At 59.2% G+C, this 57,671-nt stretch carries 49 protein-coding genes and 1 tRNA gene (1 of these 50 cut by a window edge); 18 read left to right on the top strand and 32 right to left on the bottom strand.

All coding sequences use genetic code 11. The features are described 5' to 3' along the window. Together F8N44_RS21100 and F8N44_RS21090 are read right to left on the bottom strand one after the other, a co-directional pair. On the bottom strand, positions 1-266 hold the beginning of the coding sequence (locus tag F8N44_RS21100; RefSeq protein WP_150651670.1) for a TOBE domain-containing protein. The gene continues 499 nt to the left of window position 1, outside the view; only the first 266 of its 765 coding nucleotides appear in the window; it begins with the start codon at positions 264-266; its stop codon lies beyond the left edge, outside the window. A 187-nt stretch (positions 267-453) separates the two neighbouring features. Further along, on the bottom strand, positions 454-1,188 hold the full coding sequence (locus F8N44_RS21090; RefSeq protein ID WP_150651668.1) for a ComF family protein: 735 nt from the start codon (positions 1,186-1,188) through the stop codon (positions 454-456). 91 nt (positions 1,189-1,279) lie between these two features. On the opposite strand from F8N44_RS21090, the gene bioB reads away from it, so the two are divergent. The 10 genes from bioB to F8N44_RS21040 all read left to right on the top strand — a co-directional run bounded on the left by bioB (position 1,280) and on the right by F8N44_RS21040 (position 13,716). Then, positions 1,280-2,335: a biotin synthase BioB gene (gene bioB / locus F8N44_RS21085; protein WP_150651667.1), complete on the top strand. Its 1,056-nt coding sequence runs from the start codon at positions 1,280-1,282 to the stop codon at positions 2,333-2,335. A 170-nt stretch (positions 2,336-2,505) separates the two neighbouring features. Then, positions 2,506-3,684: an 8-amino-7-oxononanoate synthase gene (gene bioF / locus F8N44_RS21080; RefSeq protein ID WP_150651666.1), complete on the top strand. Its 1,179-nt coding sequence runs from the start codon at positions 2,506-2,508 to the stop codon at positions 3,682-3,684. Further along, positions 3,677-4,408, top strand: a complete 732-nt coding sequence (locus F8N44_RS21075; protein ID WP_150651665.1) for an alpha/beta fold hydrolase — start codon at positions 3,677-3,679, stop codon at positions 4,406-4,408. Before bioF ends, F8N44_RS21075 begins: the two co-directional genes overlap by 8 nt. Continuing rightward, positions 4,401-5,210: a malonyl-ACP O-methyltransferase BioC gene (bioC, locus tag F8N44_RS21070; RefSeq protein ID WP_150651664.1), complete on the top strand. Its 810-nt coding sequence runs from the start codon at positions 4,401-4,403 to the stop codon at positions 5,208-5,210. Before F8N44_RS21075 ends, bioC begins: the two co-directional genes overlap by 8 nt. Continuing rightward, positions 5,207-5,887, top strand: a complete 681-nt coding sequence (bioD, locus tag F8N44_RS21065; RefSeq protein ID WP_150651663.1) for a dethiobiotin synthase — start codon at positions 5,207-5,209, stop codon at positions 5,885-5,887. Before bioC ends, bioD begins: the two co-directional genes overlap by 4 nt. Positions 5,888-5,994: 107 nt before the next feature. After that, positions 5,995-6,291: a pyrroloquinoline quinone biosynthesis protein PqqE gene (locus F8N44_RS21060; RefSeq protein WP_095137438.1), complete on the top strand. Its 297-nt coding sequence runs from the start codon at positions 5,995-5,997 to the stop codon at positions 6,289-6,291. 275 nt (positions 6,292-6,566) lie between these two features. Continuing rightward, entirely contained in the window at positions 6,567-8,372 is a 1,806-nt protein-coding gene (locus F8N44_RS21055; RefSeq protein ID WP_150651662.1) for a phenylacyl-CoA dehydrogenase, read from the top strand. 191 nt (positions 8,373-8,563) lie between these two features. Continuing rightward, a complete protein-coding gene (locus F8N44_RS21050; protein WP_095122567.1) occupies positions 8,564-9,853 on the top strand; it encodes a GGDEF domain-containing protein in 1,290 nt (429 codons plus the stop codon). A gap of 90 nt (positions 9,854-9,943) precedes the next feature. Further along, positions 9,944-11,740, top strand: a complete 1,797-nt coding sequence (locus F8N44_RS21045; RefSeq protein ID WP_150651661.1) for an acyl-CoA dehydrogenase C-terminal domain-containing protein — start codon at positions 9,944-9,946, stop codon at positions 11,738-11,740. A gap of 197 nt (positions 11,741-11,937) precedes the next feature. Continuing rightward, positions 11,938-13,716, top strand: a complete 1,779-nt coding sequence (locus F8N44_RS21040; protein WP_150651660.1) for an acyl-CoA dehydrogenase C-terminal domain-containing protein — start codon at positions 11,938-11,940, stop codon at positions 13,714-13,716. Between the two features lie 227 nt (positions 13,717-13,943). Here F8N44_RS21040 and F8N44_RS21035 read toward each other — a convergent pair whose 3' ends face one another. Further along, a complete protein-coding gene (locus F8N44_RS21035) occupies positions 13,944-14,858 on the bottom strand; it encodes a LysR family transcriptional regulator (RefSeq protein WP_150651659.1) in 915 nt (304 codons plus the stop codon). A 169-nt stretch (positions 14,859-15,027) separates the two neighbouring features. Between F8N44_RS21035 and F8N44_RS21030 the strand changes: the two genes are divergently transcribed. Together F8N44_RS21030 and F8N44_RS21025 are read left to right on the top strand one after the other, a co-directional pair. After that, a complete protein-coding gene (locus F8N44_RS21030; RefSeq protein WP_150651658.1) occupies positions 15,028-16,311 on the top strand; it encodes an aspartate aminotransferase family protein in 1,284 nt (427 codons plus the stop codon). A 193-nt stretch (positions 16,312-16,504) separates the two neighbouring features. Continuing rightward, complete coding sequence (locus F8N44_RS21025; RefSeq protein WP_003228885.1) at positions 16,505-16,663, top strand: YqaE/Pmp3 family membrane protein; 159 nt, start codon at positions 16,505-16,507, stop codon at positions 16,661-16,663. Positions 16,664-16,796: 133 nt separating this feature from the next. Here F8N44_RS21025 and F8N44_RS21020 read toward each other — a convergent pair whose 3' ends face one another. From F8N44_RS21020 to rpsU, 16 genes are all read right to left on the bottom strand, one after another. Then, positions 16,797-18,596 carry an alpha/beta hydrolase family protein gene (locus F8N44_RS21020; protein ID WP_150651657.1) on the bottom strand — a complete coding sequence of 600 codons (1,800 nt, stop codon included), beginning with the start codon at positions 18,594-18,596 and terminating at the stop codon, positions 16,797-16,799. Further along, entirely contained in the window at positions 18,562-19,701 is a 1,140-nt protein-coding gene (gene pqqE / locus F8N44_RS21015; RefSeq protein ID WP_412071534.1) for a pyrroloquinoline quinone biosynthesis protein PqqE, read from the bottom strand. The genes F8N44_RS21020 and pqqE overlap by 35 nt, the downstream gene beginning before the upstream one ends. Next, positions 19,694-19,969 (bottom strand): pyrroloquinoline quinone biosynthesis peptide chaperone PqqD, encoded by a 276-nt coding sequence (pqqD, locus tag F8N44_RS21010; RefSeq protein WP_007910068.1) that lies wholly within the window; start codon positions 19,967-19,969, stop codon positions 19,694-19,696. Before pqqD ends, pqqE begins: the two co-directional genes overlap by 8 nt. Further along, complete coding sequence (gene pqqC / locus F8N44_RS21005; protein WP_150651655.1) at positions 19,966-20,718, bottom strand: pyrroloquinoline-quinone synthase PqqC; 753 nt, start codon at positions 20,716-20,718, stop codon at positions 19,966-19,968. Before pqqC ends, pqqD begins: the two co-directional genes overlap by 4 nt. Positions 20,719-20,854: 136 nt before the next feature. Beyond that, positions 20,855-21,766, bottom strand: a complete 912-nt coding sequence (gene pqqB, locus F8N44_RS21000) for a pyrroloquinoline quinone biosynthesis protein PqqB (RefSeq protein ID WP_150651654.1) — start codon at positions 21,764-21,766, stop codon at positions 20,855-20,857. Positions 21,767-21,847: 81 nt separating this feature from the next. Next, positions 21,848-21,922, bottom strand: a complete 75-nt coding sequence (pqqA, locus tag F8N44_RS20995; RefSeq protein WP_003422658.1) for a pyrroloquinoline quinone precursor peptide PqqA — start codon at positions 21,920-21,922, stop codon at positions 21,848-21,850. Positions 21,923-22,078: 156 nt separating this feature from the next. Then, on the bottom strand, positions 22,079-24,493 hold the full coding sequence (gene pqqF / locus F8N44_RS20990) for a pyrroloquinoline quinone biosynthesis protein PqqF (RefSeq protein WP_150651653.1): 2,415 nt from the start codon (positions 24,491-24,493) through the stop codon (positions 22,079-22,081). Positions 24,494-24,531: 38 nt separating this feature from the next. Then, entirely contained in the window at positions 24,532-25,326 is a 795-nt protein-coding gene (locus tag F8N44_RS20985) for a carbon-nitrogen hydrolase family protein (RefSeq protein WP_150651652.1), read from the bottom strand. A 12-nt stretch (positions 25,327-25,338) separates the two neighbouring features. Further along, positions 25,339-27,021 (bottom strand): flavin monoamine oxidase family protein, encoded by a 1,683-nt coding sequence (locus F8N44_RS20980; RefSeq protein ID WP_150651651.1) that lies wholly within the window; start codon positions 27,019-27,021, stop codon positions 25,339-25,341. Positions 27,022-27,244: 223 nt separating this feature from the next. After that, positions 27,245-27,706 (bottom strand): Lrp/AsnC family transcriptional regulator, encoded by a 462-nt coding sequence (locus F8N44_RS20975; RefSeq protein WP_150651650.1) that lies wholly within the window; start codon positions 27,704-27,706, stop codon positions 27,245-27,247. 289 nt (positions 27,707-27,995) lie between these two features. Beyond that, positions 27,996-28,562 (bottom strand): PBECR2 nuclease fold domain-containing protein, encoded by a 567-nt coding sequence (locus tag F8N44_RS20970; protein WP_150651649.1) that lies wholly within the window; start codon positions 28,560-28,562, stop codon positions 27,996-27,998. A gap of 204 nt (positions 28,563-28,766) precedes the next feature. After that, a tRNA-Ile gene (locus tag F8N44_RS20965) sits at positions 28,767-28,843 on the bottom strand. A 15-nt stretch (positions 28,844-28,858) separates the two neighbouring features. After that, positions 28,859-32,605 (bottom strand): bifunctional diguanylate cyclase/phosphodiesterase, encoded by a 3,747-nt coding sequence (locus F8N44_RS20960; RefSeq protein WP_150651648.1) that lies wholly within the window; start codon positions 32,603-32,605, stop codon positions 28,859-28,861. Between the two features lie 126 nt (positions 32,606-32,731). Then, positions 32,732-34,576, bottom strand: coding sequence for an RNA polymerase sigma factor RpoD (gene rpoD / locus F8N44_RS20955; protein ID WP_150651647.1), 1,845 nt, complete (start codon positions 34,574-34,576; stop codon positions 32,732-32,734). Between the two features lie 67 nt (positions 34,577-34,643). Then, positions 34,644-36,608 carry a DNA primase gene (dnaG, locus tag F8N44_RS20945; RefSeq protein ID WP_150651645.1) on the bottom strand — a complete coding sequence of 655 codons (1,965 nt, stop codon included), beginning with the start codon at positions 36,606-36,608 and terminating at the stop codon, positions 34,644-34,646. A gap of 485 nt (positions 36,609-37,093) precedes the next feature. After that, entirely contained in the window at positions 37,094-37,309 is a 216-nt protein-coding gene (gene rpsU / locus F8N44_RS20940; protein WP_002551877.1) for a 30S ribosomal protein S21, read from the bottom strand. Between the two features lie 199 nt (positions 37,310-37,508). On the opposite strand from rpsU, the gene tsaD reads away from it, so the two are divergent. Further along, positions 37,509-38,534 carry a tRNA (adenosine(37)-N6)-threonylcarbamoyltransferase complex transferase subunit TsaD gene (gene tsaD / locus F8N44_RS20935; protein WP_007910097.1) on the top strand — a complete coding sequence of 342 codons (1,026 nt, stop codon included), beginning with the start codon at positions 37,509-37,511 and terminating at the stop codon, positions 38,532-38,534. 23 nt (positions 38,535-38,557) lie between these two features. Here the strand turns inward: tsaD and plsY are convergent, their stop codons facing one another. After that, complete coding sequence (gene plsY, locus F8N44_RS20930; protein ID WP_064390790.1) at positions 38,558-39,127, bottom strand: glycerol-3-phosphate 1-O-acyltransferase PlsY; 570 nt, start codon at positions 39,125-39,127, stop codon at positions 38,558-38,560. A gap of 74 nt (positions 39,128-39,201) precedes the next feature. On the opposite strand from plsY, the gene folB reads away from it, so the two are divergent. Both folB and folK read left to right on the top strand, forming a co-directional pair. Continuing rightward, positions 39,202-39,558, top strand: a complete 357-nt coding sequence (gene folB / locus F8N44_RS20925; protein WP_038363315.1) for a dihydroneopterin aldolase — start codon at positions 39,202-39,204, stop codon at positions 39,556-39,558. Next, positions 39,549-40,064, top strand: coding sequence for a 2-amino-4-hydroxy-6-hydroxymethyldihydropteridine diphosphokinase (gene folK / locus F8N44_RS20920; protein WP_150651644.1), 516 nt, complete (start codon positions 39,549-39,551; stop codon positions 40,062-40,064). Before folB ends, folK begins: the two co-directional genes overlap by 10 nt. 90 nt (positions 40,065-40,154) lie before the next feature. On the opposite strand, the gene F8N44_RS20915 is transcribed toward folK, so the two are convergent. From F8N44_RS20915 to F8N44_RS20865, 11 genes are all read right to left on the bottom strand, one after another. After that, a complete protein-coding gene (locus F8N44_RS20915; RefSeq protein WP_150651643.1) occupies positions 40,155-41,378 on the bottom strand; it encodes a multifunctional CCA addition/repair protein in 1,224 nt (407 codons plus the stop codon). Between the two features lie 63 nt (positions 41,379-41,441). After that, positions 41,442-43,004, bottom strand: a complete 1,563-nt coding sequence (locus tag F8N44_RS20910) for a SpoVR family protein (protein ID WP_127930000.1) — start codon at positions 43,002-43,004, stop codon at positions 41,442-41,444. Next, a complete protein-coding gene (locus F8N44_RS20905; RefSeq protein WP_007910114.1) occupies positions 43,001-44,272 on the bottom strand; it encodes a YeaH/YhbH family protein in 1,272 nt (423 codons plus the stop codon). Before F8N44_RS20905 ends, F8N44_RS20910 begins: the two co-directional genes overlap by 4 nt. Positions 44,273-44,393: 121 nt before the next feature. Continuing rightward, positions 44,394-46,316: a PrkA family serine protein kinase gene (locus F8N44_RS20900; protein WP_007910115.1), complete on the bottom strand. Its 1,923-nt coding sequence runs from the start codon at positions 46,314-46,316 to the stop codon at positions 44,394-44,396. A 297-nt stretch (positions 46,317-46,613) separates the two neighbouring features. Beyond that, positions 46,614-46,943, bottom strand: coding sequence for a thiosulfate sulfurtransferase GlpE (gene glpE, locus F8N44_RS20895; protein ID WP_150651642.1), 330 nt, complete (start codon positions 46,941-46,943; stop codon positions 46,614-46,616). 33 nt (positions 46,944-46,976) lie between these two features. After that, positions 46,977-47,858: a symmetrical bis(5'-nucleosyl)-tetraphosphatase gene (locus tag F8N44_RS20890; RefSeq protein ID WP_150651641.1), complete on the bottom strand. Its 882-nt coding sequence runs from the start codon at positions 47,856-47,858 to the stop codon at positions 46,977-46,979. After that, on the bottom strand, positions 47,858-48,238 hold the full coding sequence (apaG, locus tag F8N44_RS20885; RefSeq protein ID WP_150651640.1) for a Co2+/Mg2+ efflux protein ApaG: 381 nt from the start codon (positions 48,236-48,238) through the stop codon (positions 47,858-47,860). Before apaG ends, F8N44_RS20890 begins: the two co-directional genes overlap by 1 nt. Before the next feature lie 113 nt (positions 48,239-48,351). Further along, the gene (gene rsmA / locus F8N44_RS20880; RefSeq protein ID WP_150651639.1) at positions 48,352-49,170 is read right to left on the bottom strand and encodes a 16S rRNA (adenine(1518)-N(6)/adenine(1519)-N(6))-dimethyltransferase RsmA; all 819 of its coding nucleotides are present in this window, start codon (positions 49,168-49,170) and stop codon (positions 48,352-48,354) included. Then, the gene (gene pdxA / locus F8N44_RS20875) at positions 49,167-50,156 is read right to left on the bottom strand and encodes a 4-hydroxythreonine-4-phosphate dehydrogenase PdxA (protein WP_150651638.1); all 990 of its coding nucleotides are present in this window, start codon (positions 50,154-50,156) and stop codon (positions 49,167-49,169) included. The genes rsmA and pdxA overlap by 4 nt, the downstream gene beginning before the upstream one ends. Beyond that, the gene (gene surA, locus F8N44_RS20870; RefSeq protein WP_177413886.1) at positions 50,153-51,475 is read right to left on the bottom strand and encodes a peptidylprolyl isomerase SurA; all 1,323 of its coding nucleotides are present in this window, start codon (positions 51,473-51,475) and stop codon (positions 50,153-50,155) included. The genes pdxA and surA overlap by 4 nt, the downstream gene beginning before the upstream one ends. Then, positions 51,450-54,248, bottom strand: coding sequence for an LPS-assembly protein LptD (locus tag F8N44_RS20865; protein WP_150651636.1), 2,799 nt, complete (start codon positions 54,246-54,248; stop codon positions 51,450-51,452). The genes surA and F8N44_RS20865 overlap by 26 nt, the downstream gene beginning before the upstream one ends. A 130-nt stretch (positions 54,249-54,378) precedes the next feature. Between F8N44_RS20865 and F8N44_RS20860 the strand changes: the two genes are divergently transcribed. From F8N44_RS20860 to F8N44_RS20850, 3 genes are read left to right on the top strand one after another with little or no spacing between them, the layout of a single operon-like run. Next, the gene (locus F8N44_RS20860) at positions 54,379-55,398 is read left to right on the top strand and encodes an aminoglycoside phosphotransferase family protein (RefSeq protein ID WP_150651635.1); all 1,020 of its coding nucleotides are present in this window, start codon (positions 54,379-54,381) and stop codon (positions 55,396-55,398) included. Next, positions 55,395-56,066: an N-acetylmuramate alpha-1-phosphate uridylyltransferase MurU gene (murU, locus tag F8N44_RS20855; protein WP_150651634.1), complete on the top strand. Its 672-nt coding sequence runs from the start codon at positions 55,395-55,397 to the stop codon at positions 56,064-56,066. The genes F8N44_RS20860 and murU overlap by 4 nt, the downstream gene beginning before the upstream one ends. A gap of 1 nt (position 56,067) precedes the next feature. Continuing rightward, positions 56,068-56,835: a TerB family tellurite resistance protein gene (locus F8N44_RS20850; protein ID WP_150651633.1), complete on the top strand. Its 768-nt coding sequence runs from the start codon at positions 56,068-56,070 to the stop codon at positions 56,833-56,835. 138 nt (positions 56,836-56,973) lie between these two features. Here the strand turns inward: F8N44_RS20850 and F8N44_RS20845 are convergent. Beyond that, positions 56,974-57,671: DUF3530 family protein (locus F8N44_RS20845; protein ID WP_224794803.1), on the bottom strand; the 698-nt coding region annotated here is incomplete at its 5' end.

Below are 57,671 nucleotides of genomic sequence, written 5' to 3'. Positions count from 1 at the left end.
TGTAGTTTTTGGTACAGGCGCAGAACGCGTTCGCCTTCGCTGGAGAGTTTCGCGCCGCCACCGCCCTTGCCACCGACGGCGCGTTCGACCAGCGGTTTCTGCGCGAGGTTGTTCAGCTCATCGATAGCGTCCCACGCCGCTTTGTAGCTCAGGCCTGCGCTCTTAGCGGCGCGGGTGATCGAGCCTTGTTCGGCGATGTGTTGCAGCAGGGCGATACGCTGGGGGCGGCGGACGATGTGCTGGGACAACAGGGGAGGCATGGACATGGATAGGGCGCTTTTTCGCTGTGGCGTTGGGGAGGAAGTTGGCCGCTCGCAACGCGAGAGTCAAGCTTGACGCAGAACCCTGTGGGAGCGAGCTTGCTCGCGAATGCGGCTTGTCAGTCAACATTGATTTTGAATGTGCTGGCCCCTTCGCGAGCAAGCTCGCTCCCACATGAACATTGCGTTGGCTTCAGTTTCCGGGTTTTGGAGTGCGGGCCAGACAATAGACATCGACCCGGGCGGCGCCAGCGTTTATCAGCAACCGGGCGAGAGCCTGTGCGGTAGCGCCAGTTGTCAGCACATCATCAACCAACGCCAAATGTCGGTCTTTTATCTGCGCTTCCGGCATGAGGTTGAAAGCATTACGCAGATTGCGTTTACGCGCCTTGGCGTCGAGATCCTGCTGTGCGTCGGTCTCCTTGACTCGCCGCAGAACCTGTTCTTCGCACGGCAGATCCAGCGCCTGACTCAACCAGCGCGCCAACATCGCCGCCTGGTTGAATCCCCGTTGGCGCAGGCGTTTACGCGCCAGTGGCACCGGCAACAACACATCAGGCCTTGGCAAACCCTCATCGAAGCGATGTTGCAGGTATTGCCCGAGAACGTCGGCGAGCAGGTGGCCAAACGGCCATTTCGCGTTGTGTTTAAAGCGCGTAATCAAACTGTCGACCGGGAAGCCATACAGCCACGGCACCACCACCTGTTCGAACGGCGGCGGCTCTAGCAGGCACTCGCCGCAGGTCAGGCCCGCTGCGAGGAGTGGCAAGGCGCAGGTCTGGCAGTGGTTGCCGAGCCATGGCAGATCGGTTTCACAGGCCACGCAGATTGGCATTTCTGCTTCTGCAGGCTCATCGCAAAGCAAGCAGATTTGTATATTATTTAAACAGATGTAAACCTGTCCTTCGTATCGTGGTTGACAGCGCATGACTCTTCCTTAAATATGCCGAACATCCGTGTCGCGCCTGTGGGTATTCCGTTCCCGCAGCCGCCAGCCAAGCATAACCAAGGAATTACCCATGAGCGCGAGCACTACCGCCACCCTGCGTCACGACTGGTCTCTGGCCGAAGTCAAAGCACTCTTCGTACAGCCATTCAACGACTTGCTGTTCCAGGCGCAAACGGTGCACCGCGCACATTTCAACGCCAACCGCGTGCAGGTCTCGACCCTGCTGTCGATCAAGACCGGCGCCTGTCCGGAAGACTGCAAGTACTGCCCGCAGTCCGGTCACTACAACACCGGTCTTGAAAAAGAAAAGCTGATGGAAGTGCAGAAAGTCCTCGAAGAGGCTGCCCGCGCCAAGGCTATCGGCTCGACGCGTTTCTGCATGGGTGCGGCGTGGAAACATCCGTCGGCCAAAGACATGCCGTACGTGCTGAAAATGGTCGAAGGCGTGAAAGCCATGGGCCTGGAAACCTGCATGACCCTCGGTCGTCTCGATCAGGAACAGACCGAAGCGCTGGCCAAGGCCGGGCTCGATTACTACAACCACAACCTCGACACTTCGCCTGAGTTTTACGGCAGCATCATCACCACCCGCACTTACAGCGAGCGCCTGCAGACGCTGGCTTACGTGCGTGAGTCGGGGATGAAGATTTGCTCGGGTGGGATTCTTGGCATGGGCGAGTCGCTGGATGACCGCGCCAATCTGCTGATCCAGTTGGCCAACCTGCCGGAGCATCCGGAATCGGTGCCGATCAACATGCTGGTGAAGGTCGCCGGTACGCCTTTGGAAAACGCCGAAGACGTCGACCCGTTCGACTTCATCCGTATGCTCGCCGTTGCGCGGATCCTCATGCCGCAATCCCACGTGCGCCTGTCCGCTGGCCGCGAAGCGATGAACGAGCAGATGCAGGCTCTCGCATTCTTTGCCGGCGCCAACTCGATTTTCTACGGCGACAAACTGCTGACCACGGCCAACCCGCAGGCGGACAAGGACATGCAGTTGTTTGCGCGTCTGGGCATCCAGCCGGAAGCCCGTGAAGAGCATTCCGACGAGGTGCATCAGGCCGCGATCGAGCAGGCATTGGTTGAGCAGAAGAGCAGCGAGCAGTTCTACAACGCTGCGGTTTAAACCTGCACGGATTCCTCTGAAGGAATGCAAAACCCCTGTGGGAGCGAGCTTGCTCGCGAAAGCGGTATTTCAGTCGACATTGATGTCGGATGTGAAGGCCTCTTCGCGAGCAAGCTCGCTCCCACAAGGATCGCATCCACTTCGATATTTGTGATCTCACCGAGGCCTGCATGTCTTTCGATCTCGCCGCACGCCTTGCTGCCCGTCGTGCCGAAAACCTCTATCGCCAGCGACCGCTGCTCGAGTCCCCGCAGGGGCCGCAAGTGGTGGTCGACGGCAAGCCGTTGCTCGCCTTCTGTAACAACGATTACCTCGGCCTGGCCAATCACCCACAGGTCATCGAAGCCTGGCGCGCCGGTGCTGAACGCTGGGGCGTTGGAGGCGGTGCCTCGCATCTGGTGATCGGCCACAGCGGCCCGCATCACGCACTGGAAGAAGCGCTGGCCGATCTCACCGGCCGTCCGCGTGCGCTGCTGTTCACCACCGGCTACATGGCCAACCTTGGCGCCGTCACCGCGCTGGTCGGGCAGGGCGACACCGTGCTGGAAGATCGCCTCAATCACGCCTCGTTGCTGGATGCCGGTCTGTTGTCCGGCGCGCGTTTCAATCGCTATCTGCACAACGACCCGGTGAGTCTGGCCAAACGCCTGGAGAAAGCCACCGGCAACACATTGGTAGTCACCGACGGTGTGTTCAGCATGGACGGCGACCTTGCCGACTTGCCGGCACTCGCCCGTGAAGCCAAGGCCAAAGGTGCGTGGTTGATGGTCGATGACGCTCACGGTTTCGGGCCGCTGGGTGCCAACGGTGGGGGCATCGTCGAGCACTTCGGTTTGAGTCAGGAGGATGTGCCGGTATTGGTCGGCACCCTCGGCAAAGCGTTCGGCACGGCGGGGGCATTTGTCGCTGGCAGCGAAGAGCTGATCGAAAGCCTGATCCAGTTTGCCCGCCCGTACATTTACACCACCAGCCAACCACCAGCGCTGGCCTGCGCGACGCTGAAAAGTCTGCAGCTGCTACGCACTGAACATTGGCGTCGAGAGCATCTGCAAACGCTGATCCGTCAGTTCCGCCATGGCGCCGGGCAGATTGGCCTGGAACTGATGGACAGCTTCACGCCGATCCAGCCGATCATGATTGGCGATGCCGGGCGCGCGGTGCGGTTGTCGCAGATGTTGCGCGAGCGCGGTTTGATGGTCACCGCGATCCGCCCGCCAACTGTGCCCGCCGGCAGCGCTCGCTTGCGCGTGACCCTGACCGCCGCGCACAGCGAGGCGCAGGTGCAGCTATTGTTAGAGGGACTGGCCGATTGCTTTGCCCAACTGTTGTCGGAGCCAAGCCATGCGTGATCGCCTGATTCTGCTGCCCGGCTGGGGCCTCGGTGTGTCGCCGATGGAGCCTCTGGCTGCGGCGTTGCAGGGGCTCGACGAACATCTGAAAGTGGAAATCGAGCCGCTGCCGCAATTGGATTCCAGCGATCCGCAAGACTGGCTCGACGAACTCGATGAACGTATTCCCCACGACGTGTGGCTCGGTGGCTGGTCGCTGGGCGGGATGCTTGCGTCCGAATTGGCGGCACGGCGGGGTGAACATTGCTGCGGTTTGCTGACGCTGGCGAGCAATCCTTCTTTTGTTGCCCATGAGCAATGGCCGAGTGCGATGCCCGGCGAGACGTTCGACGCGTTTCTCGCTGGTTGCCAGGCCGATCCGCGCACAACTCTCAAACGCTTCTCGCTGCTTTGTGCTCAAGGCGCACAAGATCCGCGCGGATTGTCGCGGCTGATGCTCGGCGGCGCGCCGCAGACGGCGCCCGCTGTGTTGATGGCGGGACTGGAACTGCTCGCGCAACTGGACACCCGTGAAGCATTGCAGGCGTTTCGTGGTCCGCAATTTCATCTGTTCGCCGGACAGGACGCTCTGGTCCCGGCGGAAGCGGCGGGGGCGTTGTTCGCGCTGTTGCAGGATATTGAAATAGGTCTGATCGAACAGGCCTGTCATGCGTTTCTTCTGGAAGACCCCCACGGACTGGCGGGTGCTATCCAGGCTTTTCTACACGAGTGCGGTGATGACTGATTTGTCTCTTGTGCTGCCCGGCGGCTTGCCTGACAAGCGTCAGGTCGCGGCCTCTTTCTCTCGTGCGGCGGCCAGTTACGACAGCGTCGCCGAGTTGCAACGTGATGTCGGTACACAATTGCTGCAGCGGTTGCCGCAGGAATTTGTACCGGCGCGTTGGCTGGATCTGGGCTGTGGCACGGGTTATTTCACTCGCGCGCTGGCTTCGCGGTTTACCGAGGAACACGGTCTGGCGCTGGATATCGCCGAGGGCATGCTCGATCACGCGCGACCGTTGGGCGGTGCCGAGCATTTCATTGCCGGCGATGCGGAGCGTCTGCCGTTGCAGGATTCAACCTGCGATCTGATTTTCTCCAGCCTCGCCGTGCAGTGGTGTGCAGACTTCGAGGCGGTGCTCAGCGAAGCCTTTCGTGTATTGAAACCGGGTGGGATTTTTGCGTTTGCTAGTCTTTGTGCAGGGACGTTGTTTGAATTGCGTGATAGCTGGCGGCAGGTCGATGGGCTGGTGCACGTCAACCGCTTCCGCGAGTTCTCCCGTTATGAGCAATTGTCTGCGGCCAGTGGCTTGCGCACGTTGAGTCTGGAGAATCAGCCTCACGTGTTGCACTACCCGGATGTGCGCAGTCTCACCCATGAATTGAAAGCCTTGGGTGCGCACAATCTGAATCCAGGGCGGCCGGGCGGTTTGACCGGGCGGGCGCGGATTCTCGGGCTGGTCGAAGCTTACGAGCAATTCCGTGAGGCGTCGGGATTGCCGGCGACTTATCAGGTGGTCTACGCCGTGTTGGAGAAACCCGTATGAGCGCAGCCTATTTCATCACCGGAACGGACACTGATGTCGGCAAGACCACGGTTGCCGCAGGGTTGCTGCATGCAGCGCGATCGGCCGGGCTGAGCACAGCGGCGGGGAAACCGGTGGCGTCCGGGTGCGAAGTGACGCCGAAGGGATTGCGCAATGCCGACGCGTTGGCGCTGTTGGCCGAGTGTTCGTTGCCGCTGAGTTATCAACAGGTCAATCCTGTGGCGTTCGAGCCGGCTATCGCACCGCATCTGGCGGCGCGTGAAGCGGGTGTCGCGTTGACCGTGCAATCGCTGCTGGCGCCGATGCGCGAGATTCTGGCGATGAATGCCGATTTCACTCTGATCGAAGGCGCGGGTGGCTGGCGGGTGCCGTTGGCGGATCAGGATAATTTGTCGGATCTGGCGATTGCGCTGAAGTTGCCGGTGATTCTGGTGGTGGGCGTGCGGCTGGGGTGCATCAGTCATGCCTTGTTGACGGCCGAGGCGATTGCTCGCGATGGGCTTCAATTGGCAGGGTGGGTGGCGAACATCATCGATCCGAAGACGTCGCGGCTGGAGGAGAATCTGGCGACATTGGCTGAGCGGATCCCGGCACCCTGTTTGGGTCGGGTGCCGAAACTCAAGGCGTTGAGTGCGGAAGCGGTGGCGGCTCATCTGCAGCTGGATTTGCTCGACTAAGCTTTTGCCTATGAACAGGCACTGTGCCATTAGTGTTTTTGACGGGTGTTTTTCTGACGCCTCTGGTTCAATGGCGCCATTGATCCTTCCCAAGGATGAGAACTGTTATGGAAATCTCCGGTAACACAGCTTTTTATGCAGGCCTGAGCTCGATTCAGAGCGGGCAGAACCGCGTCGATCAGGCGGCCAGCCAGATTGCCAATAATACGATTGAACGTTCGGTGACCAGCCAGTCTTCCGAAGTGCAGGTTGACCGTCTACGCGGTGTGGATCGTGCCCAGCAATCGGATCTGGCCAGCAATATGGTCGAGATGTCTCAGGGCAAGATCCAGGCAGAGCTGGGCGTGAAGGTCGCCAAGGCGTCCGATGAAATGCTCGGTACCATCATCGATACGTTTGCCTGATCTTTTCGCAATCTGCATCTTGAACGCCGCGCCTTGTCGCGGCGTTTTTCGTTGTAAGTCCCTCTCCCTCAACTAATCTTTTTTCAGCGTCCGTGGCTCGTTCGAGTCTACGGCGGTTTGCTGCGTCCGCTGTTTGAAAGATGCGGGGACGAACGGCAAAAGAACGATGCTTGACAAGAATTCGGCGTAAACGTATGTTTCAAACAACTGTTTGACCGTCACAACAAATCAACACGGTCGTTCATTCCCGGTTACATCAGCAGAGGTTTATCGCTATGCCTGACTACAAGGCCCCCTTGCGTGATATTCGCTTCGTTCGTGACGAACTGCTCGGCTACGAAGCGCATTATCAGAGCCTTCCGGCTTGCGCAGACGCAACTCCGGACATGGTTGACGCCATCCTCGAAGAAGGCGCCAAGTTTTGTGAGCAGGTACTGGCACCGCTGAACCGCGTGGGCGACCTCGAAGGTTGCACCTGGAGCGAGTCCGGCGTGAAAACCCCGACGGGCTTCAAAGAGGCTTACAAGCAATTCGTTGAAGGCGGCTGGCCAAGCCTGGCGCACGACGTTGAGCACGGTGGCCAAGGCCTGCCGGAGTCGCTCGGTCTGGCAGTGAGCGAGATGGTTGGCGAAGCCAACTGGTCGTGGGGCATGTACCCAGGCCTGTCGCACGGCGCGATGAACACCATCTCCGAGCACGGCACCCCAGAGCAGCAAGAAGCCTATCTGACCAAACTGGTTTCCGGCGAATGGACCGGCACCATGTGCCTGACCGAGCCGCACTGCGGCACCGACCTGGGCATGCTGCGCACCAAGGCCGAACCTCAAGCTGATGGTTCTTACAAAGTCTCCGGCACCAAGATCTTCATCTCGGCCGGTGAACACGACATGGCCGACAACATCGTCCACATCGTGCTGGCCCGCCTGCCGGACGCACCGGCTGGCACCAAAGGCATCTCGTTGTTCATCGTTCCAAAGTTCATGCCGAACGCTGATGGCACCGTCGGTGAGCGCAACGCAGTGAGCTGCGGTTCGCTGGAACACAAGATGGGTATCCACGGCAACGCCACCTGCGTGATGAACTTCGACGGCGCCACCGGTTTCCTGATCGGCCCGGCGAACAAAGGCCTGAACTGCATGTTCACCTTTATGAACACCGCACGTCTGGGCACCGCACTGCAAGGTCTGGCCCACGCCGAAATCGGTTTCCAGGGCGGCTTGAAATACGCTCGCGATCGTCTGCAAATGCGCTCGCTGACTGGCCCGAAAGCGCCGGAAAAAGCTGCTGACCCGATCATCGTGCACCCTGACGTACGTCGCATGCTGTTGACCATGAAGGCTTTCGCCGAAGGCAACCGCGCGATGGTGTACTTCACCGCCAAACAGGTCGACATCGTCAAATACGGCGTCGATGAAGAAGAGAAGAAGAAAGCCGACGCACTGTTGGCCTTCATGACCCCGATCGCTAAAGCGTTCATGACCGAAGTCGGTTTCGAATCCGCTAACCACGGCGTACAGATCTACGGCGGCCACGGCTTCATCGCCGAGTGGGGCATGGAGCAGAACGTTCGCGACAGCCGCATTTCGATGCTGTACGAAGGCACCACCGGTATTCAGGCACTCGACCTGCTGGGCCGTAAAGTGCTGATGACTCAAGGCGAAGCTCTGAAAGGCTTCACCAAGATCGTCCACAAGTTCTGCCAGAACAACGAAGGCAACGAAGCGGTTCAAGAGTTCGTCACGCCGCTGGCTGCACTGAACAAGGAATGGGGCGAGCTGACCATGAAGGTCGGTATGGCTGCCATGAAAGATCGCGAAGAAGTCGGTGCGGCCTCCGTGGACTACCTGATGTACTCCGGTTATGCCTGCCTGGCTTACTTCTGGGCCGACATGGCGCGTCTGGCTGCTGAAAAGCTGGCAGAAGGCAGCGGCGACGCGGCGTTCTATACCGCCAAGCTGCAAACCGCGCGTTTCTACTTCCAGCGTATCCTGCCGCGTACCCGCACGCACGTGGCCACTATGCTGTCGGGCGCCAACAACCTGATGGACATGAAAGAAGAAGACTTTGCACTGGGCTACTAAGCTCTAGCGCCGTCTCATGAAAACCGCTGCTCCCGTTAGGGGGCAGCGGTTTTTTTGTTGGCGAATCGCTCAGATAGTCGGGCTTCCGGCCGTTAAAGAGACAGTGTGTGATCTGGATCACATTGTGTGGGCTTGGCTGCACTTTGCAGGCACAATGCCATCTCTTTGCTATGACGGGTCGGAGCTTACCCTTGCCGCGTTCTTCCGCTGTACGTTTCAGCCATTTCCTACCTTCACTGCTGTTGTTACTCGCGGGGTTGGCGGCTGCGTACGTCAAAGACCTCAGTGTGTTCTTCACGTCGCTGTTCAACGTGCTGCCGACGTTGGTGTTGTTGTTGGGTGGCGCTTATTGCGCGGTTTACCGCCGTCAGCGCGAACTGTTTCTGATGCTCACGGTGTACATCGCCTACTTTTTGCTCGACACCCAGACCGACTATTACCGCGACAACGGCAAGGTGCGCGAAGACGCTGCCGTGGTGTTCCACCTCGTCTGTTTATTGCTGCCGTTGTTATTCGGCTTGTTCGCCGCCTGGCAGGAACGGACACATCTGTTCCAGGACATGGTCGCGCGGTTCGCCGTGTTGCTGGCCTTTGGCAGTGTGGCGTTGGGCCTGGAGCAAAGTTATCCCCAGGCTTTGCTGATCTGGCTGTCGGAAATCCGCTGGCCGGCGCTGCACGGCGCCTGGATGAGCCTGATCCAGCTGTCCTATCCGGTGTTTATCTCGGCATTCCTGTTGCTCGCCTGGCAATACTGGCGCAATCCGCGCCCGCTGCACGCGGCGCAACTGGTCGGCTTGCTCGGCGTGTTCTGGATGCTGCCGAAAACCTTCATCCTGCCGTTTACCCTCAACATCATGTGCAGCCAGGTGATGTTGATGATCGCCGCTGCCGTTGCGCACGAGGCTTATCAAATGGCCTTCCGTGACGAACTCACCGGTCTGCCGGGCCGCCGCGCCCTCAACGAACGCATGCAGCGCCTCGGCCGCAACTACGTGCTGGCGATGAGCGACGTCGATCACTTCAAGAAATTCAACGACACCCATGGCCACGATGTTGGTGACCAAGTGTTGCGCCTGGTCGCTAGCAAGCTGTCGAAAATCAGCGGTGGCGGTAGGGCGTATCGCTACGGTGGTGAGGAATTCGCCCTGGTTTTCGCCGGCAAAACCCTTGAAGAGTGCATGCCGCATCTTGAGGTGATCCGCGAGTCTATTGCTTCCTACAGCATTCAACTGCGCAATCAGGAAAACCGTCCGCAGGATGACCAGCAAGGTCGTCAGCGCCGGGCCGGTTCCGGTGCTTCCAGCGTTTCGGTGACGGTAAGCATTGGCGTCGCCGAGCGAGTGGAACAACGCAACCCGGAACAAGTGCTGAAGTCTGCCGACGAGGCGCTCTATGCTGCAAAAGGTGCGGGGCGTAACTGCGTGATGGCATACGGACAAAATCGTCGCGGTGCGGTGCGCATGGACACGGCCGCAGGTTGAGTGATGACGGCGCATTCAGCGTCTGCACAATGATTGTTTGGTGTGGTGGCCGGCAGTAGGTTGAGGAAATCTGCTGACGGAGAAGCCACCATGCCTGAATACAAAGCTCCCCTGCGCGACATGCGCTTTCTGATCGACCACGTCTTCGACTTCCACGCCAATTACGCCACTCTCGGTGCGCACGACGCCAGCCCGGACATGATCAACGCGATCCTCGAAGAGGGCGCGAAGTTCTGCGAAAACGTCCTCGCGCCGCTCAATCGCAGCGGTGACGAAGAAGGCTGCCATTTCGACAACGGTGTGGTGACAACGCCTACAGGCTTCAAGCAAGCCTTCGCACAATACGTCGAGGGCGGCTGGCACGGTCTGGCCGCAGATCCGGTTTACGGCGGCCAGGGCTTGCCGAGTTCGCTGGGATTGGTGATCAGCGAAATGGTCGGCTCCAGCAACACCTCGTGGGGCATGTACCCGGGCCTGACTCATGGCGCGATGTCGGCAATCCATGCCCACGGCACTGCGGAACAAAAAGAAACTTACCTGAGCAAACTCACCGCCGGGCAATGGACCGGCACCATGTGCCTGACCGAAGCCCACTGCGGCACCGACCTGGGCATTATCAAGACCCGCGCCGTGCCTCAGGCCGACGGTAGCTACGCGGTCACCGGCAGCAAGATTTTCATCTCTGCCGGCGAACACGACATGAGCGATAACATCATCCATCTGGTGTTGGCCAAACTGCCGGACGCGCCGGCCGGAACCAAAGGGATTTCGCTGTTTATCGTGCCGAAGTTCTTGCCGGATTCAGCAGGCGAAGCGGACGAGCGCAACGGCGTATCCTGCGGTTCGATCGAACACAAGATGGGCATCAAGGCGTCGGCCACTTGCGTGCTCAACTTCGATGGTGCCAAGGGCTTCTTGATCGGCGAACCGAACAAGGGCCTGAACTGCATGTTCACCATGATGAACCACGCACGGCTCGGCACAGGCATGCAGGGTCTGTGTCTGGGCGAGGCGAGTTTCCAGGGCGCGATCAAATACGCCAACGACCGTTTGCAGATGCGCTCGTTGACCGGCGCCAAAGCACCGGACAAAGCCGCCGATCCGATCATCGTCCACCCCGACGTGCGGCGCATGTTGCTGACCATGAAAGCCTTCAACGAGGGCAACCGCGCGCTGACCTATTTCACCGCGCAACTGCTCGATACCGCGCACCTGAACAGCGATGCCGAGGCGCGTCAGGAGGCTGAAGACCTGCTGGCGTTCCTCACGCCGATCTGCAAAGCGTTCATGACCGACAGCGGGCTGGAAGTGACCAACCTCGGCATGCAGATATTTGGCGGCCACGGGTTTATTCGCGAGTGGGGCATGGAGCAATTGGTTCGCGACTGTCGGATTGCACCGATCTACGAAGGCACCAACGGCATTCAGGCGCTGGATCTGCTGGGCCGTAAGGTGCTGGGCAGTCAGGGTAAGTTGCTGCGTGGTTTCACCAAAATCGTCCACAAATTCTGCGCAGCCAACGCCGGGCATCCGCAACTGGGCAGTTTCGTTGCGCAACTCAATGAGTTGAACCAGCAGTGGGGCGACCTGACCATGAAGGTCGGCATGGCGGCGATGAAGAACCCGGATGAAGTGGGCGCGGCGTCGGTGGATTATCTGATGTACAGCGGTTACATCATCCTCGGCTATCTGTGGTTGCGTATGGCATTGGTGGCGCAGGCGCAACTGGAGGCGGGCGAGGGTGAGGCGGATTACCTGCGCGGGAAGTTGGCGACGTGCGAGTTTTACTTCAAGCGTTTGTTGCCGCGTACGGCGGCGCATCGAGCGGCGATTGAGGCGGGGAGTGAGTGTTTGATGAAGTTGCCGGCGGAGGTGTTTGCGCTTTAAGGAAGATCAAAAGATCGCAGCCTTCGGCAGCTCCTACAGGGAATTTGGGGTTGGCGGGGCTGCGATTTTTTGTGGTGACTAAAAATAACAAATCAGTCACTGGTTGACCCTATGTGTCGCAAAAGTTGTTGAGGTACACTCCGGCTCAACGAAAACACCATTCCACGAATCACCGTTTAGATCTTGCGAGGTTTGCCATGGCTGACTACAAAGCGCCGCTGCGCGATATGCGCTTCGTCCTCAATGAAGTGTTCGAAGTCGCCAAACTCTGGGCCGAACTGCCGGCGCTGGCCGAGACCGTCGACGCCGAAACCGTTGAAGCCATTCTCGAAGAGGCCGGCAAGGTCACCAGCAAAAGCATCGCGCCACTGAGCCGTGCCGCTGACGAAGAAGGCTGCCACTGGGCCGACGGTGCCGTCACCACTCCAGCCGGTTTCCCACAGGCTTATCAGACTTACGCTGAAGGCGGCTGGGTCGGCGTTGGCGGTGATCCCGAGTACGGCGGCATGGGCATGCCCAAAGCCGTGTCGGCGCAGGTCGAAGAAATGGTCAACTCCGCCAGCCTGTCCTTCGGTCTGTACCCGATGCTGACCGCAGGCGCTTGCTTGTCGATCAATGCCCACGCCAGCGAAGAGCTGAAAGCCGCTTACCTGCCGAACATGTACGCCGGCGTCTGGGCCGGTTCGATGTGCCTGACCGAGCCGCACGCCGGCACCGACCTGGGGATCATTCGTACCAAGGCCGAGCCTCAGGCCGACGGTTCCTATAAGGTCAGCGGCACCAAGATCTTCATCACCGGTGGCGAACACGACCTCACCGAAAACATCATCCACCTGGTGCTGGCCAAACTGCCAGATGCCCCGGCGGGCCCGAAGGGCATTTCGCTGTTCCTGGTGCCGAAGTTCATGGTCAACGCCGACGGCAGCCTGGGTGCGCGCAACCCGGCGAACTGCGGTTCGATTGAACACAAAATGGGCATCCAGGCCTCCGCGACCTGCGTGATGAACTTCGACGAAGCCGTGGGATATCTGGTCGGCGAGCCGAACAAAGGCCTGGCCGCGATGTTCACCATGATGAACTACGAGCGTCTGGGTGTCGGTATTCAAGGCCTGGCGACCGGCGAGCGTTCGTACCAAAACGCTGTCGAATACGCCCGCGACCGTCTGCAAAGCCGTTCGCCGACTGGCGCGCAGAACAAAGACAAAGTCGCTGACCCGATCATCGTCCACCCGGACGTGCGGCGCATGCTGCTGACCATGAAAGCCTCGAACGAAGGTGGACGCGCGTTCTCCACCTATGTGGCGATGCAACTCGACACCGCCAAGTTCAGCGAAGACGCTGCGACCCGCAAGCGTGCGGAAGACTTGGTCGCTCTGCTGACGCCAGTGGCCAAAGCGTTCCTTACCGATCTGGGTCTGGAAACCACCGTGCACGGCCAGCAGATTTTCGGCGGCCACGGCTACATCCGCGAGTGGGGCCAGGAGCAACTGGTACGCGACGTGCGCATCACCCAGATCTACGAAGGCACCAACGGCATTCAGGCGCTGGACCTGGTCGGGCGCAAGATCGTCGGCAGCGGCGGCGCGTTCTACAAACTGTTCGCTGACGAGATCCGCCACTTCACCGCCACCGCGAGCGCCGATCTGGGCGAATTCACCAAACCGCTGAACGATGCCGTCGGCACCCTCGACGAGTTGACCTCGTGGTTGCTGGATCGGGCGAAAACCAACCCGAACGAAATAGGCGCGGCCTCGGTCGAATATCTGCAAGCGTTTGGATACGTTTCCTACGCCTACATGTGGGCATTGATGGCCAAAGCCTCACTGGGCAAAGAAGCGCAGGACGATTTCTATGCCAGCAAACTGGGCACCGCGCGCTTCTACTTCGCCCGTCTGCTACCGCGTATTCACTCATTGAGCGCTTCGGTGAAAGCCGGTAGCGAGTCGCTGTTCCTGCTGGATGCCGTGCAATTCTGATGCGATAACGTCATGTAAGCATTCTCTTACATGACGTGCTGCTGTTCTCCCATATGCGTAGATTGGATCCACGGCTAATCTACATTTCATGGACGTCGCGCAGGAAGCGCAAAGCAACAACACGGACACGTAGGATTCTGCCAGGGTGGCGGAGTGAAATGGATGTCAGGGAAACAGTCTGCAAAGCCCCGCTTCGGCGGGGTTTTCTTTTGCCTGCAGAAAAGTAGTCAGGCCAACGGATCCCGCGACGGTTTCACCTCGCGCTCCATCACTTCCTCCAGCAATGTCTGCAACAGCGCCAAAGGCGCCTGCTGGCGCTGCACATCACGACAGACCAAACCCACTTTCAGCGGCACCCGTGGTTCGCTCAGCGGTTTCCACAACAGATCCTGATCGTCGTATTCCTTCTGCGACCGCCCGGGCAGCACCGTCGCCAGTTTGGTGTGCGGCAGACTGTCGAGAATCCCCACCATATTGTTCAGCTCGGCCTGCACTTGCGGACGTCGTCCGAGGGCGGTCAGTTGCGCCTGCCAGATCTGGCGGATCTGGAATTCTTCGCCCAACAGCAACATGGGCAGTTCGGCGGCCTGGCGCATCGAGACTTTCTTGAATTCACGCAACGGATGATCCGCCGGGATCACCAGCGTCAGTTCATCTTCGTAGAGCATCACGCCATGCAGCCCCGGTTGGCGCGGCGGTAGATAACTGATGCCAATGTCCAATGAACCGTTGAGCAGTCGTCGCTCGATCTCAAGTCCGGTCAATTCGTAAATTTGCACCACCAGATGCGGCTGCGCCTTGCGCACCCGTTCGAGCATTTGCGGCACCAGACTGGTGTGAACCGTTTGCAGCACGCCAATCGCCAGCGTGCGCAAGGCCTGGCCCTTGAAGTTGCCCAGTGCCTCGCGCGCCCGTTGCAAGCCATCAAGCAATGGCAAGGCATGGTTGTACAGCGTGTGCGCGGCGAGAGTTGGCAGCAGGCGTTTGCTGCTGCGTTCGAACAGAGTGACGTCGAGGTTTTGCTCGAGCTGACGGATCTGCTGCGACAGTGCCGGTTGCGAGATCGACAGGCGTTCAGCGGCGCGGCCAACATGGCCTTCTTCGTAGACCGCGACGAAATAACGCAGTTGTTTAAAATCCATAAGTAATGCTTATCGAAAATGCTGGGAAATCGAAATGGCCCGCAGGCGTCAGTGCGCCTAGTCTAACCGCATTCACAAGGCTTACAGGGCCAGAAAGCGCGATGAATAGCGTTCGCTTCGACAGTGTTTGCATAGGCAGTTCAAAACACCTGAAACGAGGTGTTTTTCAATGAATCTGTTCAGTTTGCGGCGTCAGACGCCGAGTCTTGATGACCTCGCCTTCCAGGCCAATCCTGCTGAAAGCAGCGAAAATCTTAGCGCTGAAAGGCTGATGCCCAGCGTCGAACGGCCGCAACAGGTGTTCGTCCGGGGTAAGGGTTCGTGGTTGTGGGACAGCAATGACCGTGCGTACCTCGATTTTTCCCAGGCCGGTGGTGCCAACAGCCTTGGTCACAGCCCGTCGGCGCTGGTCAAAGCTATTGCCAGTCAAGCCCAGGCGCTGATCAATCCCGGTTTCAATCTGCATAATCGCGGCATGCTCAGCCTTGCCGAGCGTCTGTGCGCCGCTACCTCCAGCGATCAGGCCTACCTGCTCAACAGCGGCAGCGAAGCCTGTGAAGCAGCGATCAAACTCGCGCGCAAGTGGGGCCAACTGCATCGTGGCGGCGCGTCGAGGATTATTGTTGCGAAGCAGGGTTGTCATGGCCGTAGTCTGGCGACGATTTCCGCCTCCGACAGCTGCAACCTGCACAACCGTTTTGCGCCACTGCTGCCGGGTTTTGATCTGGTGCCGTTCAACGACTTGCCGGCGTTGCACGCGGCGGTTGATGCGCAGACCGTGGCGATCATGCTTGAGCCGATCCAGAGCGACGCCGGCGTTGTGCCGGCGACCGAGCATTACCTCAAAGGTGTCGAACGACTGTGCCGCGAATTGGGCATTCTGCTGATTCTCGACGAAGTACAGACCGGCATCGGTCGCTGCGGCACCTTGCTCGCCGAACAATCCTACGGCGTGCGCGCCGATATCGTTGTGCTCGGCAAAGGGCTTGGCGGCGGTGTGCCGTTGGCGGCGCTGCTGGCGCGGGGCAAGGCCTGCTGTTTCGAGGCCGGCGAACTCGGCGGCACGCATCACGGCAATGCATTGATGACGGCGGCCGGTCTGGTCGTGCTCGACAGCGTGCACGACCGCAGCTTCCTCCAGCAGGTCAACGATAACGGTCAGCACCTGCGTGAAGGTCTGGCCCGATTGGCCCACCGCTATGACCACGGCGAACTGCGCGGTCAAGGTCTGTTCTACGGACTGACCCTGTCAGACGATTCCGCCGAGGCCGTGGTCCACGCCGCCCTTCATGAAGGCTTGCTGCTCAACGCCCCGCAAGCCAACTGCCTGCGCTTCACCCCGGCACTCACCGTGAGCAAAACCAATATCGACGAAATGCTCCTGCGCCTGGCCCGCGCCTTCTCGCGAGTGCGCACCGCGCAACTGCATTGCCGCAAAGGGATTGCCGTCTGAACTGAAGTTTCCCACCCGATTCCAAGAACCGTCTCGCGGTATAACGCACGCCCCACGCCTGATTCTTTTGGCGTGGGGCGTTTTTTTTGAGGTGGTGGCGATCAAATGGCCGTTGCACTGAACCCTGACGAACGGCGCGGGTCGATTAGCTTGTATGGCTCATGTGAGCCAACCCCCATTCAGGAGCTGACCCATGGACTTCATTCGCATCATCATCGCCATTCTGTTGCCGCCACTGGGTGTGTTTCTGCAGGTCGGGTTTGGCGGGGCGTTCTGGTTGAACATTCTGCTGACGTTGTGCGGGTATATCCCGGGGATCGTGCATGCGGTGTATATCATCGCCAAGCGCTGAGTCCGGCGGCGCCAAGTAGATAGCTTTCGCGAGCAGGCTCGCTCCCACAGGGGATGTGTGAACAACACAGATTCAATGTGGGAGCGAGCCTGCTCGCGAATGGGGCCGCGCGATTTCAACGGGGGCGCGCTGATCAGTCCGCCAATCCCATCACCCGCCGATAGAACTTCCATTCCTGTTCCAGCGCATGCGCCTGATTGGCCGCACGGCGGAAGCCGTGGCGTTCGTCGAGGTAGTAATGCGCTTCGACTGGGATGCCGTTTCTCTCAAGTGCCGTAACCATGTCGCGGGTTTGTTGCGGGACTACGACAGCGTCCAGTTCACCCTGAAAAAAGATTACCGGCACTCCAATATTGCTCGCGTGCAGCAACGGTGTGCGGGCCGCGTAGCGTTCGGCGTCTTGCTCGGGATCGCCGATCAGCCAGTCCAGATAATCACCCTCGAATTTGTGCGTTGCCCGAGCCAACGCCACCGGGTCGCTAACGCCGTACAAACTCGCTCCGGCGCGGAAGACGTGTTTGAACGCCAGCGCGCATAAAGTGGTGTAGCCGCCTGCGCTGCCACCTCGAATGAATGCGCGTTCACCGTCGATCAAGCCCTGTTCGGCGAGATAACTCACCACCGCACAAGCATCCTCGACATCCACCTCGCCCCAGCTCAGATGCAGTGCCTGTCGATATTCCCGGCCATAACCGCTGCTGCCGCGATAGTTGAGATCGGCGACTGCAAAGCCGCGTTGCGTCCAGTACTGGATTCGCGGATCAAGCATCGGGTAGCAGGCTGATGTCGGGCCGCCATGGATGAATACCACCAGCGGCGGTTTTGTCTCGCCGCTCATGGCCGGATAAAAGAAACCGTGGGCTTCACCTGTACCGCTTGGGTAGCGCAGGGTTTGCGGACGGCTGATACGCTCAGCGGGCAGGGGAGCAACACCACCGGCCAGCACTTTCACTTCGCGGCTGGTTCGATCAATAGCGATGACCGCCGAAGGGCTGATCGGCGAGGCGGCGATGCAGTAGATGTTCTGTGCATCCAGCGCCAAATGGCGGAAGCGGCTGTAGTCCCCCGTGTAATCTTCATCGCCAAGCGTCAGGCGCCCAAAACCACCTTCGCTCCAACTGGCTAAAAAGGAATCTCCAACAGGGAACCAAGTGCAGCCGCCGAGTTGCCACGGTGCCGGCGCATGATCGGCCTGCGCAGCGAGCAGTGGTTTCAAGCCATCGCTAGTTTCAACCCACGGCTGCCAGAAACCACCCCGATCAGTCAGGCAGTACAAACGACCTTCGGCATCGAATCGCGGTTGTTGAATCGACTCCTCAACCTGGTCTCCCGCCACGCAACGGGGCGCAGAAAAATCACCGTCAGCCACCATCAATCGTGTTGAAGTCCAAGGCTGATGAGGCCGGCTCCACTCGATCCACGCCAAACGCTGACCATCCGGGCTGAGGGTAGGTGCCGCGTAGAAATCCGCACCTTCGGCCAGCACACGTCGCGCGCCATCCGCCAAATCAATCGCCACCAGTCGATGCTGATCGTGCTGTTCTTCTACCGCCAGCACCTGGTCGAGAGCGCAATGCAGATCGCCGTAACGACAATCGCCCGACGTCAGCGCCTCTGGCGAACCATCCAGCGTCTGCCGATACAACTGCTGATCCGCCTCAGCAACGAAAACCACCCCATCCGGCGTCAGACAAAACGCGCCACCGCCATATTCGTACACGCGACTGCGCACGCTGAAGCCGTTCGGTGTCAGACATTTCGCCACGCCTTCGCGCCAATGCCAGATCCGGCACGCGGCATCTTCCGGGCGGTATTCATTCCAGAACAGCCCATTGGCGCCGAGCTGCAACTCGGCGAAGTCCATGCCGGCAGCGACGGCTTGCGAGGCGCTGAAAGGCTCAGCCCTTGGCGATGAGGCGCGAGTTTCGTTCATTGCGGAAGGCCAATTGTTCGATGGTCTGGGTGGCGGTCTTGGCTTCTTCGCGAGCCTTGAGGATCACGCCGTGATGTTCGGATTTGCTGCACACCGGGTCGGCATTGCTCGCATCGCCGGTGAGCATGAACGCCTGGCAGCGGCAGCCGCCGAAGTCCTTTTCTTTCTCGTCGCAGGAGCGGCACGGATCGGGCATCCAGTCGTAACCGCGAAAGCGGTTGAAGCCGAACGAGTCGTACCAGATGTGCTGCATGCTGTGATCGCGCACATTAGGAAATTGTACCGGCAGCTGCCGGGCACCATGACAGGGCAGGGCGGTGCCGTCCGGCGTGACCGTCAGAAAGATGCTGCCCCAGCCGTTCATGCAGGCTTTCGGGCGTTCTTCGTAGTAATCCGGAGTGACGAAAATCAGCTTGCACGGATGCCCTTCGGCTTCCAGTTTTGCGCGGTATTCGTTAGTGATACGTTCGGCACGCACCAGTTGTTCTTTGGTCGGCAACAGGCCGACACGATTGAGTTGCGCCCAACCGTAGAACTGGCAGGTGGCGAGCTCGACGAAGTCGGCTTCCAGCGCAATGCACAGCTCGATGATGCGGTCGATCTTGTCTATGTTGTGCCGATGGGTGACGAAGTTCAGCACCATCGGATAGCCGTGGGCCTTCACTGCGCGAGCCATTTCCAATTTCTGCGCGAAGGCTTTTTTCGAACCGGCGAGCAGGTTGTTCACTTGCTCGTCACTGGCCTGAAAACTGATCTGAATGTGATCCAGTCCGGCCTTTTTGAAGTCGCTGATTTTCTGCTCGGTCAGACCGATGCCCGAGGTGATCAGGTTGGTGTAGAAACCCAACTGCCGCGCTTCATGAATCAGCTCGGCGAGATCCTGACGCACCAGCGGTTCGCCACCGGAAAAGCCCAGTTGCGCCGCGCCCATCTCCCGCGCTTCGCGGAAGACCTTGATCCACTGCTCGGTGCTCAGCTCTTTGCCCTGCTCGGCGAAATCCAGCGGATTGGAGCAGTACGGGCATTGTAGCGGGCAGCGGTAGGTCAGCTCGGCGAGCAGCCACAGCGGCAGGCCGACTTCAGGCTTGGGCGGCAGATCAGGCAAGTTCGATCCAGTGCTGCGCACGGGCAACCTCCATGAATTGCTCGATGTCGTCACCGAGCTCGGGCACGCCGGGGAACTGCTCATCGAGTTTGGCGATGATTGCCGCAACATCGCGCTCACCGTCGATCAAACCACCGATCAATGCGGCGCTGTCGTTGAGCTTGATCATGCCTTCCGGGTAGAGCAGCACATGACCTTTTTGTGCCGGTTCGTACTGGAAACGGTAGCCGGGACGCCAGGTCGGGACTTTGCTGCGGTCGAAACTCATAAGGTGATTCCTTTATGCCAGACCCGTTGTTCGGTGACGCTGTGATACGGCGGGCGGTTCAGTTCGTAGGCCATGCTCATGGCATCGAGCATGCTCCAAAGAATGTCCAGTTTGAACTGGAGAATTTCCAGCATGCGCTCCTGGCCTTCGCGAGTCTTGTAGTGCTCCAGCGTGATCGCCAGACCATGCTCGACATCGCGCCGCGCCTGACCGAGGCGGGTGCGGAAGTATTCGTAACCGGCCGGGTCGATCCACGGGTAATGCTGCGGCCAGCTGTCGAGGCGCGACTGGTGAATCTGCGGCGCGAACAGTTCGGTCAACGAGCTGCTGGCGGCTTCCTGCCAACTGGCGCGACGGGCAAAGTTGACGTAGGCATCGACGGCGAAACGCACGCCGGGCAGCACCAGTTCCTGCGAGCGCAGTTGATCCGGATCGAGACCGACCGCTTGACCGAGACGCAGCCAGGCTTCGATGCCGCCGTCTTCGCCGGGAGCACCGTCGTGGTCGAGCAGGCGCTGAATCCACTCACGGCGGATTTCGCGGTCCGGGCAGTTGGCGAGGATCGCCGCGTCTTTCAGGGGAATGTTCACCTGATAGTAGAAGCGGTTGGCGACCCAGCCCTGGATCTGCTCGCGGGTGGCGCGGCCTTCATACATCGCCACGTGATAGGGGTGGTAGATGTGGTAGTAGGCGCCTTTGGCGCGCAGGGCCGCTTCGAATTCGGCGGGTGACATTGCGGTGTCGGTCATTGCGGTTCTCCGGGGAACAACCGTTGGAATCCTGGGTGTCTATTCGGACGCCTTCGCGAGCAAGCTCGCTCCCACAGGGTTTGTGTACGCCACAGATCCCGTGTGGGAGCGAGCTTGCTCGCGAAGAGGCCGGTCGCTACAACACAATACTCATGCCATCGAACGCCACTTCAACATTACGCCGCGCCAGTTCGGCACGCTCCGGCGAATCCTCATCGAGAATCGGATTGGTGTTGTTGATGTGGATAAGCACCTTGCGCTGCTCCGGCAACCGCTCCAGCACTTCGAGCATTCCGCCAGGCCCGTTCTGCGCCAAATGACCCATCTCACGACCGGTACGGGTGCCGACGCCACGGCGCTGCATTTCATCGTCATCCCACATCGTGCCGTCGACCAGCAGGCAATCACTGCCGGCCATGATTTCCAGCAACGGCGCATCGACCTTGCCCAGACCCGGCGCGTAGAACAATTTACCGCCGGTGTTCAGGTCTTCAACGATCAAACCAATGTTGTCGCCCGGGTGTGGATCGAAGCGGTGCGGCGAGTACGGTGGCGCGGCGCTGCGCAACGGCAGCGGGGTGAAACGCAGGTTCGGGCACGCGGCCACGGTGAAGCTCTGGTCGAGTTCGATGCGGTTCCAGTCCAGCCCGCCGTTCCAGTGGGTGAGCATCTTGAACAGCGGAAAACCGGTACTGAGGTCTTCGTGAACCATGTCCGTGCACCAGACCTGGTGCGGGCAACCTTCGCGCAGGCTGAGCAGGCCGGTGGTGTGGTCGATCTGGCTGTCCATCAGGATGATCGCGCTGATGCCGGTGTCACGCAGGGCGCGGCCCGGTTGCATCGGGGCGAAGCTTTGCAACTGCGCGCGGATGTCCGGCGAGGCATTGCACAACACCCAGTTCACGCCGTCATCGGAAATCGCGATGGACGATTGGGTGCGGGCCTTGGCATTCAGGCTGCCGTCGCGAAAGCCTGCGCAATTGACGCAGTTGCAGTTCCACTGCGGAAAACCGCCGCCAGCGGCCGAACCCAGAATCTGGACGAACATGAACACTCCATCATTTCAACGCGGAAAATAAAACGCCCCGGCGAGCCGAGGCGTTGCACTGCAATTCTACGTGAGCAGAACTCAGCGGCTGGCGAAGTACATGGTGACTTCGAAGCCGATACGCAGGTCGGTGTAAGCAGGTTTTGTCCAGGACATGGGTGTCTCCTTCAGGGTGGGTGGGATAGCGCTGTCCATAGGTATAGTCCACGGCAGCGCAAAGATGTTCCAAATAGTTAGGCTGCTATGTTACTCAAAATTTCACAGTATTTGCCCGTGAATCTTTGAGAAAGCTCCTTGCAGCCTCGGTAATGATCAATTTGCCGCTTGCCATGGGGTTTCGGGGGCTGGATCGCTGGCAAGGCAGAGCCAGCCGCCTTCGGCGTTGATCAAGCGCTGTGTAGCGCTGAGCAGTGCCTGGCGATCCAGCTGGCCGATGGCAGCGATCAGTTGCTCAAGATAATCCGACGAGTGGCCCGTGAGCCTGGCCTGCCAGAGCAATTCGGCTGCGTCTTTGCCGGCCAGCGTGGCGCCGTCGAATTGATCGGTGAGGTTTTGCCGGTGTTGGCTGAGGCTGGCGTCATCAAGCTGTTCGATCAGCGCGGGAATGCCCTTGAGAAACTGTTGAATGTGTTCAAGCAACTCCGCAGGTTTGGCATTTGGCGATTGCACGCCGAACAGCAGACTGGTTTGACCCTGGATCTGCCGCAGCGCACTGAACACGGCGTAGCCCAATTGCAGTTCGATGCGCAAACGCTGATAGAACGGTGTCTGGCACAGTTGCGCGAGCATTCGCCACGCCGCCTCGTCTGCGATGTCACGGCTGGCGGTTGGGCAATGCAGCAGCAAGGCATGTTCGCTGGATGCGGTATCGATGTGGCGCCAGTGCTTTTGCGCGAAGGTCACTGTTGGCGCACGCAACTGATTGTCCGGTATCCCGGGTATGCGGCTCAGGGCCAGGCCCATGGCGGATTGCGTTGGTTGGTTGAGGCCCAGTGCGAGGCCGTCCCAGCGTGAAGTTGTCCACAGGTGTTTGGCGTCATCGCCGGTTTTTGCTGGTTGCAGAACCTGTTCCGGCAGTGCTTTAAGCAGTTGGCGGATGGCGACAAGCGGCGTTTCCGGCTCGCTGCGCGGGGAATCCGCATCAACTTGCGTCAGACATTTCAGCGCGTGCTCGAGGACGCTGGGCATCGGCTCTTGCAGGCCGGTGAGCTTCAGCAGCCATTGATTGCCAGTGGCGCTAAAAGACAAATCGACCCCGGCCTCACGCGCATCTTGCAGAATGAGCCGAAGACTGCGTTGCAACCTTGAGAGCAGATCCGCGCTGGCTGCCGCTTCCACCTGCCAACGCAGGTAGATCGCGCCTTCATCGCCGCTGTCCGGCAAAGCCTGGCTGAACTGCATCGGCGAGCGTTCGCGGCGTCCGCGCGAGCGATCCTGAGCAAATGTACGCAGGCCTCGGTGGGCGCTGGTCTGGCCGCGAATCAGCCCGGCATTGGCCAAAGGTTCACTGGCGCGCAGAAATGGATTGGCGGCAGGCCGGTGCCAGTGAGCACTGAAGTTATCCACAGTGCCGATTTCGCGGAGTATCTGTGTAAGTGCTTCAACGCCGGCATCGGACAGGCCGTTTTCCAGCTGCTCACTGTCGAGCCGTGCCAGTTGCAGTGCGCCGCTCACTTGCTGCCGACGTTGAAGCAGGGCTGCGTATTCTTTGTGCAGTGACGTCCAATCCTGCTGAGCGAAGAAGCTCAACCAATCGAGCAGTTGTTCGCGAATGGCAACTAGCGATTCGGTGGGAACGGTGAATTCCAGGTGCAGCAACGCTTGTCCGGCAAAGTGATAAACCGGCGCCGCGTTTAATCCATTCGCCAGTTTTTGCTGCTGCAAATGCGCGAGCAATCCGCCGGGCTTGGCGCTGTTCAACCAATGGCAAAGAAACGCCAAAGCCTCGGTGGACGATTCAGGCAGGGCATCGAAGGCAAACATCAGATTGGCGCACTGCTCATCGACCTGTTGATAACTTTTTACCGCCAGCGGCAGGGGCGCAGGCTGCATAACTTTATCCCCAGCCGGTAACGCCGCCGCGAATTGCTCCGCCAGCAATTTCAATTCTTCAAGGCTCTGTGGCCCGATCAGGCTCAAGGCCATCTGCCCGGTCTGATAAAACTGTTGGTGGAAATCTTTCAACGCCTGCTGAAATGCCGGATCTTCAACCTTCAGGCTATCCCGGTTACCCGCGTGAAACCCGCGCAGTGGATGGTCTGCTGGTAAACCTTCATACAACGCAAATTGCCGCTGTGCCGCGGGATCCTGCGACCAAGCGACAAATTCCGCCTGCAACACTTCGCGTTCGCGCAACTGATCGTCCAGATTCATACGCGGTCTGGCGAGCATGTCTGACAGACGCTCCAAACCACCGCTGAATACTCGGGTCGGCAACTCAAAGAAAAAGTCTGTTGTGCGTTCGCGCGTGCTGGCATTCACTTGCCCACCGTGACCTTGCACGTAGGCCATCAGCCCTTCGCCCGTGGGAAACCGCTCGGTGCCGAGGAACAGCAAATGCTCAAGAAAATGCGCCAGCCCCGGCCACGCCAATGGCACGTCATGGCTACCAGCGGCCACGCGCAAAGCAGCCGCGCAGCGCTTCAGGTCAGGCATATGACGCAGGGTCACGCGCAAGCCGTTGGCCAGGGTTTCAGTGTGGGGGCGGGGGTGGGTCGGCGCAGGCATGGGCACTTCCAGAACAGTGAAGTGCCAATGCTAGCGGATTAGCGCTGGTTGAGCGCGCCGTAAAGCTCCGGGCGGCGATCGCTGAGGTAGCGATTGGCGGCGCGGGAGTCGAGCATCAACTGCCGATCGAGTTCGCCGATGATCAGCGCTTCGTCGAGTCCGGCCTGGGCGATGCGGCTGCCATCCGGCGCGGCGATGCTGCTTTGCCCGCAATAGTGGATCTCGCCTTCGCTGCCGCAATAGTTGGCGTAGGCCACGTAGCACTGGTTTTCGAAGGCGCGCGAACGCACGGTGACGTCGGCGACGAAATCGAACGGAATCATGTTCGCCGTCGGCACCAGAATCAGCTCGGCGCCGGCGAGTGCCAGACGCCGGGTATTCTCCGGAAACTCCAAGTCGTAGCAAATCAGGAAACCGAGCTTCCAGCCGTTGAGTTCGACGATCGGAAAATCATCGTCGCCGGCGCTGAACATCGAGCGATCCAGATCACCGAACAGATGCGTCTTGCGGTAATTGCACAGGCGCTCGCCGTGCGAATCGATCAACTGCACAGCGTTGTAGATCTGCCCGTCGGCGGTGCGCTCCGGATAGCCGTAAGCAATCGCCAGACCCGCAGCCTTGGCGATTCGCCCGATCTGCTGCGCCCATTCACCGTTGTAGACCTCGGCCAAGGTGCTGACCGCTTCGGCGCCGATGTTGTAGCCAGTCATGAACATCTCCGGCAGCACCAGCAGGTCGGCGCCCTTGGCCTCCATCGCCAGTTGATGCAGGCGTTGCAGGTTGGCGGCGGGGTCCAGGGGCAGCGGTGGACATTGGTAAAGGGCTACACGCATCAGGGATTCCTCTTACTCGGGCAGGGCGATAGGGCCGATGTCTTTGAACACATCACCCGGGCCCGGGTTCGTTTTATGTGTCGCGCCGCCAAAATGCTTCATGATCCCCCAAACCGCGTTGAGCGAAGTCTGCACCGCGCCTTCAACCCATGCCGGCGTCCACGACACGTCGTCGCCGGCGATGAAAATCCCGCGCTGCTCGGCGGGCATGTCGTCCTGCATGAAGTGCGCGTACATGCGCTGGTTGTAACGGTAGTGGCCGGGCAGCGCGCCCTTGAATGCACCGAGGAAGTACGGGTCAGCTTCCCACGACACGGTGATCGGATCGCCGATGATCCGCGCAGCGATGTCGACTTTAGGGTAGATCTTTTTCAATGCATTCAACGCCAGCTCAACGCGCTTTTCCACCGGATGCGGAAGCATCTTCAAAGCATCGCTCATCCACGAATAGGAAAGGCAGATCACGCCCGGCTTGTCGTCGCCGTTATCGAACAGATAGGTGCCACGGGTCAGGCGATCGGTGAGGGTCATGCTCATCAGGTCGCGGCCGGTTTCCGGATCCTTGTCCTTCCAGAACGGCCGGTCGACCATCACGAATGTCTTCGACGACTGCATGTAGCGCGTGCGGTCGAGGGCCATCCACATCTTCTGCGAGAACAGGGTTTCGTCGCATTCAATCTGCGTGGTCAGCAGCCAGCTCTGGCACGTGGTCAGCACGGCGGCGTATTCGCGGGTGTCGCCGTTGTTGTCGGTGACTGTGAAACGGCCATCTGGCGCGTGGGCGATTTTCTTCACGCCGGAACGCGGTGCGCCACGGTGCAGGGATTTCAGGCTGGTGCCTTCAGGCCAGTGCACGCAGCGTTCCGGCGCATGGCGCCAGATGCCTTGTGGAACCTGTTCGACGCCGCCGACCACCAGGTGCTGGTGATCGTCACAGTTGGTCATCACCACGCGGAAGATTTCCAGCATCGAATTGGGGAAGTCGGAATCCCAGCCGCCGGTGCCGAAACCGACCTGCCCGAACACTTCGCGGTGATGGAACGACAGCTTGGCGAAGGCCTCGGAGGTGGCGACGAAGTCGTAGAACGTGCGGTCGTCCCACAGCGGCACCAAGGTATTCCACAGCTCTTTGAGGCGCGGCACATCGCGGTCGCGAATGGCTTGCTGGATATCGGCGAACTGCGAGCCGGCTTCCAGGGCATCGGCCCAGGCGTCAGCCACTTCCTGGAACAGTGCAGGAAGATCCGCCAGTTTCTGTGCGTAATGGGTTTTGCCTTCCAGATCGATCACCGTGCTGCCGGAGGCCGGCGTCAGCGGGTTCGGGAATGGTTTGGTCTCAAGGCCGAGCTTGTCGACGTAGTGATAGAACGCCGTGGAGGACACCGGAAAACGCATGCCGCCCAGTTCCGCGACGATGCCGTCCGTGCCGTTGAACGCCTGCGAGCGCAGACGACCACCGAGTTTCGAGGCCTCGTAAACCACGGGTTTCAGACCGAGCTTCATCAGCTCGTAAGCGGCCACCAGACCGGCGATGCCGGCGCCGACGATCGCCACTTCGGCCCCGTGATTGTGCTCAGGAATAGTGCCGAGACCGGCCGGGTGTTCGATCCAGTCGTCGAACGCGAACGGAAAGTCCGGGCCGAAAATGGTGACTGGTTTCTTACCGTCTGCAGGATGGCGATTGTTCTTGTTCATGGCTGACCTTGCTGGCGACCCGACGCGGGATGCGCGTCTGAGTATAGGAAAAGATGCCAGCCATTCTATGGAGCGTGGAACACGTTAATAAGACGCAAAGTGTCGTCGTTTTGCCAGATTATCGATCAATGTGACGAGTGTAGACTACACACCGACCAGAATGTGGAAGCGAGCCCGTTCGCGAAGAGGCTCTGAAATTCACCCGAGAAGCTCGATCAAAACCTTAAACCGGCTGCCCGCGATCAATCTTGCTACTCAAAATAATCGAGGTCGTCGTCTTCTCCACCCCATCCACCCCGCCAATCTGATCGAGCAACTGATCCAGTTGCTCCGGCGAATCCGTACGCAACCACGCCACATAATCAAACTCGCCACTCACCGCACACAGCTGCTGCACCTGCGCCATCGCACTCAACCGGCGCACCACGTCCTTGCCGGAACGCGGCTGCACCTTGATCCCGACGTAGGCTTGCAAGCCACCATCGACCACGCGTTGACCCAAGCGCACGCCATACCCGGTGATCACTTTGGCTTTTTCCAGGCGCGCCAGTCGCGACGTCACGGTGGTGCGGGCAATGCCCAATTGCCGGGCGAGCATCGCCACACTTTCGCGAGCGTTGATCTGTAGGGCTGCGATTAGCTGACGGTCGATTTCGTCGAGTACGGGGGGGCGGATATCGGGCAAGAGAAGGCTCCATGATTGGGGGAGTTGCGAATGTTACAGGCACTATCAGCGACACGCTTGCAAGCGATGTTTGAACGCTTCACCCAGGCTTCGACGTTATCGTTGCGTTGCAACAATTCATCGGATATTTGATTTGACTTGCCTGGCCTCTTTATCAAGAATGCCAGCAAGAGCGCGAAATCTGCTGCCTTGCAGGGTATTAGCGGACGTAGGTACCTCAGCGATGCTGCAACATCGGTGTAAGGTGAGACCTCTTCATCCTATTTCCTGAGGATGTAAATATCAGGATTCAAACATCAAGGGCAGCCAAATGGCTGCCCTTTTTTTTGACTTCAAGAATGTACCGCTTGTACAAAAGATCGCCTTGGCGGTGTTTGTTCATCGCTCTTGCCGGAGCGTGCATGAAGTTCCAGAGAACGTGTCCGTTTCGCACATCGACTACGACAAGCATGTCATTTTTTGCCTCATAGGCATTGATGAATACCATTCGGTGTCCGCCGTTATCGTAGAGGACTTTCCATACTTCGAAAGGGCCTTTTAGCGTATCGATGGCGTGTTGAACATAACGTTCTCGGGAGTCTGGGCGTTTCTCGACGATGTGGGCCAGTTTGTCGCGCATGACTGCGACGTTTCCAATGGGTGCGAGAATAGTAACGGCCAATACGGACTCGTCGATGAAGCCGAAGTGATCGAAGAGGATTTTGAGGGCGCCCTCTGTGTCTTCAGCCCTTTTCACCTCTTCGATTGCGGCTGATCGAAGTTCTCTCGACAACGTTCTCAGATCGGGTAACGCGAGATCGATCCAGGTTTGTTGGTTGGCCGCCTCCTTTATCAATGGCGCTGTATTCACCAGCATGAAAACAATCCTGAACGAGCGGTGGCGTCCGGAGATTACTCGTCTGGAGAAAAGGTCAACAAGACACAGGAGGCAGAGAAAACATAGCTTCGGAACATTCCTACAGACCTTGCGGTTGTATTCCTAATAATGTGCTCGCCAAGACTGGAACCCCGATCACTCGCCCATGAAAAAGCCGCGCATTTAGCGCGGCTTTTTCAGGTTTGGTGGGCCCACACGGACTTGAACCGTGGACCAAAGGATTATGAGTCCTCTGCTCTAACCAACTGAGCTATAGGCCCTCAGTAGGTCGCGGATTATAGCGACGGTTTCTCGGCTGTGCTATCCGAATAATCCGATACGGTTACACGAAGAAACGTTGCCGCGAATTCTTCCGGCGGTAGCGGTAGGCTGACGATGTAGCCCTGGATCTGTTCGCAGCCCTCGACGGCGAGAAATTGTTGTTGTGCCTGGGTTTCCACGCCCTCGGCGATGACCGTGAATTGCATGCTCCGTCCCAGCGCGATGATGGCCCGGACAATGGCCGCGTCGTGGGGGTCGTCGGGCAATCCGCGGACAAACGACTGGTCGATTTTGAGGATGTCCAGCGGCAGGCGCTTGAGGTAACTGAGCGAGGAATATCCGGTACCGAAATCATCGATCGCCAGTTGTACCCCGAGGTGTTTGAGTTGGTGCAACACGGCCAGCGCCTCTTCGGCCTGACTCATGATGAAATTCTCGGTAATTTCCAGTTGCAGTAAATCCGGCTGGAGGTGGTTGTCGTTGAGCAGTTGTTCGATGCGCCCGAGCAGATTCGGTTGACGCAGTTGCGCGCCGGCGAGGTTCACCGAGAGCGGGCCGAGGCTATCGTAGACCTGATTCCACTCGAACATTTGCCGGCACGCAGTCTCAAGCACCCAGTCACCGATCTGCAGGATCATGCCGTTCTCTTCGGCCAGCGGAATGAAGTGCTCTGGCGGTACGTCGCCGAAAGTCGGGTGCCGCCAGCGAATCAGCGCCTCTGCACCGACCAGGCGATGATCGTCGAGGCTGATTTTCGGCTGGTAGTAGAGGAATAGCTCGTCACGTTCGATGGCCCGGCGCAGTTCGTGTTCCAGCGCGATGCGTTCGCTGGCCTGGGCAGTGAGGTCGCGGGTGTAGCTCTCGACGCGGTTGCGGCCCTTGGCCTTGGAACGGTACATGGCCGCGTCGGCGTTTTTCACCAGTGTGGCGACGTCGCAACCGTCCCGTGGATAAAGGCTGGTGCCGATGCTGGCGCTGATGAAGAACTCATGCTCACCAGCCTGGAACGGCGCACCGAAACAATTGAGCAGTTTGGTGGCGATGTTGTCCGCGTCGCTGGCCTGTTGCAGGCCGGGCAGCAGGATGATGAATTCGTCACCGCCCAGACGCGCCACGGTATCGATGTCTCGCAATTGCTCTTTCAGGCGTACGGCGATGCCCTTGAGCAGCAGGTCGCCGACCGGGTGGCCTAGGCTGTCGTTGATGTGTTTGAAGCGATCGAGATCGAGAAACAGCACGGCGCCCTGACCGCCGTTTTCCTGCTGACTGTTCAGTGCCATCAACAAGCGGTTTTCGAACAGTGTGCGGTTCGGCAGGCCGGTGAGCGGGTCGTGGTGCGCCTGATAGTCGAGTTTGGCTTGGGCATGTTTGAGGCTGGAGATATCGGCAAACACCGCGACAAAGTGAGTAATGAACTTGTCGCGATTGCGCACAGCACTGATGGTCAGCCAGCTCGGGTACAACTCGCCGTTCTTGCGCCGGTTGGAGATCTCGCCTTGCCAGTGACCTTCGTCGGTCAACTGGTGCCACATTGCCGCGTAAAAGGCGCTGTCGTGCAGGCCGGAGGCGAGCAGGCGCGGCGTATGCCCGAGCGCTTCGCTTTCGCTGTAACCGGTAATCTCGGTAAAGGCACGGTTGACCGCGCTGATGTGCTGTTGAGTGTCAGTGATCAACACGCCCTCAGCGGTGCTTTCGAACACGGTGGCGGCCTGCTGCAGTTTTTCCTGCATCAGATGACGTTCGGTGATATCGCGGGCGATGGTCAGCATGCAGTCTTCTTCACCGATCGGCAGCGGACGGCTGGACACTTCGCAGAGGCGAATCTGCCCGTCGCTGCGGCGGATGTGGCAGGTGAAGTCACGCACAAAGCCGTCGCGATGCAACAGGTCGAGCATCTGTTTGCGTTCATTTAGGTTGACCCAGATCCCCAGATCCAGCGCCGAACGATCCACCGACATGGCGCTATTGAAACCGGTAATACGACTGAAACCTTCGTTGACTTCCAGCAGCAAGCCATCGCTCTGGCGCGATAACAACAAACCGTCCGGTGAGGCATGGAAGGCTTTGGCGAACTTCTCCTCGGATGTCTGCAGTTGCTGCTGGGTTTCCTTGAGCTGGGTGATATCACGCACAACGACCACCAACGCTGGAGTGGTATCCAGATCAAACGGCTCGGCGGAGATCAGGCCGGTGAACAACTGGCCGTTATTGCGGCGAAAGGGCATCTCCAGATTGCGAATACTGCCCGCCTGCAAACGCTGCAGCAGCCCCGGACCGACGCCGGGAATGCCCCAGATATTGAGATCGGTCGCCGTTTGCCCCAGCACTTCCTCGGCTTTCAGTCCGATCTGTTCTTCAAACGCTTCGTTGACTTCCAGCAGGCAGCCATCGGAGAGCCGTGCAATCACCAGAATGTCCGGGCATTGCTGGAAGACCGAGGCGAATTTCTGTTCCGAAAGCCGCAGCGCCTCTTCAGTGCGCTTGATTTCGCTGATGTCGATCATCAAACCGCGCATCACCGGTTCATGGCCGTGTTCGATCAGGCTGACGATGTCGCGCACCCACAAACAGCGGCCGTCAGCGGTGATGACACGATAATCGACGATGTGATCGCGACCCTCGCGCAGGGCTTCTTTGCAGTAACTTTGCGTGCGAGTCAGATCGGCCGGATGAATGATGTTGTGCCAGAAACCGGGGATCAGCCAATGGGATTGTGGGTAGCCGAGCAAGTCTTCGGCGTGGGGCGACACATAGCTGTAGGTGAAGTCGCTCATCCGCGCTTCCCAGGCAATGGCCGACAGACTCTCGACCAGGCCGCGATAGTGGTATTCGCTGCTGCGCAATTCCTGTTCGAGGTCGATGCGTCGGGCGATTTCCGAGCTCAGACGCCGGTTGATGCGGATCACTGCTGCCAGAATCGTTACCAGCAGCAACAGCCCTGGTAAGCCGTAGACCAGCAGGTCCGACCAGAATGTCCGGTGATCAAGGACGTTGCCGACCCAATGCTCCTGAATGCTGCTGATTTCATCCGGGCTCATGTCGGCCAGCACTTTGTCGAGAATCCCAACCAGTACCTTGTTGTCACGGGGCACGGCCATCGCCAGTTGGTAGCGATAAGGGGTTTCGCCGCTGACATACAAACCGTCGAGCTTGAGCTGACGCAGGCTCCAGACACTGGAAGCGAGGTCGCCGACAACGGCGTCCACTTCGTCGGTCGCCAGCGCTTGCAATGCCGAACTGACATTCGGCATAGCCACCAGATTCAGATCAGGGTGGTGGGTGCGCAGCATTTCGTGGGGCGCATAGTTTTCCACCACGGCGATCTTCAAACCGTACAGGTCGTCGAGTTTGCGCGGTTGCGCGCCGCCGATGTGGGCGAGGATGACAATCGGGAAATCAAGATAGGGGCGGGTAAATGACAGGTAGGTCTGGCGTTCGGGGGTGGACATGATCCCGGGCAGCAGGTCGATCTTGCCCGATTTGACCTGTTCCAGCACCACCGTCCAGCTCACTGGCTCGATGGGGGTCAACTTGATCGCCAGGCGTTGGCGAATCACATCGATATAGTCCGCCGCCAGGCCCTGATAACGGTTCTGGTCATCGCGAAACTCAAAGGGCGGCCACGACGCATCGACACCCAGGCGCAAGTCCGGGTGAGCCGCCAGCCAGCTACGTTCTTCATCGGTCAGAGTCAGCGCGTCAGCCGTTGCGGTCCAGATCATCAGTGACAGCAAAAAAAGCACGGACGCCAATCTGGGCATAACGCTCTCGTTATGGCTCGGGGATGATTGTTTCGAGTGTAGACGGGGTACGCGGGGGAGGGGCGTTGCGAAGGATTTAATCTGCCATATAAACAAAACCCCCGGCCTGGGCCGGGGGTTCTGGTATCACTCGTCGAGGAAGGAGCGCAGATGCTCGCTTCGCGTCGGGTGGCGCAGCTTGCGCAGCGCCTTGGCTTCGATCTGACGGATCCGCTCACGCGTTACGTCAAACTGTTTGCCCACTTCTTCGAGTGTGTGGTCGGTGTTCATGTCGATACCGAAACGCATGCGCAGTACTTTGGCTTCACGGGCAGTAAGGCCGGACAGTACTTCGCGAGTCGCTTCTTTGAGGCTCTCAACAGTGGCGACATCGATTGGCGACTGCATCGTCGAGTCTTCGATGAAGTCACCCAGATGGGAGTCTTCGTCATCACCGATCGGCGTTTCCATGGAGATCGGCTCTTTAGCGATCTTCAATACCTTGCGGATCTTGTCCTCAGGCATTTCCATGCGTTCGCCCAGCTCTTCCGGGGTCGGTTCGCGACCCATTTCCTGCAACATCTGCCGGGAAATGCGGTTGAGCTTGTTGATCGTCTCGATCATGTGCACCGGAATACGGATGGTGCGGGCCTGGTCGGCGATCGAGCGAGTGATCGCCTGACGGATCCACCAGGTGGCATAAGTCGAGAACTTGTAACCGCGACGGTATTCGAACTTGTCCACCGCTTTCATCAGACCGATGTTGCCTTCCTGGATCAGATCGAGGAATTGCAGGCCGCGGTTGGTGTACTTCTTGGCGATCGAGATCACCAGACGCAAGTTGGCTTCAACCATCTCTTTCTTCGCGCGGCGGGCCTTGGCCTCACCGATCGACATGCGACGGTTGATGTCCTTGATTTCTGCGATGGTCAGACCGGTTTCGGTTTCCAGCGCGATCAGTTTCTGCTGGCAACGAATGATGTCCGGCTGCACGCGACCGATGGCTTCGGCGTACTTGCTTTTGCCTTTGGCCAGGGCGTCGGACCAGCTCTCGTCGACTTCGTTGCTCGGGAACTGACGCAGGAAGTCGGCGCGTGGCATACGTGCATCACGTACACACAGTTGCATGATCGCGCGCTCTTGCTGACGCAGACGATCCAAGGCGCCGCGAACACGCTCGACCAGGCCTTCGAATTGCTTCGGAACCAGTTTGATCGGCATGAACAGCTCGGCCAGTGCGAGCAACTCGGCAATCGCTGCCTTGTTGTTGCGACCGTGCTTTTTCAGCGCCTTGCGAGTGACTTCCATCTGGTCAGCCACGGCGCCAAAGCGCTGTGCAGCGATAACCGGATCCGGCCCGCTTTCGGCTTCTTCTTCGTCATCGGAAGATTCGGCATCATCGTCGTCGGTGTCGTCGTCGGCTTTCGCCACTTTCGCTTCGACCGGCGGCGGCACTTCGGCAGGCGGCGCAATACCGTCGTCCGGGTCGATATAACCGCTCAGGACGTCGGACAGGCGACCACCTTCGGTGGTGACGCGGGTGTACTCGGAGAGAATGTGGTCAACCGTGCCAGGGAAGTGCGCGATTGCGCTCATCACTTCACGGATGCCCTCTTCGATACGCTTGGCGATTTCGATTTCGCCTTCACGAGTCAGAAGCTCGACCGTACCCATTTCACGCATGTACATGCGCACCGGGTCAGTGGTGCGACCGATATCGGTCTCCACCGCTGCCAACGCAGCGGCTGCTTCTTCCGCAGCGGCCTCGTCGGTATCGGCGTCGGCCAACATAAGGGCGTCCGCATCCGGAGCACTCTCGTGTACGGGGATCCCCATGTCGTTAATCATGCGGATGATGTCTTCCACCTGCTCAGGATCTGAAATATCCTCGGGCAGGTGGTCGTTGACCTCGGCGTAAGTCAGATACTTCTGCTCACGACCCAGTTTGATCAACTCAATAATACGAGACTGCTGTTGCGCTTTTCCGGACATAACACCCTATCCACTGAAGGTCTTGGCGGGCAAAAAACAAGCCGAGGATTATACCTGAGCTATGACCTCACGCGCCAGTTGAGGTCGGGTTTGATGCGGAAACATTGCGACTTAGTAGGTCGCGCAGTTGGTTTTTCTCTTCGATGCTCAATTCGCTTTGACGCGCTTTCCTGAGCAACTGTTCCAGATTTCGCTCGCGTTGGCGGGCTGACAAGCTAGTAATGGTGTCGAAAAACTGTTGTTCAAGGTTATCTCCGTCAATCAGCCATTCCTTTTCTGCCAGTGCCTTGAGCAGGCGACCCTGTTCAGTGCCGTGCCATCGCGCGATCAACTGAAATGAGTTTAGCTTGGGATTCTTCTGTACGGCTTCGAGCAGCGCCACAAGTAACTGGGCGTTGGTCTGATTCTCGTCCGCAATGTGCCCGGCATCTTCGACGCGCTCGGCCAGTTGCGGGTGATGAAGCAATGTGCGCAGGGCGGTCAGGGTCGGCGACTCGACGCCAATCGGCGTGCGCGGGCGTTGCTGATCGCGATCACCACCACGCTTGCCGTTCTTGTCCCAGGGCTTCTTGTCCCACTTTTTGCCACCAGCGCCGGGTTTCTTTGGCGTCCACTCCTGCTGCGGCACATACATGTCCTGTGCCTGCGGCTGATGGTAGTCGCTGTAGTCCGGCATTGCGTCGTAATCGATGCCTGGATCGTAAGCGGGCGGTGCTTCCTGCGGCGCACTTTGTGCGAGCTGGCTGACGGTCTCGCTGCTCAGGCCGGTGATTTCGGTCAGGCGTTGACGCATCAGGATGCGCAGGTTGGCGCCCGGCACTTTGTCGATCAGTGGCGCAGCGAGGGTCGCCATATGGGCTTTACCTTCGAGCGAGCGCGGATCGGCTTCTTCGATCAGTTGCTGGAAGAAATAATCCGCCAGCGGCTGAGCGTGCTGATTGATCCGGGCCTTGAAGGCGTCAGTGCCTTCGGCGCGCACCAGGGTATCCGGGTCTTCGCCTTCTGGCAGAAACAGAAAGCGCGCCCGGCGGCCGTCTTGCAGGCTCGAAAGCGTCGCCTCCAGCGCGCGCCATGCGGCGTTACGGCCGGCCTGGTCGCCGTCGAAGCAGAACAGTACGTTGGGTACGACACGAAACAGGCGCTTCAGATGTTCTTCGCTGGTCGCGGTGCCCAGCGTGGCGACGGCATTCTTCAGGCCTTGTTGGGCGAGGGCGATGACGTCCATATACCCTTCGACGACGATGATTTCGTCGAGGTTGCGGTTGTTCTTGCGTGCTTCATAAAGGCCGTAGAGTTCCTGGCCTTTATGGAAGACCGGGGTTTCCGGTGAGTTCAGGTATTTCGGCTTGTCGTCGCCGAGTACGCGGCCGCCGAAGGCGATGATCCGTCCACGGGTATCGCGGATCGGGAACATCACGCGATCGCGGAAGCGGTCATAGCGTTTGCCGGTTTCGGCGTTCTCGATCAGCAGGCCGGCGTCGATCATGGCTTTCTGCTGGAGTGTGTCACTGCTCAAGTGTTTGAACAGGTTGTCCCAGCCCGGCGGCGCGAAACCGAGGCCGAAGTCGCGGGCGATTTCGCCGGTCAGGCCGCGGCCCTTGAGGTAATCCACGGCAGCCTTGCGGGCGGGATGGCTCTTGAGTGCCTGTTTGTAAAAGTCGGCGGCGGCGGTGAGCAACGGGTATAGCGGCGAATCGGTCGGTTGCCGTGGCTTGCGCTCGCGGCCGCTTTCTTCGCGAGGAATTTCCATGCCGGCGGCTTTGGCCAGATCTTCGACGGCCTGGGGGAAGTCCAGGTTGTCGTGATCCATGAGAAAGCCGAGGGCATTGCCGCCGGCGCCGCAGCCGAAGCAATAGTAGAACTGCTTGTCGGGGCTGACGCTGAAGGACGGGGTTTTCTCTTTGTGAAACGGGCAGCAGGCGGTGTAGTTCTTGCCAGCCTTCTTCAATTGCACGCGCGAGCTGACCACGTCGACGATGTCGGTGCGGTTCAGCAGGTCGTCAATGAAGCTCTGGGGAATCAGCCCGGCCATGGCGTACTCGTCGTCTGCGCTGTAAATAGTCCGATACGAAGGGCGGTCGGACGCGGGTCGTTACTGTAGGCACGCAAAATATGCGGCTCGACCGGTGTCGTCTGCGTAATCGCTGTCGGGAAGTGTATCTGCCGAAAATCCACTGACGTAAGTACTCATCAGTCTTCGACTATTTGAAAGTGTTGCGCTGAATCCGCTGACGGCTGGTTGAGGGCCTCGGATAGCTCAATAAAGCGGGCACGCATGCAGGTGCCTTGGGCTGATCGTCGTGAGAGGAATCAGTGGGTGTGCTCGTCAGTAGCCTTGAAAGGCTCGTCAGAAAAGACGTGCACCGCTGGCAAAAGAGCCAGGTCTGACGCGTGAAGCAGATTTGTCTCGGTCGCGTGTGCGGCTTCGACGGTGAAGCATCAAGCGTTTTACGCAAATGCCATTAGCCCGGCTGAGAGCCGGGCTTAGGCAAGAAGCTTGCTACGAACGTCTGTGTATTAGTACAGACGAACGGCGCGGCGCTGTTCGCGCTGAACTTTCTTGGCGTGACGCTTAACAGCGGCTGCTGCTTTGCGCTTACGCTCAGAAGTTGGCTTCTCGTAAAATTCGCGGCTACGAACTTCAGCCAGTACACCGGCTTTTTCGCAGGAGCGCTTGAAACGACGCAGAGCTACGTCGAAGGGTTCGTTCTCTTTAACTTTGACGGCTGGCATCCAGAGCTACCTTCATTCATTACCGGGGTCAACATCCTCGCGGCAAAAGAGCACTTGAAGACGTCGGTTTTTAAGGGTTGCGGATGTTAACCCCTCATCGCTCGGAATGCAAAGCCTCTGATCGAAAACCGCTGGTCGGGGCATCACGCGGCGACTATTATGCGCGCCTTCGAATTCAGCCTAAACAAGGCGCAAACCCATGCTAGTACTGGGATTAGAAACCTCCTGCGACGAAACCGGCGTCGCATTATACGACAGCGAACGTGGCCTGCTGGCCGACGCACTGTTCAGTCAGATCGACCTGCACCGCGCCTATGGCGGTGTGGTGCCGGAGCTCGCTTCGCGCGACCACGTCAAACGCATGCTGCCCTTGATTCGTCAGGTGTTGGCCGAGGCCGACTGCGTGCCGACCGAGATCGATGCGATCGCCTATACCGCAGGTCCTGGGCTGGTTGGCGCGCTGCTGGTTGGTGCTTCCTGCGCTCAGGCGCTGGCGTTTGCCTGGGGTATTCCGGCGCTTGGCGTGCACCACATGGAAGGGCATTTGCTAGCACCGATGCTGGAGCCGAAACCGCCGGAATTTCCGTTCGTCGCTTTGTTGGTCTCCGGCGGTCATACGCAGCTGGTTCAGGTCGATGGCATCGGTCAATACAGCTTGCTCGGCGAGACGCTCGACGATGCTGCCGGTGAAGCGTTCGACAAAACCGCGAAGATGATGGGCCTCAATTATCCGGGCGGGCCGGAAATCGCCAAGTTGGCGGAGAAGGGCGTCGCAGGACGTTTCACCTTTCCGCGTCCGATGTGCGATCGCCCGGGCCTGCAATTCAGCTTCAGTGGTCTGAAAACCTCTGCGCTCAACGCCTGGCAGCAGTGCGTCAGCGCCGGGGACGACAACGAGCAAGCCCGTTGCGACATCGCGCTGGCGTTCCAGCAGGCCGTGGTGGAGACTTTGACCATCAAGTGCAAGCGTGCCCTGAAGCAGGCCGGCATGAAGCGTCTGGTGATCGCTGGCGGCGTCAGTGCCAATAAGGCATTGCGCGTGTCGCTGGAGAAGATGCTCGGCGACATGAAGGGTGATGTGTTCTACGCCCGTCCCGAGTTCTGCACCGACAATGGCGCGATGATCGCGTTTGCCGGTTGCCAGCGTTTGCAGGCCGGTCAGCAGGAAAGTCTGGCGATCAGCGTGCAGGCGCGCTGGCCGATGGAGCAATTGTCGCCGTTGTGATGAGCGGCGCTCACGGGCGTTATTTAAAAATGCCGTTCGCGCCCGGCAAACAGGTCGCGTAGATTGCCGCGGTGGCGCCAGACGATCAGCAAGGTCAGCGCGCTCATCGGCAACAGCGCCTCCGGCTCCTGCCAGGCCAGCAGCGGCAGGGTCAAGGGGGTGGCGATCAGTGCTGCGAGCGAGCTGGTGCGGGTCAGGTAAAACGTCAGCAACCAGGCGCATACTGCCAGCAGCGCGGCGGGCGGATACAGGCCCAACAGCATGCCGGCAGCGGTGGCGACACCCTTGCCGCCACGAAAGCGAAAGTACAGCGGGAACAGGTGACCGATCACGGCGCACACGCCGATCCACGCCTGATCCTGCAGCGAGAGGCCGACAGCCGAGGCAATCAGCACCGGCACCAGGCCTTTGCACAGATCACCGAGCAGGGTCAGGATCGCCAGTTTGCGACCGGCCAGGCGCAGCATGTTGGTGGCGCCGGCATTGCCCGAGCCACTCATTCGCGGATCCGGGTTTCCGGTCAGGCGGCTGAGCAAAATGGCGAAGGACAGCGAGCCGAGCAGGTAGGCGAGAGTCGCCAGTAACCAAAACATGCTAACTATTCCGGGCGAGGACGCCCTGATTCTAACGGCGCATTGCGCCCTTGTCGTGCAGCGGAGAGAAGTGCTTGGACAGAGTGTTTATCGAGGGCCTGGAAGTCGACACCGTGATCGGTGCCTACGACTGGGAACGCGGCATCCGACAGTGCTTGCGACTTGATCTGAGCTTCGCTTGGGACAATCGCCCGGCAGCCGCCGGTGACGACTTGACCCTGGCGCTCGACTACGCCAGCGTTTCCACGCGGATTCAGGCTTTTGCCGAGCAGGCGCAGTTTCAGTTGGTCGAGACCTTTGCCGAGCGTCTGGTCGAAGTGCTGATGAGCGAATTCAGCATCACGTGGGTGCGTCTGAAGCTGACCAAGCCTGGCGCCGTTCCGGCTGCGAAGGGTGGCGTGGGTGTGGAGATCGAGCGCGGATGTCGCTGACTCAGGTCTACCTCGGGCTCGGTAGCAATATCGAGCGCGAAACTCATTTGTGCGCTGGTCTCGACGCTTTGGCGACGTTTCTGGTGGATATCCGCTGTTCGGCGGTGTTCGAGAGCGCGCCGGTGGGGATTAAAAGTGGGCCATTCTTCAACTTCGTGGTGTCGGCGTATACCGACCTACCGTTGATGGAACTGGATCGCCGCTTGAAATTCATTGAGGCGGATAACGGTCGCTACGCACCGGATCGCAAGGGGCTGCCGCTGGATATCGACGTGCTGCTGTATGGCGAACTGGCGGGGAATTTTGACGGACTGGTTCTGCCGCGCGCGGAGATTCTGAAAAATGCCTTTGTGCTGTGGCCGCTGTCGCTGATTGCGCCGGATCACGTGCACCCAGGTGTGGGAAAAAGCTTTGCGACGTTGTGGGCGGAAGCGCAGATTGATCAGGTGCTGGCGCCGGTGGCGTTCGAGTGGCGGGGTAAGCAGTTAACCCCGCCGAATCTTTAAAGCAAAAGATCGCAGCCTGCGGCAGCTCCTAAAGAGAAACGCATATTCCCGCGTAGGAGCTGCCGCAGGCTGCGATCTTCTGATCTTGCTTCAGGCGTTCTCTTTGTAAGCCTTCAACGCCTTCAGTCGCTCACGCTTCAGTGCTTCGCCCAGTTCCGGGCCCTTGAATCCCTTCTCCAGCAGCGGCTGCACCGCCACCTCTCGCGCAGCCTTCGCCGCACCGCGCAAATAATCCGCCTGTGGATAACTTCTCTGCTCCAGCCCTTTGCGGCCTCGGGCGTCCATTTCGCATGCGACGATAAACTCTTCGAACCGCTGCGGCCGGCGATACACGTCAAAACTCTGCAGCAACTCCAGCAATGTCGAAGCCTTCAGCTCCAGCGCCCGATGTCCATGAGTGTGGTACTTGCCGACCAGCAGCGCCAACTCCTGACAATCCTTCGGCGCCTTGAAGCGTTCGTTGACCGCTTTGATCAGCTTTAATCCTGTGTGCTCATGGGCGATGTGTCGCGGCCACTCTTCTTCCGGGGTCAGACCTTTGCCGAGGTCGTGCAGCAGGCAGGCCCAGCGCACGGTCAGCGGTTGTTTGTGCAGCGCTGATTGCTCCAGCACGCTGAGGGTGTGCAGGCCAGTATCGATTTCCGGGTGATGCGCTTCCGGTTGTGGGACACCAAAAAGCGCGTCGACTTCCGGCATCAGTACCTTTAACGCACCGCAGTCGCGCAAAACTTGAATGAAAACCTGTGGCTGATCTTCCATCAGCGCACGGGAGATTTCTTTCCAGCAGCGTTCGGCAGTCAGTGCTTCCAGTTCGCCGGACTCGCTGAGCTGACGCATCAGTTCCAGGGTTTCTGGCGCGACCGTGAAGCCGAGCCCGGCATAACGTGCGGCGAAGCGGGCAACGCGCAATACACGAAGGGGATCTTCGGCGAACGCCGGAGAAACGTGGCGCAGGATTCGAGCTTCAAGATCGCGCTGACCCTGGTATGGATCAGTCAGATTTTGCTGATCGTCCTCGGCCATGGCGTTGATGGTCAGGTCGCGGCGGATCAGGTCTTCTTCAAGCGTGACTTCGGGGCTGGCGTGAAAGGTGAAGCCGCCATAACCGCGACCGCTTTTACGCTCGGTGCGGGCGAGGGCGTATTCCTCGCCGCTTTTTGGGTGAAGAAATACCGGGAAATCCGCGCCGACCGGGCGATAGCCCTTGGCGAGCATTTCTTCTGTTGTGGCGCCGACCACCACCCAATCGATGTCCGTAACCGGTTTGCCCAGCAAGCGATCACGTACGGCACCGCCAACCTTGAAAATCTGCATAAAAAACCTCCGTTAGCCCGACAGGATAACTCTTGCGTCGGACTTTCGGAGGCCAGAACCGTTTCAAAGATGAATGACGGCCAGGTCGAGCCGACCGTAATCCCCTTCGCTGTGTTCACTGCGTGGCGGAACGTGATGGGTTTTCATGATCTGGTCGCCTTGCAGGGTTTCCAGATGGATATCGAAGCCCCACAAGCGATGCAGATGTTTAAGCACCTCGTCAGTGGAATCTCCCAGCGGTTTGCGATCGTGTTGCTGGTGACGCAAGGTCAGCGAGCGATCGCCGCGCCGATCGATGCTGTAGATCTGCACGTTCGGTTCGCGGTTGCCGAGGTTGTACTGCGCGGCCAGGGTTTCGCGGATGATCCGGTAACCGGGCTCGTCATGGATGGCCGGCACCAGCAGATCGTCCTTCTGGTCGTCATCCATGATACTGAACAGTTTCAGGTCACGGATCACTTTTGGTGACAGGTACTGCAGGATGAAACTCTCATCCTTGAAGCTGCTCATGGCGAATTTGATGGTCGACAGCCAGTCGCTCCCGGCGATTTCCGGGAACCAGTGACGATCTTCTTCGGTAGGTTCCTCACACATGCGCCGAATGTCGCGGTACATGGCGAAGCCTAGTGCATAGGGGTTGATGCCGCTGTAGTAAGGGCTGTCGAAACCCGGCTGGAACACCACGCTGGTGTGCGACGTCAGGAACTCCATCATGAACCCGTCGGTGACCAGACCTTCGTCGTACAGGTCGTTCATCAGCGTGTAATGCCAGAACGTAGCCCAGCCTTCATTCATCACCTGGGTCTGACGTTGTGGATAGAAATACTGGGCGATCTTGCGCACGATCCGCACGATCTCGCGCTGCCATGGCTCCAGCAGCGGCGCGTGTTTCTCGATGAAGTACAGGATGTTTTCCTGCGGTTCGGCCGGGAAGCGCGCGTTGTCCCTGTCGCTGTACTTGTCGGCGCCTTTGGGAATGGTGCGCCACAGATCATTGATCTGCTTCTGCAAGTGCTCTTCGCGATCTTTCTGCCGCCGCCGCTCCTCTTCGGCGGAAATCGGGTACGGCCGTTTGTAACGGTCGACGCCGTAATTCATCAGCGCATGGCAGGAGTCGAGCAGATCTTCCACCGCATCAATGCCGTGGCGCTCCTCGCACTGCATGATGTACTGCTTGGCAAACACCAGGTAATCGATGATCGAGCTGGCATCGGTCCAGGTGCGGAACAGGTAGTTGCCCTTGAAGAAACTGTTGTGGCCATAGCACGCGTGGGCTACCACCAGCGCCTGCATGCAGATGGTGTTTTCTTCCATCAGATAGGCAATGCACGGGTCGGAGTTGATCACGATTTCGTAAGCCAGGCCCATCTGCCCACGGCTGTAGGATTTTTCGGTGCTGAGGAAGTGTTTGCCGTAAGACCAGTGGTGATAACCCAGCGGCATGCCGACCGAGGCATAGGCATCCATCATCTGCTCGGCGGTGATCACTTCGATCTGGTTGGGATAGGTATCCAGAGCATAGCGGGCCGCGATCCGGGCTATTTCGCGGTCGTAGGTCTGGATCAGCTCGAACGTCCATTCGGAGCCGGTGGAAATGGGTTGGCGCTTCTGCTCTTTGGCGGTCATGTCACTAACCTGCGCTGGAAGAGTTCACGGAAGACCGGATAGATATCCCCGGCCGAGACCAGTTGCTGCTGGGCAAAAGTGTCAGAGAAGGCTTCGGCGATGCGTTCGTACTCGTACCACAGGGCCTGATGTTCGCGCGGGGTGATCTCCACGTAAGTGTAGTACTGCACAAATGGCATGATCTGGTTAATCAGGATGTCGCGGCAGATCGGCGAGTCGTCGTTCCAGTTATCACCGTCGGAAGCCTGCGCCGCGTAGATGTTCCACTCGTTGCTCGGGTAACGCTCGGCCATGATCTCCTGCATCAGTTTCAGGGCGCTGGAAACGATGGTGCCGCCGGTTTCCCGCGAATAGAAAAACTCCTCTTCATCGACTTCCCGGGCACTGGTGTGGTGGCGGATGAACACCACGTCGATCTTGTCGTAATTGCGTTTCAGGAACAGGTACAACAGGATGAAAAAGCGTTTGGCGATGTCCTTGGTCGCCTGGGTCATGGAACCGGAAACGTCCATCAGGCAGAACATGACGGCTTTCGAGCTAGGGTTCGGCTGTTTGATCAGCAAGTTGTATTTCAAGTCGAACGTATCGAGAAACGGTACGCGATGGATGCGCGCACTGAGTTTTTCGATTTCCGCTTCGAGTTCCTGAATATCGCCGAAGTTGTCTGGTTCTTCGCGTCTCAGTCGCTCAAGTTCCTCTTTGACCTCGCGCAGTTTTGCGCGGCTGCTGCCGGACAAGGCGATACGGCGTGCGTGCGCCGAGCGCAGGGTGCGGATGATGTTGATCCGTGACGGGTTGCCTTCGTTGCTGATTCCGGCGCGTACGGTTTTGAAGGTGTCTGTGCCGCTCAGATTACGCTTGACCAGGTTCGGCAGTTCGAGATCTTCGAACATGAATTCGAGGAACTCTTCCTGAGTAATCTGGAAGACGAACTCGTCCATGCCTTCGCCGGAGTTGCCGGCCTTGCCCGGACCTCGTCCGCCGCCACCTCCAGGTGGCCGTGCGATGTGTTCGCCGGCAGTAAATTCCTTGTTGCCGGGATGAACCACGGTCTGCTTGCCGCCGCGACCGTGGTGAAGCACCGGTTCGTCGATGTCGCGACCGGGAATGCTGATCTGTTCGCCGTGCTCCATATCGGTAATGGAGCGCCGGCTGACGGCCTCTTCGACAGCCTTCTTGATGTGGTCACGGTAGCGCCGCAGGAAGCGCTGGCGGTTGACCGTGCTCTTGTTCTTGCCATTCAGACGTCGGTCGATCACATAACTCATAGGAAGCCCTCCGGGCAGCTTCAAGTTGTGAGCTTCAAGCTGCAAGTAAAAGCAGGTTCCCGGGCATCAGTGGGTTACGCGCTTTGTTCTTGCAGCTCGTAGCTGGAAGCTTGCTGCTGCTTCACTGCGACTTCCGTACCCGTAGGTACCATTCGGAAAGAAGCCGTACCTGTTTGTCGGTGTAGCCGCGTTCGACCATTCGAGTGACGAAGTCGTTGTGCTTTTGCTGATCCTCCTTGCTGGCCTTGGCGTTGAAGCTGATGACTGGCAGCAGGTCTTCGGTGTTGGAGAACATTTTCTTCTCGATGACCACCCGCAGTTTCTCGTAGCTGAGCCAGGTCGGATTCTTGCCGTTGTTGTTGGCCCGTGCGCGCAACACGAAGTTGACGATCTCGTTGCGGAAATCTTTCGGATTGCTGATGCCGGCCGGCTTCTCGATTTTCTCCAGTTCTTCGTTCAGCGCGACGCGGTTGAGGATCTCGCCGGTTTCCGGATCGCGGTATTCCTGATCCTGAATCCAGAAGTCCGCGTACAGCACATAGCGATCGAAGATGTTCTGACCGTACTCGCTGTAAGACTCGAGGTAGGCGGTCTGGATCTCTTTACCGATGAATTCGATATAGCGCGGTGCCAGGTATTCCTTGAGGTAGCGCAGATAGCGCTCGCGGGTTTCGGCCTGGAATTGTTCCTGTTCGATCTGCTGTTCCAGCACATAGAGCAAGTGCACCGGGTTGGCGGCGATTTCGTGCGGATCGAAGTTGAACACCTTGGACAGGATCTTGAAGGCGAAGCGGGTCGACAGACCGTTCATGCCCTCGTCGACGCCTGCCGAGTCGCGGTATTCCTGAATCGACTTGGCCTTTGGATCGGTGTCCTTGAGGTTTTCGCCGTCGTAGACGCGCATCTTCGAATAGATGTTGGAGTTTTCCGGCTCCTTGAGGCGCGAAAGCACGGTGAACTGGGCGAGCATCTTCAAAGTGTCTGGCGCGCAATGCGCTTTGGCCAGGGAGCTGTTGAACAGCAGTTTGTCGTAGATTTTCACTTCGTCGCTGACGCGCAGGCAATACGGCACTTTGACGATGTAGATCCGGTCGATGAACGCTTCGTTGTTCTTGTTGTTGCGGAAGGTGTGCCATTCCGATTCGTTGGAGTGGGCGAGCAGGATGCCGGTGAACGGAATCGCGCCGAGGCCTTCGGTACTGTTGTAGTTGCCTTCCTGAGTGGCGGTCAGCAATGGGTGCAGCACCTTGATCGGTGCCTTGAACATTTCGACAAATTCCATCAGGCCTTGGTTGGCCCGGCACAGCGCACCGGAGTAGCTGTAAGCGTCGGCGTCGTTCTGTGGGTATTCCTCGAGTTTGCGGATGTCGACTTTACCGACCAGTGCGGAAATGTCCTGGTTGTTCTCGTCGCCCGGTTCGGTCTTGGCCACGGCGATCTGATTGAGGATCGACGGATACAGCTTGACCACACGGAACTGGCTGATGTCGCCGCCGAATTCGGCCAGGCGTTTGGTGGCCCAAGGCGACATGATGGTGTTCAGGTAGCGCCGCGGGATGCCGAAGTCTTCTTCGAGGATCGCGCCATCTTCGGTGGCGTTGAACAGACCCAGCGGCGATTCGAATACGGGCGAGCCCTTGATTGCGTAGAAGGGCACTTTTTCGATCAACTGTTTCAGCTTCTCGGCCAAGGAGGATTTACCGCCACCGACGGGGCCGAGCAGATACAGGATCTGTTTCTTCTCTTCCAGGCCTTGGGCGGCGTGGCGGAAATACGAGACGATCTGGTCGATGCATTCTTCCATCCCGTGGAAGTCTTCAAAGGCCGGATAGCGACGGATCACCTTGTTGGAGAAGATGCGTGACAGCCTCGAGTTGGTCGAGGTGTCGAGCAGTTCCGGCTCACCGATGGCCAGTAATAGACGCTCGGCGGCGGAAACGTAGGCGCTACGGTCTTTCTTGCACAGCTCCAGGTACTCTTGCAGCGAGAGTTCTTCCTGGCGTGTGGACTCGAAGCGTTGTTGGAAGTGGCTAAAGATACTCATGACGTCACCTCGCTCGATACGTGGAGCCGACGCCGGATCACTCAGTCGATGCTGGCAAACAACCGTTTTGGCAGCTGTCTGTTTACCCCCCAGAACACTTTCACGATCGACAATCGTGAAAGTCACTCCCGATGACCCGTGCGCCGGTGTACCGGCTCTCCCCTGTTTTGGATGGCCTGGGCTTAAGGATAGTTGGGAATTCGGGAGGTAAAGGCGAGATACGTAATTAGTTGTGGCAAGACCGTTCGTCTGCCCGCGCAGGCCCACGGGGGCCGGGGCCTGCGCGTGACAAAAAAATTATTCGGTAGTGTCTTGCGCAGTTTCTGCAGGATAAGTCGTACGCCACAGCTCAAAGCCGCCATCCATGCTGTAGACGTCAGAAAAGCCTTGGCTGATCAGGTACGCCGCAGCGCCCTGGCTGGAATTGCCGTGGTAGCAGACAACCACGGTCGGCGCATCCAGGTCGGCGCCCTGGATGAATGCGTGCAGCGAATGATTGTCCAGATGCTTCGAGCCGCTGATGTGCAGCGCGGCAAAAGTCGCCGGGTCGCGCACATCGACGACGACAGCACCTTGTTCACGCAGGGCTTGGGCCTGTTCCGGGGGGATTCGTTTGAATTCGCTCATGGCGGGTTCCTGTTGCTCGGCTGAAAGCGCAGTCTAACGCGGCGCGCTGACTGGCGAAGTTTCGGGGATAAGTGGTGCGACGGTCGGGGCGAGGCCACCGTGTTCATCGCATTTGCATGACAGGCGTTCACCGCTGTCGACATTCATCAGGGTCAGGCTGCCGCCCCAGACACACCCGGTGTCCAGCGCCGAGATGCCTGGCTCATGGATGTTGCCTTCAAGTGCCGCCCAGTGGCCGAAGATGATGCGCAGGCCCTTGGTCTTGCGCACCTTGTGCTGAAACCAAGGTTTGTAGCCGGGCGGGGCAGTGTCGAGGCCTTCCTTGCTCTTGAGGTCGAGCTTGCCTTCGGCGGTGCAGAAGCGCATGCGCGTGAAATAGTTGGTGATGACGCGCAGCCGGGTCACGCCTTTAAGGTCGTTGTCCCATTTCGCCGGATCGTTGCCGTACATGCCGTCGAGGTAGGCGGGAAACAGGTTGTCGTCACGCAGCGCGGTTTCGACTTCGCCAGCGCACTTCAGCGCGCGGCTCAGCGACCATTGCGGCGGAATGCCGGCGTGGACCATGGCGACATCGCGCTGCTCGTCGTAGTGCATGAGCTTTTGCTGTCGTACCCACTCAAGCAATTCAGCGCAGTCCGGCGCTTCGAGAATCTCGCGCAGCGTGTCGGACTTCTTCAAACGCTCGATACTTCTAGCCGCGGCCAGCAGATGCAGGTCGTGGTTGCCGAGCACGCAGACCAGCGATTCACGCATGCCATACAGAAAACGCAGGGTTTCCAGCGACTGCGGGCCACGGTTGACCAGATCACCGACCAGCCATAGCCGGTCGAGTTTCGGATCGAACGAGACTTGCTTGAGCAGGCATTTGAGCGGTTCGAGGCAACCCTGCAGGTCGCCGACGGCATACGTCGCCATCAGTGCAAAGATCCGGGTACGGCGAGGCGGAACGGCTTGATGATGGCGTCGAAATGTTTGCCATCGTCGGCGACCATTTCATAGGTGCCCTGCATCGTACCGACCTTGGTGGTCATGACCGTGCCGCTGCTGTAGGTGTGGCTCTGCCCGGCATTGATCAGTGGTTGCTGACCCACTACGCCAGCGCCACGCACTTCTTCGACATGGCCATCACCGTCGGTGATCACCCAGTGCCGTGACAGCAGCTTGGCCGGGATCGCGCCATTGTTCTGCACGGTGATGGTGTAGGCAAAAGCGAAGCGGTCGTGCTCGGGTTGCGATTGGTCTGCCAGATAGCGGGTGACGACGCTGACATCGACCTGGTAACGGGAATCGGACATGCAAGAGGCCTTAAACGATGCGGAACGCGGGGCGTAGCTGATGGGGAATCAGTCTAGGCAAGTATCGGGCAGTAAACCAGAGTGGCGTCCTGCCCGATAGCGTTCATCGTTTATCAGTCGGCGGCGGGGGAGGCCGGGACTTGTACCGCGAGCTGGTCGGCCAGACGTACGAACGCGGCCAGATCCAGTTGCTCCGGACGCAGGCTGCCATCGACACCGGCGGCTTCGATCTCGGCATTGCTGAGCAGTTGCTTGAGGGTGTTGCGCAGGGTCTTGCGGCGTTGGTTGAACGCTTCGCGCACAACACGCTCCAGCAACTTGTGATCCTTGGCCGGGTGCGGCAGCACGGCGTGCGGCACCAGGCGAACGATTGCCGAGTCGACTTTCGGCGGCGGGTTGAAGGCGCCCGGACCGACGTTGAACAGGTGTTCCACACGGCAGTGATACTGAACCATGATCGACAGACGACCCCAGTCACCGCCGCCCGGGCCAGCGGCCAGACGCTCGACCACTTCTTTCTGCAGCATGAAATGCATGTCGCGAATGATGCTGGCGTTGTTCAGCAGGTGAAAAATCAGCGGCGTGGAAATGTTGTATGGCAGGTTGCCGACCACACGCAGGCTGTTCGGCGCGGCATTGAGCGTGTTGAAGTCGAACTTCAGCGCATCACCCTGATGCAGGTTGAAGTTGCTCTTGCCGGCAAACTGCTGGTTGAGGATCGGGATCAGATCCTTGTCCAGTTCCACCACATCGAGTTGCGCGCCGGAGTTGAGCAGGCCGGCGGTCAGTGCGCCCTGGCCCGGGCCGATTTCCAGCAGGCGGTCTTCAGACTTGGCGCTGATGGAGCGCAGGATGCGGTCGATAACGCCGGCATCATGCAGGAAATTCTGGCCAAAGCGTTTGCGCGCCTTGTGTTGGTATTGCTCGGTCATAAACGGGTCTCGGCCATCTGGTAGGCGGTTTCCAGGGCGACTTGCAGGCTGCCGGTGTCGATCTTGCCGCTGCCGGCCAGATCCAGGGCAGTGCCGTGATCGACCGACGTGCGGATGATCGGCAAGCCAAGGGTCACGTTGACGGCAGCGCCGAAGCCTTTGTACTTGAGCACAGGCAAGCCCTGGTCGTGGTACATCGCCAGCACTGCATCGCAGTGCTCCAGATATTTGGGGGTAAACAGAGTGTCGGCGGGCAGCGGGCCACGAAGGTCCATGCCCTCGCCGCGCAGGCGCTCTAATGTCGGTTCAATGATGTCGATTTCTTCATGGCCCAGGTGGCCGCCTTCACCGGCGTGCGGGTTGAGTCCGCAGACCAGGATGCGTGGCTGGGCAATGCCGAATTTGTTTTGCAGGTCGTGGTGCAGAATCCGCGTGACCCGCTCCAGCCGTTCCGGCGTGATCGCATCGGCAATCTCGCGCAGGGGCAGGTGAGTGGTGACTAGTGCGACGCGCAAGCCGCGGGTGGCGAGCATCATAACCACTTGAGCGGTGTGGGTCAGATCAGCGAGGAATTCCGTGTGCCCGGAAAAGGCGATGCCGGACTCGTTGATCACGCCCTTATGCACAGGGGCGGTGATCATCCCGGCGAAGTGGCCGTTAAGGCAGCCATTGCCAGCGCGGGTCAGTGTTTCGAGGACGAAAGCGGCGTTGGCTTTGTCCAGTTGCCCAGCCACCACGGGGGCGCTGAGCGGTGTGTCCCAGACGTACAGGCTGTTGGCGGGCGCCGGAGCGTCCGGCCAGTGATCAGGTACGACATCCAGCAGATTGACAGCCAGCCCCAGCTGCGCGGCCCGCTCAAGGAGCAGGTCGCGGCTGGTGATGGCAATCAGGGGATGTGGCTGGGCTTGCGAGGCGAGCAGCAGGCACAGGTCGGGACCGATGCCGGCTGGTTCGCCGGGTGTCAGCGCGAAACGCTGGGGTTTCACTGCGCTGCCTGGTCTGCACCAGGGAGTTTGATCTCTACGTACGCTTCGTCACGGATCTGACGCAGCCAGGTTTGCAGCTCTTCGTCGTATTTGCGGTTACGCAGTACGGTCATGGCTTGCTGCTCGCGGGCCTGTTCGGTGCTGTCGGTGGCGCGACGGCCAAGGACTTCCAGAACGTGCCAGCCGTATTGGGTCTGGAATGGCTTGGACAGCTGACCTTGTGGGGTCTGGGCCATCACTTCGCGGAATTCCGGCACCAGTGCGTTCGGGTCGATCCAGTTGAGGTCGCCGCCGTTGAGGGCAGACCCCGGATCTTCGGAGTAGTTTTTCGCCAGTTCGGCGAAATCTTCACCAGCGAGGATGCGGTCATACAACGATTGCACCAAGGCTTTGGTTTTGGCTTCGTCGCGGATCGGACTTGGCTTGACCAGAATATGGCGTACGTGCACTTCATCGCGCATCTGCGCTTCGCCACCACGTTTTGCCAGCAGCTTGAGGATGATGAAACCACCCGGGGTGCGTGCAGGCTGAGTGATGTCGCCAACGGCCATGCTGCTCAGCTCGCGGTCGAACGGCGGTGGCAGTTGTGCGGCTTTACGCCAGCCCATGTCGCCGCCTTCCAGAGCGTTGTCGCTACCGGACTTGGCCACGGCCATCTGACCGAAGTCAGCGCCTTGCTTGAGTTGCTGGTAAACCTCCATGGCCTGACGGGCAGCGCTCTGAATCGCATCAGAGTTGGCGCTTTCCGGCGTCGGGATCAGGATGTTGGCCAGGTGCAGCTCTTCGGACAGTTGCATCTTGCCCAGGTCGGAGGCGAGGAAGTTCTTCACTTCCTGCTCGGAGACCTGAATGCGTTCTGCCACGCGGCGCTGACGTACGCGGCTGATGACCATTTCGCGTTTGATCTGGTCGCGGGCGTCGTCGTAGGACAGGCCGTCGCGAGCCAGAGCAGCACGGAATTGATCAACAGTCATGTTGTTGCGCTGAGCAATGGTACCGACTGCCTGGTTCAATTCTTCATCGGTGATGCGGATGCCGGAACGCTCGCCAATCTGCAGTTGCAGGTTTTCGACGATCAGGCGCTCGAGCACCTGTTGATCCAGTACGCCTGGAGGTGGCAAGCCGCCGCCACGCTTGGCGATGGTCTGCTGCACTTCATGAACGCGCTGGTCCAGTTGGCTCTGCATGACCACGTCGTTGTCGACGATCGCTACCACTTTATCGATGGATTGAACCGCGGCGTTAGCCGCAGTACCCAGGAACAGCGCGCCCAGCATCAGCGGGCGCAGACAATCAGAAAGCTTGGTCTTCACGTTCACGATAACCTTGAATGCCTTTGTCGAGGAAGCTCTCTACCTTGGCGCCAGTGAGGCCGCCGAGTCCCTTCAGAACAATTTGGAGGAAGACGCCATGGTCGCCTTTTTCGTTTTGCGGGGCTTCCTGGCTGAACTCGTCATAGGAAACCCAGTAACGGTTGATCAGGCGCAGTTTCCAGCAGCAGTTGTCGTACTCGAAACCACCGAAGGCTTCCAGGGTACGGTTACGGTTGTAGTCATACTGCCAGCGGCTGATCGCGTTCCACTGTGGAACGATCGGCCAGATGACCGAGAAATCATGCTGCTGGATCTTGTAGTAGTCCTTCACGTAGCCAGGCTGTCCCGGGGTGCCATAGTCACCGCCGCCCACCGACCACTGACCGGTGTTCTGGTCGTAACGGATCTGGTCGTTACGATAGCGATAACCGGCGTTGATAACCTTGTTCGGGTTGTCTTCTGGCTGGTAGTGGAACATCGCGCTGCCGGAGCGCGGGCTGCGGGTGTCCGGATCCCAGTTGTAATCGGCAGTGGTGCGCCAGTCACGGTTCCAGCGATATTCGTATTCCAGCGCATACGGCGACACATTGGACTTGGAGTCTGCGCGGGTTTTCGCATCGATGCCTGGCAATTGCACTTCGCGATTCTTGAAGTAGTAGGCCTGGCCGACGCTGATGCGCTGACGCTCGAAACCGTTGTCTTCGATCCAGCGGCTGGTCACGCCCAGCGACAGCTTGTTCTCGTCGCCGACACGGTCGGAGCCGGAGAAACGGTTGTCACGGAAAAGCGACGAGTAGTTGAAGGTGTATTCGCTGGTGTCGAATACCGGAATATCCGACTGGTCTTTCTCGGGTACATAGAGATAGAACAGGCGAGGCTCCAGCGTCTGGCGGTAGTTCTTGCCAAAAAACGATGTGTTGCGGTCAAAGTACAGGCCGCTGTCGATACTCGCGATCGGTACGCCACGGTTCTGGTTGCTGTCGAACTTGCCGTAGAGCTTCTGGTTTTCCGCCGACAGTGCGTCGATCTGCGATTTGCCGGTTCCGTCCAGGTCCAGTTGGTACTGGGTGTACTGGTACTTGAGCGACGGCTTCAGGAAGCCATAGGTCCAGTTCATCGGCAGGCTGACGCCTGGTTTCAGGTTCAGTCGATCGCCATTGGCGCGTGCCAGGCCCGCAACGTTGGTATCCAGACGCGGGGACGAATTACCGTCTTCATCGACGAAGTTACCGGTTTTCAAATCACGATCAAACCGTACCAGTTCGGTCTCGTAATCGAAGTTCAGACCTTCCGGGTGATACGGCAGCTGACCATTGAAGGTGATCTGCGGCAAACGGCCATATGGCGTGATGTTCGAAACGGTTGCGAGCTGATACTGCTGAGCGTTCAGAGTGGCGGTGTACGAATCACCACGGTACGACACCAGACCCTGCTGATTCACGTAGTCGCTGGACTTCACACCGATCTGATCGGTTTGCAGATCCTGGAAGTAATACGGATCGCTGATCTTGGTGTAGTCAACCTGGGTGAACACACGGGAGTCGAAACCGCCCTTGTGCTGCCAGTTGTACATATAGCGGGTTTTTTCGTAGTCGGTCTGCTTGCTGCGCTCGGTATCGTCATCGTTCAGATACGCCGCACCGAACTGACCTTCACTCGACTTGGTCAGGTAACGGAATTCGCCTTCCACCAACATGCCGCGCTTGCTCATGTAGCGCGGGTACAACGTGGCATCGTAGTTCGGCGCCAGGTTGAAGTAGTACGGTGTTACCAGCATGAAGCCGGTATCGCTGCCGCTGCCAATGGTCGGCGGCAGGAAGCCCGACTGACGACGATCGTCGATCGGGAAGTAGATGTACGGCGTGTACAGAATCGGAATGTCTTTAACGCGCAGCGTCACGTTGGTCGCGGTACCGAAACCGGTGGCCGGGTTCAAGGTGATGTTGTTGCCCTTGAGCTGCCAGGCATTGCTGTTCGGTTCGCACGTGGTGTACGTGCCGTCCTTCAAGCGAATGATCGCGTTCTCGGCACGCTTGGCGTACAGCGCGTTACCGCGGATACGCGATTTGTGCATCACGTATTCGGCGTTGTCGACCTTGGCTTCACCGGTGTCGAGCTGCACATCAGCATGGTCGCCAACGATCAGCGCGCCGTTGTCGCGGATGCGCACATCGCCATTGAGTTCGGCGCGGCTCTCGGCCTGATACAGGCTGGCCTCGTCGGATTCGACCTGCATGCTGCCCTGACGCAGGACGACATCGCCGGCCAGCGTACCGACTTGATCATCGGTGTTATAGCGCGAGGCTTTTGCGCCGATAAAGGTCGGAGCATCGCTTTTATTCGTCTTGTCATTCATGCCAGGACGAATCGGTTCGATATAGGCACCAGAGCAGTAAGGTCCGGTCTCGGCCAGTTGGGCGGCGGTGAGTTTCTCGCGCGGAACCCAGTCGAGGTGACTGAAGTCTTCGCTACGGGATTTCAGACCGCGGCCTTTGGCTTCGGTGACGAGTGCCGTTTTAGGGGCTGTGTCGGCAACCGAACCGTTCTCGGTCGCCGCTTCGCCGGTAGCGCTGACGGCACTGCCGTCATGCACCGGGCGCGGCGGCAACGCAGCAGCGGTTGATTTGGGCGCACAGGCCCAACCACCCGAAGCCGAGACGGAGCAGTCATACTGCTCGGCGGCAACAACGAATTGACTGGCCAGAGGTTGCATAGCCAGCAGACTGCCGGTTACCAACAACGGAAATTTTTTACGAAACGCGGGGGATTTCAATGCCATCTTATTAGTCCGGGCTTCCTGCGTGCCATCTGCCCGCGGTGTGGGCCGCACGCCTCTCGATGGTCTGAAAAAGATGCTGGATAATAAAGCATGACCCGCTTGACGGCTAGCGCCGTCGGAGACCCTTGCAATGCCTGATCAAGATGTACGCTTGCAACACCTGAAAGTTTGGCTCGATGAGCAGTTGGCAATCCTGTTTGCAGATCAGGGCTGGGGCACCGTGCCCCCGGCCACGTTGACCGCGGCCAGCAGCGACGCGAGCTTTCGCCGTTACTTCCGCTGGGAAGGAGAGGGGCGCAGCTTTGTCGTGATGGACGCACCGCCGCCTCAGGAAAACTGCAAACCGTTCGTGGATATCGCCTTTTTGTTGGCGAAATCCGGAATAAATGTGCCGAAAATTTATGCCGAAGACCTCGAACGCGGATTTCTTTTGCTCAATGACCTGGGCAACCAGACCTATCTCGACGTGATCGATGGCGAAAATGCCGACGCATTGTTCAAGGATGCCCTACAAGCACTGCTGGCTTTTCAGCAGTTGCCAATGGTTGCGCCGCTGCCGAGTTACGACGTTGCGTTGCTGCGCCGTGAGCTGGAACTGTTTCCCGAGTGGTACGTGAAGCGCGAACTCGGCGTCGAGTTCGATTCAATTCAGCAACAACAGTGGCAGCACATCAGCGATCTGCTGATCGACAGCGCCTTGGCCCAGCCGAAAGTGCTGGTTCACCGCGACTACATGCCGCGCAACCTGATGCTCAGCGAGCCGAATCCCGGCGTGCTGGATTTCCAGGATGCGGTCTACGGCCCGGTGACCTACGACGTGACCTGCCTGTTCAAGGATGCCTTCCTCAGTTGGCCTGAAGAGCGCGTACGTGGCTGGCTGGAAAGTTATTGGCAACAAGCCTCGGCGCTGAATATTCCGGTGCAGCCGGACTTCGAAGACTTCCTGCGTGCCAGCGACCTGATGGGCGTGCAGCGCCACCTGAAAGTCATCGGCATCTTCGCGCGCATCTGCCATCGCGATGGCAAGCCGCGTTATCTGGCCGACGTACCGCGTTTCTTCTCTTATATAGAGGCGGTGATCGGACGTCGTCCGGAACTGGCGGAGCTGCAAACGCTGCTCACCAGCCTGCGGGGTGGAGCAACAGCATGAAGGCAATGATTCTGGCGGCAGGCAAAGGCGAGCGCATGCGTCCGCTGACCCTGACCACGCCGAAACCACTGGTGCGTGCCGGCGGTGTTCCCCTGATCGAATATCACCTGCGTGCCCTCGCGGCCGCAGGGTTCAACGAGATCGTGATCAATCACGCTTGGCTCGGTCAGCAGATCGAAGATTATCTGGGCGACGGTTCGCAATTTGGCGTGAGCATTCAGTATTCGCCGGAAGGCGAACCTCTGGAAACCGGCGGCGGGATTTTCCGCGCGCTGCCGCTGCTGGGCGATGATGCGTTTCTGGTGGTCAACGGTGATATCTGGACCGATTACGACTTCAGCGTCCTGCACCAGCCGATCAGCGGGCTGGCGCATCTGGTGCTGGCGGACAACCCGGCGCATCACCCGGACGGTGATTTCACATTGGCCGACGGTCAGGTGATCGATGGCCAGGCGGACGCGAAAACGCTGACCTACAGCGGCATCGCCGTATTGCATCCGCAACTGTTCGACGGCTGCGCCGACGGTGCTTTCAAATTGGCACCGCTGCTGCGCAAGGCCATGGCGGCTGGCGAAGTCACGGGCGAGCGTCTGAAAGGTCACTGGGTGGATGTCGGCACGCATGAGCGTCTGGCCGAAGCTGAAACCTTGATAGAAGCGAGTCGCTGACATGTTGTGGCCAGGGACTCTGATTGGAGCCGGAGCGGGTTTTGCGATTGCCAGCATTCCGGGGGCCATGCTTGGGGCATTGTTGGGGCAAGCGCTGGATCGGCGTCTGCACTTGCACAGCTGGGGGCATTTGCGGGAAAAACTCGGCGGCCGGCCAATGCTGCGCAATGATGAATTGCTGTTCGTGCTGCTTGGCCGTCTGGCCAAAAGCGACGGTCGGGTCACCGACGGGCACATCCAGCAGGCGCGCAACGAGATGCGTGCGCTGGAAATGAGCGAGCCGGCGACGCGTCGGGCGATTGCCGCGTTCAATCGCGGCAAGTCAGGCAGTGACAGCCTGCGCGGTTATCTGCGGCGTCTGAGTGCGCAACCGCATGCTGCCGAAGGCGTATTGCGCGCCTGCTGGCGGATGGTCTGGGCCGATGGTCGCGCGGGCGTCAGTGAGCGTGAGTTGCTGGCGCAGTGGGGCAAGTGGCTGGGCTGGACGGCGCATCAGGTGCAGGCCTTGGCCAATGATTACGAGCCGGGCAAGCGGCCGATCGTCAGCGCGGCGGTGAGTTATCAGGAGGCGATGCGCTTGCTCGGCGTGTCGGCGTCCAGTGAGCCGGCGCAGATCAAGCGCGCTTATCGGCGCCTGCTCAGTCGTCATCACCCGGACAAGATTGCCGGCACGGGGGCGACACCAGCGCAGGTGCGTGAAGCGACTGATAAAACCCGCGAGCTGCACAATGCCTACACGTTGATTCGTGAGCGGCGGGATTTTCGCTAGTCGTTAAAGGTGTAGCGACTGCGCTGGCCCCTTCGCGAGCAGGCTCGCTCCCACATTCGAACGCATTCCAGCTCAGGGAACGCGATCAAGTGTGGGAGCGAGCTTGCTCGCGAATGAAGGCGCCTCGGTCTTATTCGGTCAGTCCGGGTTCTGCGGATTCAACCAGCCGCGCACCCGGCGGAACAATTGCTCCTGTTCAGCCTTGTTATCCGGCAAAGCCTTGAGCGCGACCTGGCTGAACGCCGATGTCTTCAAGCGCTTGCTCGCCTGCATGCGCTCCAGCGCCGCGTTGCGATCAAGCGGCTTGTCCATGTAGAAAATATCCGCGGTCGGCAATTTCAATGTCGGTGTCAGTTCCGCCAATGCCGGTTTGGCTTTGGCCGGTGCCTGCGCATCGACCATGACAAATTTTTCGATCTGCGCAGTTTGTTTTTCAGTCAAATATCGCGCGGCCCAATAGGCACCAGTGCCGTGGCCGAGTACGACAATGCTGCGTGCACTTTGCTGTTCGGCGTAGCCAATCGCCGCGTCGATGCGCGCGAAGATACGCTCGGCATCGGCCTTGGCTTGTTCTTCGGTGGTCTCGGCAACGACCTGGTCGGCCACTTCGGCTTCACCCCCCGCCGCCTGTTCGATCGGTTGTGCAGTGGTGGCATCCTTGCTGCCGCTTTCCGGCGCTTTCGGCGCTGCGGCGGGCTCAATTACACGCGGGGCAATGGCATCGCTTTGCAGATCAGGCAGCGTGATGCTCAGGCTGCTCCAGTCGGCGTTAGGCAGTTTTTGTCGCAATGGGCCGATCGCCTGTGGCCAGTCAGCGGTTTCGCCAGCGCCAGGGA

The organism is Pseudomonas fluorescens (assembly GCF_902497745.1).
GTDB lineage: Bacteria > Pseudomonadota > Gammaproteobacteria > Pseudomonadales > Pseudomonadaceae > Aquipseudomonas > Aquipseudomonas fluorescens_BM.
Note: the sequence above shows the minus strand (reverse complement) of the source record. Positions and strands in the feature narration are given on the sequence as shown.

What these genes read in the sequence shown, in the direction of transcription:
- F8N44_RS21090 (WP_150651668.1), bottom strand. Translation starts at nt 1,188, where the DNA reads ATGCGCTGTCAACCACGATACGAAGGACAGGTTTACATCTGTTTAAAT.
- bioB (WP_150651667.1), top strand. Translation starts at nt 1,280, where the DNA reads ATGAGCGCGAGCACTACCGCCACCCTGCGTCACGACTGGTCTCTGGCC.
- bioF (WP_150651666.1), top strand. Translation starts at nt 2,506, where the DNA reads ATGTCTTTCGATCTCGCCGCACGCCTTGCTGCCCGTCGTGCCGAAAAC.
- F8N44_RS21075 (WP_150651665.1), top strand. Translation starts at nt 3,677, where the DNA reads ATGCGTGATCGCCTGATTCTGCTGCCCGGCTGGGGCCTCGGTGTGTCG.
- bioC (WP_150651664.1), top strand. Translation starts at nt 4,401, where the DNA reads ATGACTGATTTGTCTCTTGTGCTGCCCGGCGGCTTGCCTGACAAGCGT.
- bioD (WP_150651663.1), top strand. Translation starts at nt 5,207, where the DNA reads ATGAGCGCAGCCTATTTCATCACCGGAACGGACACTGATGTCGGCAAG.
- F8N44_RS21060 (WP_095137438.1), top strand. Translation starts at nt 5,995, where the DNA reads ATGGAAATCTCCGGTAACACAGCTTTTTATGCAGGCCTGAGCTCGATT.
- F8N44_RS21055 (WP_150651662.1), top strand. Translation starts at nt 6,567, where the DNA reads ATGCCTGACTACAAGGCCCCCTTGCGTGATATTCGCTTCGTTCGTGAC.
- F8N44_RS21045 (WP_150651661.1), top strand. Translation starts at nt 9,944, where the DNA reads ATGCCTGAATACAAAGCTCCCCTGCGCGACATGCGCTTTCTGATCGAC.
- F8N44_RS21040 (WP_150651660.1), top strand. Translation starts at nt 11,938, where the DNA reads ATGGCTGACTACAAAGCGCCGCTGCGCGATATGCGCTTCGTCCTCAAT.
- F8N44_RS21035 (WP_150651659.1), bottom strand. Translation starts at nt 14,858, where the DNA reads ATGGATTTTAAACAACTGCGTTATTTCGTCGCGGTCTACGAAGAAGGC.
- F8N44_RS21030 (WP_150651658.1), top strand. Translation starts at nt 15,028, where the DNA reads ATGAATCTGTTCAGTTTGCGGCGTCAGACGCCGAGTCTTGATGACCTC.
- F8N44_RS21025 (WP_003228885.1), top strand. Translation starts at nt 16,505, where the DNA reads ATGGACTTCATTCGCATCATCATCGCCATTCTGTTGCCGCCACTGGGT.
- F8N44_RS21020 (WP_150651657.1), bottom strand. Translation starts at nt 18,596, where the DNA reads ATGAACGAAACTCGCGCCTCATCGCCAAGGGCTGAGCCTTTCAGCGCC.
- pqqD (WP_007910068.1), bottom strand. Translation starts at nt 19,969, where the DNA reads ATGAGTTTCGACCGCAGCAAAGTCCCGACCTGGCGTCCCGGCTACCGT.
- pqqC (WP_150651655.1), bottom strand. Translation starts at nt 20,718, where the DNA reads ATGACCGACACCGCAATGTCACCCGCCGAATTCGAAGCGGCCCTGCGC.
- pqqB (WP_150651654.1), bottom strand. Translation starts at nt 21,766, where the DNA reads ATGTTCGTCCAGATTCTGGGTTCGGCCGCTGGCGGCGGTTTTCCGCAG.
- pqqF (WP_150651653.1), bottom strand. Translation starts at nt 24,493, where the DNA reads ATGCCTGCGCCGACCCACCCCCGCCCCCACACTGAAACCCTGGCCAAC.
- F8N44_RS20985 (WP_150651652.1), bottom strand. Translation starts at nt 25,326, where the DNA reads ATGCGTGTAGCCCTTTACCAATGTCCACCGCTGCCCCTGGACCCCGCC.
- F8N44_RS20980 (WP_150651651.1), bottom strand. Translation starts at nt 27,021, where the DNA reads ATGAACAAGAACAATCGCCATCCTGCAGACGGTAAGAAACCAGTCACC.
- F8N44_RS20970 (WP_150651649.1), bottom strand. Translation starts at nt 28,562, where the DNA reads ATGCTGGTGAATACAGCGCCATTGATAAAGGAGGCGGCCAACCAACAA.
- F8N44_RS20960 (WP_150651648.1), bottom strand. Translation starts at nt 32,605, where the DNA reads ATGCCCAGATTGGCGTCCGTGCTTTTTTTGCTGTCACTGATGATCTGG.
- rpoD (WP_150651647.1), bottom strand. Translation starts at nt 34,576, where the DNA reads ATGTCCGGAAAAGCGCAACAGCAGTCTCGTATTATTGAGTTGATCAAA.
- dnaG (WP_150651645.1), bottom strand. Translation starts at nt 36,608, where the DNA reads ATGGCCGGGCTGATTCCCCAGAGCTTCATTGACGACCTGCTGAACCGC.
- rpsU (WP_002551877.1), bottom strand. Translation starts at nt 37,309, where the DNA reads ATGCCAGCCGTCAAAGTTAAAGAGAACGAACCCTTCGACGTAGCTCTG.
- tsaD (WP_007910097.1), top strand. Translation starts at nt 37,509, where the DNA reads ATGCTAGTACTGGGATTAGAAACCTCCTGCGACGAAACCGGCGTCGCA.
- plsY (WP_064390790.1), bottom strand. Translation starts at nt 39,127, where the DNA reads ATGTTTTGGTTACTGGCGACTCTCGCCTACCTGCTCGGCTCGCTGTCC.
- folK (WP_150651644.1), top strand. Translation starts at nt 39,549, where the DNA reads ATGTCGCTGACTCAGGTCTACCTCGGGCTCGGTAGCAATATCGAGCGC.
- F8N44_RS20915 (WP_150651643.1), bottom strand. Translation starts at nt 41,378, where the DNA reads ATGCAGATTTTCAAGGTTGGCGGTGCCGTACGTGATCGCTTGCTGGGC.
- F8N44_RS20910 (WP_127930000.1), bottom strand. Translation starts at nt 43,004, where the DNA reads ATGACCGCCAAAGAGCAGAAGCGCCAACCCATTTCCACCGGCTCCGAA.
- F8N44_RS20905 (WP_007910114.1), bottom strand. Translation starts at nt 44,272, where the DNA reads ATGAGTTATGTGATCGACCGACGTCTGAATGGCAAGAACAAGAGCACG.
- F8N44_RS20900 (WP_007910115.1), bottom strand. Translation starts at nt 46,316, where the DNA reads ATGAGTATCTTTAGCCACTTCCAACAACGCTTCGAGTCCACACGCCAG.
- glpE (WP_150651642.1), bottom strand. Translation starts at nt 46,943, where the DNA reads ATGAGCGAATTCAAACGAATCCCCCCGGAACAGGCCCAAGCCCTGCGT.
- F8N44_RS20890 (WP_150651641.1), bottom strand. Translation starts at nt 47,858, where the DNA reads ATGGCGACGTATGCCGTCGGCGACCTGCAGGGTTGCCTCGAACCGCTC.
- apaG (WP_150651640.1), bottom strand. Translation starts at nt 48,238, where the DNA reads ATGTCCGATTCCCGTTACCAGGTCGATGTCAGCGTCGTCACCCGCTAT.
- rsmA (WP_150651639.1), bottom strand. Translation starts at nt 49,170, where the DNA reads ATGACCGAGCAATACCAACACAAGGCGCGCAAACGCTTTGGCCAGAAT.
- F8N44_RS20865 (WP_150651636.1), bottom strand. Translation starts at nt 54,248, where the DNA reads ATGGCATTGAAATCCCCCGCGTTTCGTAAAAAATTTCCGTTGTTGGTA.
- F8N44_RS20860 (WP_150651635.1), top strand. Translation starts at nt 54,379, where the DNA reads ATGCCTGATCAAGATGTACGCTTGCAACACCTGAAAGTTTGGCTCGAT.
- murU (WP_150651634.1), top strand. Translation starts at nt 55,395, where the DNA reads ATGAAGGCAATGATTCTGGCGGCAGGCAAAGGCGAGCGCATGCGTCCG.
- F8N44_RS20850 (WP_150651633.1), top strand. Translation starts at nt 56,068, where the DNA reads ATGTTGTGGCCAGGGACTCTGATTGGAGCCGGAGCGGGTTTTGCGATT.